Here is a 56,650-nt window from a genome sequence, read left to right as displayed (position 1 = left end):
ACCTTGGACGACGTGTTCAATGTGGAGGGTGAAGTTGCGCAGAACGTGGCGGAGGCGTTGAAGGTGCGCCTGACCTCGGCCGAGACGGCGCGCATGGACGCCGCGCCGACCTCCAATGCCGCAGCCTATGATCTGTATCTGCAGGCTGCCGCGCATGCCAACCGTGCCTACGATGATCCGGTGCTGTCATCGACCGAATTGCCCGTGGCGATCTCGCTGTATCAACAGGCCCTTGATAAAGACCCGCACTTTGCGCTCGCCGATGCCGCGCTGGCGCGTGCCCATATGCAGATGTATTTCTTCGGCCCCGATCGCAGGAACGAGCGATTGGTCGAGGCGAAGAACGCCGCCGATCGCGCGCTGACACTGCAGCCGAAGCTGGGGCAGGGACATTACGCGTTGGGCCTGTATCACTACTGGGGGCATCGGGATTACGTCGCTGCCACCAACCAGTTGGAGCTGGCGCGGCAGGCCTTGCCCAACAGCGCCACAGTCGAACTCCTCATCGCGGCAGTTGCCAGGCGCCAGGGACGCTGGGATGAGGCGGTGTCGCTGTTTCGTTCGGCCACCGTGCTTGATCCCCACAGTGAATTCGCCTTCAACCAGCTCGGCGTGACGTACCAGAGCATGCGTCGCTATGCGGATGCCGATCGGGCTTATGCCTCCGCGCTTGCCTTGAGTCGCAACCCGGCCGGTGCACGCGTGACGCTGGCCTTCAATACGCTGATGTGGAAGGGCGATCTGGCACCGCTGCGTACCGCGCTTGCAGCGCTGTCGCCGGGCAGCAATGCCTACGCCGGCAACGTCATGGGCATGTATTTCGAGCGCTCGCTGGCGCGCGACTATGCCGGTGCCATCAAGATCGCCGAGGCGGACACGAACGACAATTGGGACGACCCGGACAACATCGTCCTGCCCAGACGCCTGTACATCGGGTGGGCCGCGCAGTCGGCGGGCGACACGGCCAAGGCAACTGCGGCGTTTACTGAGGTCGCGCAGCATGCGCGCGCCGCGCTCGTCGAACGGCCGGAAGACCCGGACCTGCATCTCGCCCTGGGCTTTGCCTATGCCGGCCTCGGACAGAAAGCCGAAGCCGTCGCTGAAGGCGAGCGTGCGGTCGCCTTGATGCCGGTCACCAAGGATGTCCTCACCGGCGCGGACCTGCTCGCCTGCCAGGCGCAGCTCTATATGCGCGTCGGTCAGCACGACCAGGCCATCGCCCTGCTTGATCGCGTGCTGTCGATGCCGACCGGCGGGATCATTTCGGGCGCCTCGTTGCGGCTCGATCCGATCTGGGATCCGTTGCGCGAGGAGCCGCGCTTCAAGGCCTTGCTGCTGAAGTATCCCAGCGGCGGCTAGCGCAGATCAGGATCGCAGGTAGTTGAGGCGACGCCGATGGATCCCTGCGATCCGCATCGTGTTCGTGCGTGATCGCAAGTCGCACCAAACCTGTGCCGTCTCACTATGATTCAAGCGCGGGCAACGAAAGCCGCGCGACGTGGCACTTACCGATCTCCAGGCAACTCGAGGAAACGACATGAGCAAGGGTATGGATTCAAAGAAGAATGACAAGAAGAAACCGGCCAAGACCATGAAGGAAAAGAAGGCAGCCAAGGAAGAAAAGAAGCGCGCCGGCAAGTAACGCACCACCATCGCCCACTGATCGCATCACGCGTGCCTGGTCGAGCGGCTCGCTGCGTCTAGCGGCGTCGTTTGACCGGGAGGCGGACGAGGTGCATCGCCACAGCCAGGACAAGTCATGATCGCCAAGACCGCAAAAGGATGGGTGGCAGCCGCGCTATGGCTGTTCGCCGGCGCAACAACGGCTCACGCGGATGAAGCCGCACCGACAGCATTGCAGCCGCCCGCCGGCTATACCGTGGCATTCACGGCAAAGGCCACCGGCGTGCAGATCTACACCAGCACGATGGACAGTGGCTCGCCACTGAAGTGGACCTTCGAGGCACCCCTGGCCGAGTTGCGCGCTCCCAGCGGCGTCATTCATCACTATGCCGGCCCCTCATGGGAAGCCGCCGACGGCAGCAAGATCGTTCGCGACAAGGACGCGCCGGTAACAACCGTGGCAGCGAAGCAAGCCGCCGCCGATATCCCGTGGCTGCTTATCAAAGTGACACCTGCTGCCACGACCGGCGTCTTGAGCAAGGTGGCCTACGTGCAGCGAATTTCAACGACAGGTGGGGTGGCGCCCGCCGTACCGCCTACCAACGCAGGCACCAAGGTTGGCGTTCCCTATACGGCCACCTACGTGTTCTACGTCAAGTCCAACTGAGTGTCCGCGATGCCTGGCTGTTGATGTGCCATCAAGGTGCAGCAGCCAAGGTGCGCTTTCGTGGTGGAGCGGACGCCTGAGCCCATGACGCGGCAACGCGGAAGGGGTTCTGTATTGAGCTCGTGTGCGCTCAGGCGTTACGGCCAGATCGACGTCGCCCCAAGATCACATGCACGGCCAGCACCAACGGTATCGCGAGGCCCACGATCCAATGGGCCAAGGCGCTGACGCTGCGCCAGCCGTCGTCGGTGAGGTAATAGAGCAGATAGCCCGTCAACGTAAGCCAGCTCAGTGTGGCAAACAGGATGCCGCCCGATACGCGCTGTCTGCGCGTTTGCCAGCCGGCAACGATATGAACGCCCCAGACCAGGCCGAAGCTCCACAGCGCGAGAAACGCGGCGACAGCGTGCAAGCGTAGCCACCACGGTTCCGAAGGATGTGGCGCATCGCCAAACTCACCTCGGCCCATGAAGAAGTAATGGAACACCAGCCAAAGCGCTCCTGTGCTCCACAGCAGCCAGCCCACGCCGTAAATGAAATGGCGTCGGCGCCTGGACAGACGCAACGGCGTCCGATGATGACCCACCACCGTGGGCGGCCGCATATGTGTCACGAGGGCAACTCTCCCAGTACGGTCCAGCGGCCGGTGCCGTCCTGCAGATGGGCCGTGGCGCCATAGTGGCGCAAGAAGGGCGCGCTCGCTTCGCCCAGTGCCAATGCCACTTTGGTCAGTGCATCCGCATGAATGCAGCGTGCGCTTACGACACTCGCGCACTGGTCCCGCACACAGTCCAAGCCGGTCCGGCCATCGAGATGCGCGCCCTGGTAATCGAAGGCACGCCCCGTACTCGTGGCGACTGCCGCCTCGCCCAGTTCGATCACGGCGATGTGATCGGCTGGCAGGCCGCTATCGATCGCGATGCGATGCGGCCCTTGGCCTATCGTGCGCAGGTCGCCACCGGCATCGACGCAGGCGTGAGCCATGCCGGCCGCGCGCAACGCCATGGCGGCTTGATCCACCGCGTAACCTTTGGCGATACCTCCCAGATCTATCCACATCGATCGGTGCAGGCGCACACCATCATCGAGCAATTCAATGTCCCGCCATGTGGCAGACGCGTCGGGCGCGCAACTTTCCTTGGGTGTCGGCAGCAGGCCGCGCCGAACGAGCTGCGCGCCCACGGTGACATCGAATACGCCGTCGGTCATGTCGGCGAGCGCCAGGGCTTCACGCAAGACCGCAAGCGTCCCTTCGCTTACGCCGACACGGGTGCCCACGGGTGCCCGGTGCAAGCGGGAGAGGTCGCTCGTGGGCTCGTGAAAGCTCATGGTTTGGTGAACGTGCGCTATGGCCGCGAAAGCGTCGCTGATGGCGGCGTGGACGTGCGCAGGATCGTCCTCGCCTTCCACACGGATGACGACGGTGGTGCCCAGCAGCGGACGGGCACGTTCAACCGTTGGTGTGGGCAAGGACAAGCTCATAGATCGCAAGAAGCCGCTTCACGCCATCGGTCATGTGACGGCTCGACAGAGTCGCTCCGGAGATGTTCTTGATGTCGTCGTTGAGCTTCAAAGGAGAAGCGTGGGTTTTCCCCACAAACTGGGCGCGCCAAGCTTCGTTGCGCACTTGATCGCCGTACGCCTCGCGGTACTCCAGGATCTCCACCGACTTCACCGCGCCATGTTCGTCGATGGCCAGCGCAAACGGAATGAACTCGTGCTTGCCTACCACCTGGTCCGCGATAAACCATCCACCCGTGGGGCTGCGCCATGCCTTGACCTGGGGAGAGAGCACGTTGACGTCGCTGGCGCGCTCGACGCTCTTCACCTGCTCGGCCGTCAACGTGATGGGCACGGGCGCAAGTGTGGCGCCCGGAAACATCAAGGCCTGTGCTTGCTCGACACTGAGATAAACCGTCGCCTGCACGGGGGCGGCAATGACCAGGGCGGCCACAGGAACAAGTAGGAAGCGATGATTCATGCTGATCGTGTCCGATGGCCGGGGAGGAAAACGGTCTGTACCGACAAGACTCTTGCTGCAAGCTTAGAAATAGTAGCCAAGCTTCAAACGAAACCGGTATTTCTCAAAGTCATCGGCGTTGGTGATGCCGTGGACCACAAAACTCTCGTCCGCTGGATTGGCATAGTCGCGAGCGCCATGCAGCTGGAACAGCGTGGTGAACGTCATGAAGAAGTGGCGGCCACCGTAGTGGAGCGTCGGGCCAGCGTACCAGGCCATGTTGGTGCGCTTGTCCGATTCAAAGGGGTTGAAGCCCGCCCACTCACGCTCGTTTTGCAATTCCGCACCCAACGACCAGTTGGGCGCAAAACGATAGCTGCCGGCGAGGCCGAAATTGACGTCGGTCTCTTTGTCCCAGTGATCACGATAGTCGTCCGACGTCGGGTCCGCACTGGGATCGCCATGCAGATAGCGCCTCTCCTGGCCGATCGTCGTGTTGAAGGCAAACACAAGACGATCGTCGAGAAAGTTCGACTGCAGGATCAGGCGCGTTTCCAGTTCCTGCGTACGCGGGCCCAGCGACGGCTCGAGATAGACGGCGGCGCCTACCGGCGAGGTGTAGGGGCTGGCGAAGCGATAGATGGCCTCCATCGAGAAGCTCTCCAATCGGCTGCGGCTCCACGACCCTTGCGACGGGACGTTGTAGTCGGCGAACACTTCCGGAGGAGCGGTGCTGCCATCGGGCACGTTGCCGTCGACCTTGGTCCACGCCAGATTCAAATATCCGGACAACTGGAACTTGTCGGTCACGCCATACGAGTACTCGGTGCGCGTCTGCAACAGGTGGAAGGTGCCCTGCGAGCGACCTTCGCGCAGCGTTGCCCATTGCTCCACTTCACTCTTGTCCTTGGGCAAGGTATCGGTCGTGTAGATGTAGCCGAACAGAGGTTCATCAGCGTGAGCGACAGGCATGGTGGCCATGCTCGCCAAGAGGGTGAGCGTCAGCAGTCGTATCTTCATGGGTTCCCCGACAATGATTTGCTTTCCTTGCGACGAGACACAGCAAGATCTCGCATCGATATAGGAATCGTTCTCATTCTTGTTTTTGTTCTAATGGCCTGTCAAGGCTGAAGTTGCCATATGCCCCGGTGGGACAGCGGCTACTAAGGCGTTGCTAAGTTTTTGCCGGATTTCTGCACGGCGACGCTTCGAAAACGCAAATACTTGCGTTTGTGGGAGGGTTTCCTATGACCATCCGCGTTGAGGTCGCACACACGACAAGGGGGAGCCCGTGAGCCCAACGAGTCCGCCGCGTTCGTTGCTCACCAGAGATGGACTACTGCCTTGGCCGGCGTCAGTGCCTGCGTCGCGCTCCACAGCCTGAGTCCAGCAAGAACAAGATCAGGCTCACCTCGCCATGACTCGACGCGGGCATCGCGTTGAAATAGCTCTATCGGAAATATGGGCGACCAGATCCTTGCTGCTCATCGTCGAGGCAACGATTCAGAACCAATAGTCGGCGACGCATCGACCGTCTGGAGGCAGGTCATCGGTGGTGTCGAGCCCGTCATGACGGACGATCGGAATCCGCGCAACACTCTCCAGATCGGCCAGCCTCAGGTTGACCCCCATGAGGCGCTGCCCATTCTCGCTGTTGTTCAAACCCCGCCAGTACGCCACGCAGGCGCAGACGGGGCAAAAATGAAACACAACCCACTTTCCCTGCGTATAGGTGCGAGTCGGGCCCGAGACGTGAATGCCGTGCTCTTCATAGTCATAGGCCCACAGCGCGCCGTAGCGGTGACATGCGGAGCAATTGCACACCGTGGCCGACTCGGGTATTCCATTGAGGCGCCATTGAACCGCGCCGCAGCGGCAAGCACCATGGATCATCTCCGTCGTGGTCACTTGATTCCCTCTTTCGGCTTTGATTGACCGAGTTTGCAGGCTGCGGCATCTGCGAAGACATGGGTGATGGTAGTGCGGTATTCAAAGGTCCGCTTGCGACTGCGAATTCAGCCGGTCGTTGCAACGACCGGCTGAATCCGCAACCCGAAGCGGTCACTTGCATCGAACAGCTTTGGGTCTCGCGAAAGCGGGCTCAGCGACCCCGATTTTGGGTTGCCACAAAAGAATCTCACAACCTCGCTAATTCGTGACGGCGACGCCAAAAATAGATCGCAAAGCCACCGATCACGACCGGTAAGACGACGCCGAATTCGTCGATAAACCAGGCCGACTTGCCGGTGTCAGCGGTCAGTGGCGTGAAGATAGCCTGGATGAAGAGATTGTGGCTTGCATGCAGGATTGCCCCCGTCCACAAGCTGCCGGATTTCAGGCGCATCCAGTTCGCGATCACCGAGCAACCCAGGATCAACACGGTAAAACATGTCAACCCATACCAGCTTGGTGTCCCGGAGTTATAGTCCCCCCAGATAAGCACCGGGTAGTGGCACAGTGCCCATACGGCAGCGCTGAACAACGTGGCGCCGGTGAAGTTCATGCTCTTGAATAGTTCGGGAGCCAAGAAGCCGCGCCAGCCAATTTCCTCTCCCAACGCGCGCCCCATGCTTCCCACCAGGCCGAAGCTTGCCTCAAGCGCCACGTAAAGGAGAGTTGAAGCCACTGGCGAGGCGTGCAGCCCCATCGTCCCGACGAGCTTCTGCATGAACTCGCGGTTGGGAAAGTGTCCCAGGCCGCAAGTCCAGACCAGAACGTAGGCAATGGCGGCATATGCCAGCGGGATGAGCAGGCTAAGCCACACATACCGGATCGCGGGCCATTTCCAGCCCAGTCCGGACAAGCTGCATCCGTGAAGCTTTAGGGTCGCCATGGCGGCCAATCCGGAAGCCCACATGATGCCGGTTGCGTACAGTCCATCGCCGGCGCGTAGCTCGCGGGCGCTGAGGATGAGGACGTTGAACACCGCACTGATGACGACGAAGAGCAACAGAAAGGTAGCGACTTTCTGCCAAGATGTCTTTTGTACTATCACAGAGTCTTCCGAGAAAAGGATTGTTGATGATTCGATGAAATAGGCCCTAAGCCAGGCGCAGCAGCTTTCGCGGTCTGACCTTTTGGCGCAAAATCCGATGCAGCTACAGGCAGGTTCGGCCCACGTTGACGACGCCATAAAGATCGTTAGTTCGACTATCGAGGCAATTGGTTGTTCGTTTAGGCTCGTGGTGCTCAGTCATTATTCATTCTGTTGGCGAGGCCCTAATGGTGCGAGATGCCACCTCGAAAAACTTCGCGAATGAGATTCTAGAAAGCAGCTCGAAGCGTCCAAGCAGTTAGCAGTCTGTCCCCGTGACAAACTTGGCATTTCTGTTCTGAGGCCCGCCCTTGAAGTGAAGCGGGCGCGTGATTGAGGACCTTCATCATGGCCGCGCCTTCCCATTTAGAACTTCATCTTCGACGGCATTTCATTCGCTTTGAAGCGGTTTTCGTGCATTCCCCTGGTAGCGAGGGATGGATGGGTTCTTGGTCGATCTACCCAGCACCCGTTCGGCCGGGAGACCTGCCGTTACGCTATGGAAATACCGCTATCCAGAAGACTGAAGACGTCGCGCTTGGCATGGCGAGGGCTGTTGCGACAGTCGTAGCCCGCTCATTGGAATGAGTCGAGCGGTATGCCCGCTTCCGACCCGGAGCGGACATAATCAACCACAGTTCGGTCGCGCCTCGATGGCTCAGGGGGAGTCAGTGTTGCTTGCCGGTGCCTTGCTGTTTTTGGGATTGGAAGGTTCGATCTCGGCTGAGCATTCCGTTGCATCAGTCATCAATGATTGCTGGAAAGGCCACGACCACGCCGGCATGAGCGCTTGCGTCGAGGCTCGTGCGAAAGATGCACAAATGAGCCTCGGCCAGGCAGAAAGGGTGGCCGGCGACGTCATCCGAGCATCGGTGGACGAGGCACCAGGCTTTCCCAAGTATCGGAGAGAGGCGATGGCCGGGCTCCATCTCGCGTCAGGCGCCTTCTCAAAGTACGTAGCCAGTGAGTGCAGCTACGAAGTGTCCCTGGCGGTGAAGGGAAATAGCTCCGAAGATGTTCGGTTGGCCTGTGTCGCAGTGCCAAGCGAGGAACGCGCCAAGCTCATAAGGGCAGCGCACCCGTTGCCATAACCTTGGAATTCGTAACGTCCGCTTCCGACCCGAAGCGGACGCGCAGTCATTGCAATGCCAGCTCTAACGAGCACTTTTTGAGTGCTTGCTGGCAGTCATTGAAATTCAAAAGAGGGAAATATGAAGAGCATACTCGGGTTGATTTTTCTGTCCGCTTCGCTGGCACTGTGCGGTTGCACAGATATCACAACGAGAACCTACAACTATGGCACGGCCGACGAGACGAAAGACCAGATGGCGTTCGTCTCCGGGAGTCTTAAGTTCGCGCAAGGGGTGGTCATCATCAGAGAGATCGACGGCAAGGATTCGCGCACTCATCCATTGCTGCAGGCGTACGCGAACAGCAAGGCGCCACCGCTTGCTCCGCGAAAGGTCTTGGTTCAGCCGGGCGATCACACCTTTGGCGTCTTGTATCTGTTTGTCGATGCATTGTCGGACGGACCCGAAAGCTCGCTCTGGTGGGGAAATTACCTGGCGAGCGACCTGGCAAAGAACGCTAAGGATAGATATGCGCCCGATCCGCAGTACGTACCGGACAACCGCGACCACGTGATCACCATCAAACACTTTGCGGAAGTCGCGTTTCATTGCAACGCCAAGTCTTCCTGCGAAATCTATCCAGTGATCGACGAATCACAAGCCAAGATCAGCTTTACCGTCAAGGAGTGCGGCTCGGGCGAACACGGGTGCGTCGTGATCAACAGCAAATCCAGCGCCGAAAAGACCGCCGTAGTCCCAGGCTGGTCATATACGGATATCTAGTGAAGAGGCGTAGCAGACACTTGATATCGGAACTTGCGGAAAAACGTGGTCAGGTTCACTTACGCCTTGGCTCTGAGCTCGAGAAGTGAATCGGACCCCGTTTCCGGATTGACATTCTTGAGATCGATTTGTCCGCTTTCGACCCGAAGCGGACATGGGGGAGGCGCAGCTTGAACGTCACTGCAATGTATAGGGCAATGACCACGGAGGAGGGGAAGCTCCTTCGATGGCTATTGAGCAATGGTATTGAGTCCGCCAAGACCTACTTGCCGCAGGTTAAGCTGGTGCGGGTGTCACCTCGAAAGTGCCCCTGCGGCTGCGCAAGCTTCGACTTGGTTATCCCCGGCAAGCCTCCCGCAAAAGGCGGCATGGGAATACTTTCCGATTTCGTATTCGGGGAGGGTGAGGAGCGAAGCGGCATATTTGCTTTTGAGCGTGACGGAGATCTTGCGGGCGTCGAGGTATGCGGCTACGCCGGGGATGCTCCAAAGTCGCTCCCACCTGTAGAAGCACTTAGGCCTTGGTAAGGTCCGCTTTCGACCCACGGCGGACGTTTCAAAACGGGGCAGGGGCACTTTCTCAAGCGACAGCGTACTCACCCTTGCGGATTGCCGGACGGATCGGCAGCGTGAGGTCGCCGGCGATGAGCTGTAGTTCGCCGTCTTGGATCAGGCATTGCAGGCGCATGCTCCGCTCGCACAGGGCAGCCAGTTGCCGCATGTCAGCGTGGTCGATGGCGAGCACGCTGAGGTTGTCGTGGCGGGTGAGCGTGCTGGCAATCTTGCTCCACCAGACGTCGACGGCATGGCCGCCATAGGCCAGCACCACGACGTGCCGCGACTGGTTGCAGGCTTTGCGCAAGCGTGTTTCATCAGGCAGGCCGACGTCGATCCACAGCTCGATCTCGTCGGTATAGGCCTTGCGCCACAGGGCCGGTTCGTCGGTGTCGCTGAGCCCCTTGCCGAACTCCAGCCGTTCGTCGGCATACAGCGTGAACGCGAGCAGGCGCGCCATCAATCGCTCCTCGGTTTCCGACGGATGCCGGGCGAGGGTCAATGCGTGGGTGGCGTAGTAGTGCCGGTCCATGTCGCTGATCGACAGTTCGGCCTTGTGGATGGTGGCGGTGAGGGCCATGGGGGCACTTGAGTGGGCGTAAAGCGACCATCTTACGCGGCTTTGCTCCGGGGGGGGCGGAAAGACACCCGGGCGCCATGCTTGGGCCGCCCGTCTTGCGGCCATACCAGGAGGTTGGCCGTAGTCGTCCATCGAATGCAGAGTCGGGCTCACGCCGTTGTCTGTGTCGCCAAATCTGCCCGTTGTTCCGATCAACCCGTCGGCGCGGGATAACGAGCTAGCATTGGTCCGCTTTCGACCCGAAGCGGACCTAGAGGTCAACAGGGATAGGGCATCTATGGACATGATCGAACTGCAAGCAGCTTTCGTGCGAAAGGTGATTCAGGCCCTCAAAGCACCTTGGCAAGCCGTCAGCATTCACTACGAGAACTACCCGCTCAACGGCCGTCGGCACGAGGTCTTCACGTCCACCTTTGAGGGGGATGGTGTGAAGGAGGAATTTCGCCTGTCTCTCGAAGCCATTGACGTCCTGGCGGAATTGCAAAAGCAAAAACCAGAGAGTCAAGAAGAGTGGACCTGGGTAGAGTTCTCGATGGATCACTCGGGTAAGTATTGTTTTGAATACAAGTACGGTGTGCCACCATTTGTTGCGGAACAGTTGAGATACATGTGATTCGACTGGCGATCTGAAAATTTTCCTGATGCCGCCGAGCGGGCCAATGTCCGCTTCCGACCCTAAGTAGACAGGCTCAGGACATTGTTCGGACCGTATTGAAGCGCGCCATTTACGAGTCGATCCGGAAGCAGGCAAAGGAGAACATGCGCAGCGCAGCCTTGGGGGTGGCCATACTTTGGGTCGTAGTCGCGTTAGCGGCGATGGCACACGTTTCGTTCGCGTGGGCTACGGCGAACTTGCTGATCGTGTTCATAGCCCTCACTGGTGGAGTCTTCCTGGCACTCGTGCGGGTTCGATATACCCGTTACCGGCTTCTCACTGTGCTGGCGACGATTGCCATATCGGCAGCCTATTTGGCGACATTGTGGGTACTGGCCTTGGGGCTTGCGTTCGATCCATGGATCAAGCCCGACGTGGAGCTACGACAGGGCGCTTTGACATGTCGCGCTGTCTATTTCGGAGAGCGGACTGAGCTTAAGGTTTTTGAGACGTTTCCATTGGGCATCGAGCGGCGGTTATCCGACGACATGCTGGATGATTCGCCAGAACCAGTCACTTGCAAGCGACATCCGTAACGAGGCGGGGGCGCGTAGGTGTAATCCAACTGCCAAACGGGACGGAGGTAGTTAAATCGCGCCGCCATTGCTGGAACTGACTACCTCCGTCACGTCTGCTCGTTGAAGGTCGCCTTCTCTCTTCTGCTTTCAACGAAAAGGGCGCTGCCGTTATGCCAGTCCCGAGCCCTCACGCTCGCCTGCGGCCACACGGACATCCATCTCGCTCATTCCTGACAGACGATGCCAACCCTACTTGTTAGGGTCGGCCAGTCACTCGCGCAGTCTTGTTTCAGAGTCTCGCGAATGACCATGACTGCTAAGTCATGAGGCGCGGGCCGTAGGTGCTTGTAACACCCACGACCCGCTAACCATCAACAACTTCTTCGGAGTTGATCATGGCTACCCGCGATCATACGGTACGCATTCGCTCGTCCGTCCCCCCTGACGACACCCTCACTCCTCCTCCTCGCGACCCGGCATTCACCGCTGTGGCATGGCCCGAAACCCTGCGTCATGGCACTCGTGGTGACATCGCTCTGGCGGTGCTCGCCCTCACGCGCCTGCGTGTCGACAGCGAGCAATGTCGACACGCACAGGCACGGGGATTCCCTGGCAGGCCGCTGCCATTGCCGCTTCCCGTGGCCGTCACGGCCAGTCTGGGCACGGCCATCAACTGCCTGCAGCAGTACGTCCGTGTGCTCAGTGACGAGTCTCGAATGAACACCACACGCCTCCGCTGATCGCCGTGGCGGCGCATCGGCCGGCACGGCGATGCGCTGCACTCAGGCGATCACCGACGAAGCCGCCAAGCATTCACTGACACGGAGCGCTGTAAGCGCCTGAGCCGCTGCGCGGCCGTGTCCGACAGGGAGGAACCACTATGGAACTGATCCAGCTCACCCCGCACTCGGAAGTGGACCCCTCGCAACCGCTGCGAGCCCCCGGCGACATCCTGTTGCACGCCTACCTGATTCCAAGCGCCCTCAACCCCGCCCAACTCGCCCGCCGCACCGGCATACCCTCCAATCAGATCAAAGCCTTCATCGCTGACACCCACCCGATCACCCCCAAGATCGCCATTCGGCTATCCCTGGCTTTCGACACCACCGCCTTTTACTGGCTGGCACTTCAGGCGCGGTACGATCTGGAAAGGGCGAAGCCTGTGGTGCGCGCTTATCGTCCGCTAGTTGATTGAGGGCAAACGCACGACCCGTTTGCTCCGGGCTGTGGCGGTAGGCGGGCAGACAAAAGGGACGGAGGTAGTTGTTTGACGATAACTACCTCCGTCCCCTTATGTGTCGGGTACCTTCAGCCGTTTCCCCGTACGCGCAGGGTCAAGCCCTTAAGGAAGTTTCGAAGCACCTGGTCCCCGCAAAGGCGGAAATTCTTGTGGCCGGGCTGGCGGAATAGGGCAGTGAGTTCCGGCTTGGAGATCGGGAATCCGGCATCCTGGAAAGCTTGGTGCATGTCGACATCCTTGAGCTGGAAAGCGACACGAAGCTTTTTCATCACCACGTTGTTGGTGACGCGTTTTTCAATCGGTCGTGGCGGGAGGCTTTCATCTTTACCGCGATAGTAAAAGACCAAACCATCAAGAAAGTGTGCGAGTACCTGGTTGCTGCACTCGGCATACCCCTCTTCATCGTCCTTCTTTAAGAACGCTTGCACGGCCAATTTATCAATCGGGATGTCGGCATCAGACAGCTTGGTGATCTCGACAACCTTGTTGTCGCTGAGATCGAGCATGTAGCGAACGCTTCGTAGCACGTCGTTGTTGATCATTGCTTGTCCTGTGGTGCCGCGCCCCGTGGCCCTTGGGCGTTGCATCTGTCAATTTGTGATCCTGGCGGGGACCAGGCCGACGTCTATGTTGTCGGTATGCGCCGCGCCTGGCGGCGAGCGTTGCTCATCTACCGTTTTCGCCGGTCATCCGGAAATCGAGCTCACGGGTGGGTCGGTCTGATTTTAGCTCAGCCACGCTCACATATCCGACTTCGCTGGTGTGCATGTATCAAGAAAGTGCCGACACCGACTCCCTGTTGGCCCAACCTTGCGGTGGAATGGCTCGAACGGGGAGCCCCATGGATCGAGACATTGTCCGCCTGCTAGATGCGGTGGCAGATACCGCGCGGTTCCCGCAGCACCTTCGCCATCGCGCGTTTGCCATTGCTCGCAAATTTGAAAAGTCTCATAGCGACAGTCAATCTGGTAGCTAAACAAAGGTCCGCTCCCGACCCGGTACGGACGGTTCTCTGCCCACCAATTACCGCACTATTCGGATGGGGATGTCCGCTGAGCCGCAATAGCTGACAGGACGACAGCGTCTACTTTCGATATAGAGCGTTCGGTTCGCTTGTTTCAACGCTCGATGCCTGTCCGCGGCGAGCCGTGTCAGTTAGGATTCTTGCCGGGGGTGTTCGATATTGGGAGGTGTAATGACCAGCATCGACGTGTCCGCTCGCGCGGCCCCTAGGACGCGATCGGCGTTCTACCTGATCCTGTCGCTGGTGATGGCTGCCGTCATCATCGGGGGGTTCTCCCGCACCGTTCCAGACGACTTCACGGCGTCACCAAGCTTGCCTGTGCTTCTCCAGGTTCACGGCGTGATCTTCTCGCTGTGGCTCGTGCTGCTGGTGGTGCAGCCAGCGCTGGTCTTTCGCGGATCGATCCGGCTTCATCGACGCCTCGGCTTAGCCGGCGCGATCCTTGCGGCGGCCATGGTGGTCCTGGGTTTCACCGCGACCTTCGTCTCCATACACAACAAGCTGGTGCCATCCTTTTTCCCACCGGCCATTTTCCTGGCCATGAACGTCATCGGCATCCTGGTGTTTGGCTCACTGGTGACGGCGGGCGTGAAGCTTCGCCGCCAGGCGGACTGGCATCGCCGACTGATGGTGTGCGCGACGGTGTCGATCCTCGGGCCTGGCATTGGTCGGTTGTTGCCGATGGACTCGTTCGGGCGTGCCGCACCGATGGTGATGTTCGGGGTGATCATGCTGTTCGCCCTTGCCGGACCTGCATATGACCTGTTTACGCGAGGCCGGGTGCACGCGGCCTATCTATGGGGCGTTGGTATCATTCTTCTCAGCATGCTGATGACGGGCCCGGTCGCGTTTTCGCCACCCACCCAGACGTTGCTGGCGTGGATCCAGTCGATTTAATAATTAACAACCTCGTTGCGGAGATTCGGTGGTGCGAGCCGATTTTCCGCACTGCGGTCGGGCGGGCATTGCTTCAACGCACGCGGGACATTCGGTAAGGTCCGCTTTCGACCCGGAGCGGACATTCCTTTAACGGGTACATGAGCTCTGCAAACGTTTGACTTGGAGGGGTGGAGGATATGGCGACTCTCGAGCGCGCAATAGCAATTGCGGCTGCGGCACACGCGGGCCAGGTCGATAAAGGCGGCGAGCCTTACATTCTCCACCCGCTTCGCGTGATGCTTCGAATGCAGTCAACGCCTGAGAGGATCGTCGCAGTGCTTCACGACGTTGTCGAGGACTCCGACATGACTCTGGAGATTCTCGGCGCGGAGGGGTTTTCGCAAGAAGTGCTCGCTGCTGTCGATGCGCTAACGAAGCGTAGGGGCGAATCCCGATCCGAGGCAGCACGCAGAGCAAAGAAAGATCGTATTGCACTCGCCGTAAAGCTAGCCGATAACGCCGAGAACATGGATCTTTCGCGGATAGCGGCGCCGACAGAGCGTGACTATGTGAGGCTTGAGGAATACAAGGTCGTCCGGGCAATATTGCTTGGAACGGCTGAATAAACCAGCTTGAGAACGTCCTTTAAAAGTGGTGTAAACAGCGAGTGCTTGATGCGTAACAGGTGCGGGCGCACTGCGAATCGGGAAGCCAAGAGAAACACATGAGCGACTACAAGTATTTCGCCGCAAATTACGCAATAAGTAGCATCATAGAAATTTTTCGAAGCGTTACCGACGCGCCGAAAGACTTTGGTCTTGGGGTGGTATGGCGCGCAAAAAGGGACGGGTCTTGGTCAGATAGTGAGGCGGATGTTGGCCCGTTATTGGACAGTTGGATGAGGGGTGATTTTGATCTCGTTGATAACGAGATCACAGAGGAGCAGGCGAATGGCTATCTTCGTGAGTGGCACGCAAGTGGCTCTTGGCCAGGTCGCGACTAATAAGTACCAGCCTATAAATTTCAGCATTTCCTCCTCACTCAAATTGCGCCGACGGCCTGATTTTAGGGCGACATTGCTAATGTCTGCTTCCGACCCGAAGCGGACATCCGGATTTCCTGGGCATAGAGGGAGACATAGCGTTGAGCGAAGGCATGCTCTCAATTGGGGCTGGAATCATGGAGTTGGGGATTCCCATCGCGCTTGTCTGGTTGACCTCGACCTCCCCTCGTTGGAGGCCTCAAGCCGTCGTCGTTCTTGGGGCATTGGCGCCACTTCTGACTGTTCTTGTAGTGGGGTGCATCGTCGGCCTGTTTGTATCGCCCCTCGATAGGACCAGCCTTGCCTACCTTTTTGCCATTCCGATTGTCGCGTTCGAGTTCTATGCGACGACAGCACTGCTAGGAACGGCAATTTCCATTTTGCCAAGACCCGTAGGTACGTGGGCCCGCTTTGCCCTGGGAATGGCGGCGGCTCCACTGGCTTGCGGAGCTATCGTGTTGTTTGCAGGGCGATAGGGCAAACTGAAGGTCCGCTCTCGACCCATAGCGGACCTATTGTTTAGGAAATACCGGTTTAGACCACCTGGCACTAAGGGAGGCCAATATGCTCTGGTGTTTGAGGCAGACCGACGCGGGGTTCAATCCCCATAGGCAGCATGACGGCTGAGTAGCGTCCACTTTCAAACTTTGACGAGGGTGCCATGCAACGGTTTGCCGCTCTTGCCTTCCTGATTGTTACTTTGACCTTTGGGCTGGTGCCGGCAGCACGCAGCGCCGAGCAGACCAAGGTGTTTATTTATGCCGCAACAGATAAGGCCAGCAACGTAGCCATCGTCGTCGACGTGGGAAGACGCGGGGTGGAGATCCAGGACAAAAGGAGCACTCGAATCGACTCGATTGATGACAGGTTTGTCGGTAATTACGAGGAGTGCGGTAACGAAGCCTTCTACTGCGCGGGCGGTCTTCTGGAGATCGTCGTTCCGAAGAATATGCCGATGAAGCAGTGGGAGTATCACGGATTGTCCTGCCAAAGCGTCGCACAATCGGGAGGCGATCTGTACCGAATCACATGTCGGTCACCCAAATATCGTGGGCGGCCAACATTTACGTATTCGCTCTCGCGTGGTGTCGTCTCCGTCGAGAGTTGTCCCATTGGAGGTAGCAACGAGTATGAGTTGCGCGGCCAACGAGGGCTATTTTTTCCCGGGAGCAACCCTTAGCAGGCTGGATCTAATGTCCGCTTTCGACCCGAAGCGGACATTGTTCCGCCAGAGATGGCCCCTATGCTCGTTGAGACGAACGGAAGAGGATACGGCGATGTATACGGGTATGGGGCGCAGGGCACTGACGGGATGCACGGCCTTGCTCATCATGTTGACCGCTGGGTGCGACAGAGAGCCTGTGACTGTCTGGTCAGGTAGCACCTCGTCACCGGACGGACATTGGATTGCGAGGGGACATACGGACCAGGTTGCGGGACCTGGAATTAACGCCGTTGCCACCATAGTTGAACTGCAACAGACGTCGAACAGGACCATAGATCCCACTGTGATTCTTGGGATGACTAATGCGTCCGCCTACCCTCTAGGCGCCACCGCAGTACAGATGCACTGGAATTCGAACATGTCACTTGATGTTTCGTACCCGTATGGAGCTAAGGTGAATTTTCAGGCAGCTCTCGCTTCGGGGATTGCCATAACCGTCCACACCATTCCGCAAGACGGACAAGCGGGTAAGTAGGGAAGAATGTCCGCTTTCGACCCGAAGCGGACCTGAGGACTTTCCTGGGGACTGAAGGCAATTAATGAGCAAATGGGGATGTCGATGATTAGGAAACCATGGTGTGGTTTGCTTGCACTGCTCGCCTTTAGCACCCAGGCGCAGGATGCATCCATCGTAAGGATGACGTGTCACTTTGATTCGCCCGAAGGGCCAAAAGAGCTCACCCTGTCCATCGACACCATCAGCAGGACGGTTGATACCACGCCGCCGTCAGCGGTAAGAATCGAAGACTCGCTGTACACGTGGACAGCCGGAAGCATGACGTTCGTTATCAACCGCTACACCGGCAAATTTACGTTCGGACCAACCGACCACCCCGAACTCATGGCAGGCGCGTGCGATCGCGCCGTGCAGAAGTTATGAGGGCATTGGATGGGCCGCATGAAGCGTCGACCTGTTTGCTTGACGCCCTCAGTGTCCGCTTCCGACCCGAAGCGGACATGCCGAATCCTCTAAAAGGTGCGGTAGATGGGCTGTTTGTATCCAGCCCCATTTGCAAGGAGCACGGAGACAAACAATGCTCAACTACCTATGGTTGATGTTGGCACTGTCCGACTCAGGGATTGGGCGTGAATGCACCGGTGATCATTGGCTGCCTATAATCAATGAAACCGAGGCGCTGATTGAGCATCGAGCGAAAGTGGTCATTCCGCCTGACGGCTTTGTTGCGCAACCGTTGCCCGCATGTGTTCGAGTCACCTTCAAGATTGACGGTAGAGGCGTGCCATTTGACGTTGCCGTGAGCAGGAGCTCACGAGTGCGCTCCTTGGACATGGGAGCCTTGCAGGCTCTCAAGGGGTATCGCTTTAGACCACCAAGTGCCAATGACCGTGAATTTTCACTGGTATTCGCGGCGGATAAGCAAGGCGTGCGATCCCCATAGCAGCGGGGATGTTTAGATGGTTTTGGGCAGCGCGGGGAGGGAAGTGGGCTAAGGTCCGCTTTCGACCCATAACGGACCTTTTCATCACCCTAAGATGTCAGGAGCGATATGCCGTGCTTTGAACGTTCTCGGGCATGCCTTCGGGTTATGGGGGACTCGCTCGTTCCGGAAGAAATCAGCCTGTTACTTGGTAGTGAAGCTACTCAGGCGCAGCGAAAAGGCGAGGAGATCATTGGGGCGTCCAGTGGCCGGGTCCGGACGGCAAGGATAGGCATGTGGAACCTCATTGCCGAGCCGAGAGAGCCGGAAGATCTGGGCGGTCAGATCGAAGAACTTTTTGGAAGATTGACGAATGACCTGGCGGCCTGGGCGGCGATCCGCAAGACCTGTCGCATAGATCTCTTCTGTGGGCTCTTCATGGGCTCCGGCAATGCCGGAATCTTGCTTCTTCCAAGGCATCTGCTTCTGCTTGGTGAGCGAGGTATAGAGCTGGATCTAGATATTTACGACGCATCAAACTGAGTGGTCGGCTACCGGAAGCAACCGGAAACGTCCGCTTCCGACCCATAGCAGACGCTTTCTCGAGAGAAGTGCACAAGGGAGCCTCGATGAAGAAAGTGAGCGGAAGTGCACGTCCCGCGGGCTTCGTCTGCGCGATTTTCATGCTACTTCTTGCAGCAAGTGCTGGGGCCAGCCAGTTGTCGGCGGACAACCAAGCGCCGTTGCCGGGGCAACGTTTTGTCATCAATGCGGCGGAGCTTCCCAAGGTTCGCGATCAGGCGGATCGAGGAGATGTGGTCGCTATTCGTCGGATGGCCGACTACTACCTGATTTACGAGGCGGATGACGCTCAGGGCATCTATTGGTTGGAGCGTCTCGGCGACACGGGTGACATCGAGGCCAGAAACAACGTTGTCGAGTACTACACCCGCCACCCTTCGCCCGCCAACACCAAGCGCCTAAAGGAAGTGCGGACCAGGTGGGGCATGTAGCATTCATTGAGCGTCTGCTTCCGACCCATAGCGGACCTTTCAGACATCAGATAGAAACGGAGCGTAAGAGCAATGAGGAAGCCACTGAGGTTTGCGGTCGCTCTGTTGGCGCTAAGTATCGCAAGCTGCCAACGCACAGAGGCGCCTGTTCGAGTTTCGTTGATCTCGCTGATCGCCAATCCACAGCAGTACACCGGCAAGCGAGTTCAGGTTGCTGGCTTTGTGCACCTAGAGTTCGAGGGGAATGCCATTTATCTCCATCAGGATGACGCGGTTCATCCCCTCTATAAGAACGGCCTTTGGGTTGAGTTCGAAGCTTCCGTGATTCCAGATGCGAAGCGCTGCAACGATCACTACGTCATCGTCACCGGAATCTTCAATGCAAAAGACCAAGGGCACATGGGGCTCTGGTCTGGGTCGATTACGAACATCTCCCGCATCTACGCTCGCCCGGCCTGTTAGGGCTCAAAAACTTGTACCAAAGAAAAGGTCCGCTTCCGACCCGAAGCGGACCAGTCGATATAACGCAAGATCTCGAACTATCAGGAGCAGAGCCAGGTGTGGAAATCACTGCTTTGTCTGGCGATCGTCTCGTTGATGATTGCCATCAACCTGGCTGCTCTTCGCTTCGGCGAGGGTCGATCTTCAACGTTTCACCATCTGGCGAGCCTCTCAGGGGCCTTGGGCATGCTATGCATGCTCTGTGTTCCGATTTCGCTGCTTTACGCGCTTGGCAGTTACATGGTCGGGCCGGCGGAGGGCACCAGCATCTTCTTTGATGGGGCGCTGATCGGATCTGTTGCGAGCTCGCTTATGTCCTTGGTGCTCAGCATCGTCATCTGGCGTCGTGACGCCGCGCGAGATGCTTGAGAGACGCCGTCTCTGCTTCCGACCCAGGTCGATCGGTTCCAGGCGGAACGAAGGCCGCGCGTGGCGTTCCATCCGAGCCGTCTGTGTCCAGCCGCTGGCGCCATGACGCCATCTGCCGGCGTCGGCAGTCTCTGATATAGAAATATCATTGACACGTTCGTGGTAATGCGATATCAGTCTTGACGTGGGCTGTCCACAAGATTCTCCGGGGGGAGAACGTCATGCAATTTCGGCAACTGCGGCATAGGCGCCGCTGCATCAGTGTGGCCGTTGCTTTCGCATTGTTTGGATCGTTCGCTGCAACGGCACAGCCATCGACATTCGATGGCGGGGCTACTGCCGCCGCAAACAGCGGCCCGGCGCACGGCGCGACCGCGTCGGATGCTCCGGCACCGCAGGGAGCCGATCCGCAGTCCGCGTCCAACAGCTCCGCGCCGATCAATCTGGGCACCGTGATGGTGACGGCCAACAAGCGTGAGGAGCGCCTGCAGGCCGTGCCGATGGCGGTTTCGGCGTTGTCCGGTGACGACCTGAGGCGCCAGGGCGCCAACAGCTTTGCCGACTATGCGAGCCAGATACCCGGACTCAACCTGATCTCCACTTCGGTGGGGCAGACGCAGCTGGTGTTGCGCGGCGTCACCTCGGGCAGCTCGCAGGCCAACGCGAGCGTCAGCACTTATATCGACGATGCACCTTACGGTTCCAGCACGGTGTATGCCGCCGGCAGTCTGCTGACGCCGGACATCGATCCGGCCGATATCGAGCGCATCGAAGTGCTGCGTGGTCCGCAGGGCACGCTTTACGGGTCCAACTCGCTCGGTGGCCTGGTGAAGTTCGTCACCACGCCGCCGGACTCCACCCGCATGTATGGTCGGGCTTCGGTTGACTACACCAGCGTTGACGGTGGCGGCAGCGGCTTCGCCGAGCGCGCCATGTTCAACCTGCCGCTGGTCGAGAACAAGCTCGCGCTGCGCGTCAACGCGTACAACCGCGACGATCCCGGTTACATCGACAACGTGTTTACGGGCCAGAAGGAAGTCAACGAGGCCAATGTCAGCGGCGGCCGGGCGCAAATGCTTTGGACGCCGACGGACAAGGTATCGGTGCGTCTGTCGGCGCTTGCGCAGAACCTCAGGGGCGACGGACTCGCCAACACCGGCGTGGAAGTGGATCCGGCCACGCTGCAGCCCATCTACGGTTACCAGAAGCAGAGCCGCGCCGCCGGCACCGGTCTGCTTGCCGTGCAATATCGCCTTTACGACCTTTCCGTCGATGCCGATTTCGGCTGGGCCAAGCTGATCTCGTCGAGCAGCTACGGTTCGCAGAAGGTCGATCAGGAAGGTGATGTCACCACCGCCTATGGTCCGGTGCTCAATCCCATCTTCGGATTGGACAACGGCGGGTACTCGGTGACGCAGCCGATCACGCTGGGGAAATTCACCCAGGAGCTGCGCCTGGAGTCACCGGCCGAGCAGCTGCTGGCGTGGCGCGCGGGCGTGTTCTATACGCGTGAAAGCACCACCAATCATCAGACCGTCAATGTCTTCGATGCATCGACCGGCGTGCCGATCGACCTGCCCAGCCTGGGCGACATCCATATCGGCCCTGGCATCTTCAAGGAGTGGGCCGGCTACGCCGATGTGACCTGGCATGCCACCTCGCAGCTGAGCGTGCTGGTCGGCGCACGCCAGACGCATGACACCACCTCGTACACACAGGTGAGCAGTGGCCTGCTGACAGGGCCGGCGGATTTCACCACGCGCAGCTCGGATACGCCGACCACCTATCTGTTCAATCCCAGCTTCAAGTTCAACGACAACCTGATGGCTTACCTGCGCGTGGCATCGGGCTTCCGTCCCGGTGGCGCCAACGTCGGCGTGCCGCCAGGCCTGGATGCTCCGCTGACATTCCAGCCGGACAAACTGACCAGTTACGAGCTCGGTTTCAAATCGACCCTGCTCGATCAGCGCATGACCTTCGAGGCGGATGCGTTCTACATCGACTGGAGCCAGATCCAGCTCACCACCACCAACGCCAGCTTCGTCTACCTGAGCAACGGCGGCAAGGCCAAGAGCCAGGGCCTGGAAGGCAGCTGGAAATACGCACCCCTGCAAGGGCTGGTGCTCTCCGCGAACGCCACCTGGACGGACGCGAAGCTCACTGCCGACACCCCGCCTGGACTGTTTGGCAAGGACGGCGATCGCCTGCCGTGGGTGCCGAAATGGAATGCCAACGTGGGTGCGGAATACAGCTTCCCGCTCGGCTCAGGCTGGTCCGGTTTCGTGGGTGGCAACTACAGCTACGTGGGTCAACGCGAGTCCGATTTCCTCTCCGTACCCGGACCGCGTATCTCGGTGCCCGGCTATCACGGCGTCGACCTGCACGCGGGTGCCTATTACGGCAACTGGACAATCAAGGCCTACGTCAAGAACCTCACCAACCAACGCGGCATCACGTCACTTGCATCGGAAACGACCGATCCGCTGGGCAGCCCGTATTCGGCGTCCTACGTGCCACCGCGCACGGTGGGCGTCACCCTCGGCCTCGACTTCTGAGCATCGCACGCTGGCACTATCGGAGCATCCGCGTCATGAAGCATTGCAGGAAATTTCTAGCGTCATTGGCCTTGACGTTCGCCGCCGGAGCGACGCTGGCCCAGGTACCCACGCCGGTGACTCCGGCGCCGGCGACATCCGTCGCGCTGCCGGCGCCCAGCGTCGCAACCACGGCGGCCGCTGACGGCCAGGCCCATGCGAACGGCCAGACTCATGCGCTGACCAGCGAAGACCTGTCGAGCTTCTTCGACGGTCTGGTGCCGTTTGCGCTGGAGCGCGGCGACGTCGCCGGCGGCGTGATCTCGGTGGTCAAGGACGGCAAGGTGATCTTCGCGCGTGGCTACGGCTATGCGGATCTGAAGACACGCCAGGCGCCGTCGCCCGAGACCACGCTGTTCCGCCCCGGCTCCACCTCCAAGCTGTTCACCTGGACCGCGGTGATGCAACTGGTGGAGCAGGGCAAGCTCAATCTCGACGCCGACATCAATCAGTACCTGGACTTCACCATACCGCCGCGTGACGGCAAGCCGATCACGCTGCGCAACATCATGACCCACACGCCGGGTTTCGAAGACACCGCACGCGACCTGCTGCCGGCGTCCAGCGATAGCGTGAACCTGGAGAAATACCTGAAGTCGCATCTCCCGGCGCGCATTTATGCGCCGGGCACGATCGTGGCGTACTCCAACTATGGCTGCGGCCTGGCCGGCTATATCGTGCAGCGCATCTCCGGCGAGCGCTTCGAAGACTACGTGCAGAAGCACATCTTCGATCCGCTGCAGATGACCCACTCGAGCTTTGAGCAACCGCTGCCTGCGCACCTGGCGTCGTTGTTGTCCAAGGGCTACAAGAGCGCTTCCGACGGCAAGCCGCATGCGTTCGAGCCGGTCGATCCTTCGCCGGCCGGTGCGCTGAGCAGCTCGGCCACGGACATGGCGAACTTCATGATCGCCCAGCTGCAGCAGGGCCGCTTCGGCGATACGCGCATCCTGCAGCAGGCCACCGCCGAACTGATGCACAGCCAGCAGCACACCGCGGCGCCGGGACTGGGCGGCTTCGACCTGGGTTTCTACCAGGAAGACAGCCACGGCCAGCGCATCATCGGCCATGCGGGCGACACCGAGGTGTTCCATAGCGACCTGCACGTGATGCTGGACGCGAATGTCGGTGTGTTCATGTCCTTCAACAGCGCCGGCAATGAAGGCGGCGCGCATGTAATCCGCAAGGCGGTGTTCCAGTCCTTCCTGGATCGCTACTTCCCGTACAAGGCGCCGGAGGAAGCGACCCTGGCCACGGCCAAGGCCGATGCCGCACGCGTGTCCGGTTGGTACGAGTCGAGCCGCCGCAACGAAAGCGCGCTCAAGCCGCTGTACCTGTTCGGCCATGCCAGCGTGGCTGCGCAGCCGGACGGCACCATCGTGGTATCGGTGTGGAACAACTACGCCGGCAAGCCGCTGTACTGGCGCGAGGTGGGTCCATCGACGTGGCGCCAGGTCAACGGCGATGCACATATCAAGTTCGTCGACGATGCCGATGGCAACATCGCCTACTGGGCCACCGACGTCGAAGTGCCGGTGTTCGTGTTCCAGCGCGTCTCCGGTGCGCGCTCGATGGGTACGGTGAGTCTGTGGGCCGGGCTGTCGTTCGGGCTGCTGATCATCGCGCTGCTGAGCTGGGGCGTGGGCGCCTGGGTGCGCCGCCACTATCGCCGTCCGCTCGCACTGGATGCTACGCAAGGCCGTTCGCGCCTGTGGTCGCGGCTGGGCGTGCTTGCCCTGTTTGTGATGTTGGCAGGCTGGATGGGCCTGCTGGTGGTCTCGTCGATCAGTGACGACATGTTGCTGCAGGGCACGATGACGCCGTGGCTTTACGTCCTTTACGTGCTCGGTGTGCTGGGCCTGCTCGGTGCGCTGGCCGTGGTGGCGCATAGCGTGCGCTGCTGGATGGCGCCGCGTCGCGGGCGCTGGGTACTGGCCGGCGAGACCCTGCTGGCGCTGGCGGCGATCTATCTGGTGTGGCTGATCCTGGCCTTTGGACTGGTCAGCTTCAACGTCCACTACTGAGTTCTCTGCGCGGCGGCGACGCACCGTCGCCGCGCTCTCCATCCGAGGTAACAGACATGAATATCCATGTTGACGGGCGGTTGCGCCTGCAGGCAACGCGCAAGAGCTGGGCGATCCATACGCCGTTCCATATCACCGGCTACACCTTCACAGCGTTCGACGCACTGATCGTCGAGCTGACCGACGCCCAGGGTTTGACCGGGCGCGGCGAAGCGCAGGGCGTCTACTACCACCACGACACGCCCGATTCGATGCTGGTGCAGATCGAAGCCTTGCGTGCGCATATCGAGGCGGGCATCACGCGCGAAGCCCTGCAGCAACTGCTGCCGGCCGGCGGCGCACGCAACGTGCTCGATTGCGCCCTGTGGGATCTGGAAGCCAAGCGCGCCGGCAAGCCGGTGTGGGAGCTGGCAGGCCTGCCGGCGGCGAAGCCGTTGCTGACCACGTACACGGTGGGCGCGGATGATCCCGAGGTGATGGCCGAGCGTGCGAGCAGCTATGCGACGGCGCGTGCGATCAAGCTCAAGCTCACCGACGACGAGCGCAACGCCGAGCGCGTACTCGCCGTGCGTCGTGCGCGCCCGGATGTCTGGCTGATGGTCGACGCCAACCAGGGCTTCACCCGTGAGTCGTTCGCACGACTGCTGCCGACCCTGGTCGACGCCCGCGTGGACGTGGTGGAGCAGCCGTTTCCCGTCGGCAGCGAAGCCTGGCTGGACGGGCTGGAGCGACCGATTCGCATCGCGGCGGACGAAAGCGTGCAGGACCGCAGCGACCTGGCCAAGATGGTGGGGCGCGTCGACGTCATCAACATCAAGCTGGACAAGTGCGGCGGACTCACCGAAGCGCTGGCCATTGCCGCCGAAGCGCGCAAGCTCGGCTTCGACCTGATGGTCGGCAATATGGGCGGCTCTTCGCTGGCGATGGCGCCGTCCTTCGTGGTCGGCCAGTTGTGCGATGTGGTGGACCTGGACGGTCCGATCAGCCTGGTCGCCGATTACCAGCCGTCGGTGGTCTACGAGCATGGCACTATCTGGTGTCCCGACACGCTCTGGGGTGGCCCGGTGTCGGCCGCGAGCGAGTAACCATGCGCCATCAGCGAGGATGCCCATCCGCATGACTTCCGCAACGAGCCCGGCCATCGAGAAAAGCTGGTTCGGCCATCCACGTGGCCTGACCATCCTGTTCCTGACCGAAATGTGGGAGATGTTCTCCTTCTTCGGCATGCGGGCGATCCTGGTCTACTACATGACCAAGCACCTGGACATGGACCAGGAATACGCGTCGGTGGTGTATGGCGTGTACGCCGCCTTCGTGTACTTCACCCCGATCTTCGGCGGCATGCTGGCCGATCGCTGGCTCGGCAAGGGGCGCGCCGTGGTGATCGGCGGTTCGATGATGGCGCTGGGGCATTTCATGATGTCGTCCGAGGCGCTGTTCTATCCGGCCTTGTGCATGATCGCGCTGGGCAATGGCCTGTTCCTGCCCAGCCTCGCCAGCCAGATCGAAGGGCTCTACCGCGAAGGCGACGAGCGCAGCAAGAGTGCGTACAACATCTACTACGTCGGGATTAACCTGGGCGGGTTCCTGGCGCCGCTGGTGTGCGGCACGCTGGGCGAGGCCTATGGCTGGCACTGGGGATTTGGCGCGGCAGGCGTCGGCATGCTGCTTTCGCTGGTGATCTATCTGGCCGGCCGTCGTTACCTGCCCGCAGAGCCGGCGCTGGGCGCCGCGACACGCGAGGTACGTCCGCCCATGGATCGCGCGGCGCGCGAACGCTTCGGCCTGCTGTTCGGCATCGCCGCGATCGTGGTGATCTTCCGCGGAGCCTATGAGCAGAACGGCAATACCATTGCGCTCTGGGCCGACACCGGCATCGATCGCGTGCTGGCGCCCGGCTGGACCATACCGATGACCTGGTTCCAGTCCGTCAACTCACTGGCCGTGTTCGCCTTGACGCCGGTACTGGTGGCCCGCTGGGCACGGCTGGCACGCCGCGGCATCGTCACGCCCCTGCTTGGCCGGATGGCCTTCGGCGCGGCCATCGTGGCGGCGTCCTATGTGGCGCTGGGCCTGGTCGCGGCATGGAGCGAGGCGCATGGCACACGCGCCAGCTGGATCTGGCTGTTCGTGTGGTTCGTGGTCTTCACCATCGGCGAGCTGTACATCCTGCCCACTGGACTGGCCTTGTTCGGACGCATGGCGCCCGAAGGCTTTCGCGCCACCAGCATTGCCACGTGGTTCTTTGCCGGCTTCTTCGGCAACCTGCTGGCCGGTGCGCTGGGCACCTTGTGGAGCAGCATGGGCCATGGCGCGTTCTTCGTGTTGATCGGCGCGGTCTCGGGACTATCCGCCGTGCTTTTGTATATGCTCAATCGCCGCCACAGCGGCGCGGGGCAACCTGGACAAACCGGCAGCACCACCGTGCTGGCCCGATGAGCGAGTGCCGATGATCAAGGATCTGCAGAAAAAGCTGAAAGACGGCTGGAATACGTTCACCACGTCCGAGCAGAAGATTGCCACCTACCTGCTGCACAATCTCAATGGCATCCCGTTCGAGACCGCCGCGTCGCTGGGGCAGCGCGTGGGCGTGAGCCCGATGACTGTCGGACGTTTTCTGCACAACCTCGGTTATGCGGGCTTGAACGATCTGAAAGAAGAACTGCGCAGCGATGCGCCGTGGTTGCAGCTGTACAAGAACCCGGATCAGGCCGGCGATTCGGCCGCGATGTCCGAGAGCCTCAAGGCCGAGATCCGCGGCATCACGATCGCGCACGGCTTGATGCGTGCACCGGAATGGAAAGGCATCGTCAAGCTGCTGGTGGATGCCGATCGGGTGTCGGTGGCCAGTTTTCACCAGGGCCGTTTTCTCGGCCTGGGTTTCGCCGCCCTGATGCAGCACGTCAAGCCGCGCACGATCTTCCACGAAGGCCTGGATGGCGCGTATACCGATCTGCTGCTGGATTCGACCAAGAAGAGCTGTGTATTGCTGATCGATTTCCGGCGTTATTCACGGCATTTCCGCATCCTGGCTGAAGAGTCGGCCGCGCGCGGCATCCCGCTGGTCATCATCACCGACAGCCAGTGCTATTGGGCGCGCCAGCTCACCAACCATGTCTTGATGCTGCCGGCCGACCTGACGCGGCCGTGGCACAACTTCACCGCGGCGACGAGCCTGTTGAGTCTGCTGATCGGCGCGGTCACCCGCGAACAGGGCGACATGTTCGACCGCATCGGCGACATCACGCAGCTGCGCCAGAAACTGGTTGGCTATGTCGAAGCGCCCGCGCCGGAGAAGCGCGAGCCCGGCAAGACCGGAAAAACACCCAAATCAACTGCCAGCAAACCTCGGGGCAGACCCAAAGCCTGAAGCCTGCATCATCTCGAACATCGCGGGTTGGCTGATAGCGTTCACAGCAGGGGAGTGTGCTTGATGATCCGTGGTTCCCGTAACGTTGGCGCCTCGCGGATCACGCGCAGTGCGTGTGCAGCCGTGCTGCTGTCGTGGTGTGCGCTGGCATCTGCCTCGCCGGCGATCATATCGACGCCGGAACTCGACGCGTACGCGCACAAGGCCATGCAGACCTTCGACACACCAGGCATGGCTGTCACGGTGGTCGAGGGCGACACCGTCACGACTCACGCCTATGGCGTGCGGAAGCTCCAGGATGCGGCGCCGATCGATGCGCACACCATCTTCCCGATCGGCTCCAACACCAAGGCATTCACCAGCGCAGCGCTGGCGATCCTGGTCGACCAGGGCAAGCTGCGTTGGGACGACCGGGTGGTCGACAAGTTGCCGGGCTTTCGCATGTACGACGCTTACGCGTCCAGCGAGATGACGGTGACGGACTTGCTGGTCCATCGCAGCGGCCTGGGGCTGGGCGAGGGCGACCTGATGATGTTCCCCACCTCCAACCGTTCGCGTGCGGAGCTTGTGCACGACATCCGCTATCTGAAACCGGCCCGTTCGTTTCGCGCCGGCTATGACTACGACAATGTGCTGTACATCGTGGCAGGCGCCCTGGTGGAGGCCGTCTCCGGCCAGAGCTGGGAAGACTTCGTGCAGCAACAGATCCTCGATCCGCTGCAGATGCGCGATACGCAGACCAGCATCGACGCCGCGCCCGCCGACAAGGTCTCGCTGCATGCAAAGAACACCACGGCCGTTCGTGGCGTCGGCAAGCAGGCGGTGCTTGCCACCGTCATGACGGGCAAAGTGTTCGCCCCCGCTGGCGCATTGCAGGTGAGTGCAACGGACATGGGCCCCTGGCTGCGCCTGCAGCTGGACAGCGGGCAGCTGGACAAGAGCCGGCGGATCTTCAGCGATGCCGCCGCGAAGATGCTGTGGACACCGCAGACGCTTGTTCCGATTTCCACGCTGCCCAAACCCCTGGCCCTGGCTCAGCCGCAGTTCGAGGCCTATGCGCTGGGCTTTGAGGTGCAGGACTATCGCGGTCACAAGATCATCACGCACCTGGGCGGCGTCCTGGGTGGCGTCTCGGCGGTGGTGATCATTCCGGAAACGCATGCGGCGTTTGCCATCATGCTCAACTCCGAAGATGTCGGCACGTTGTTCGCCGTGCGCGAGCACCTGCTTGATACCTTGCTCGGCCTGCCTTCGCCCGACTGGATCGCCGGCTATAAGGATCTGTTCGACGGGATCAACGCCGGTGCCGTCGCCGCGCTCAAGACACCGGCCAAGGCCACGTCTGGCGAACGTGGGCCTTCGCTGCCGTTGACCAGCTATATCGGGGTCTACCGTGATCCGTGGTACGGCACCGCAACGCTTGCCCGCGACGGAAAGGGTGCACTGACCATCAGTTTCGATCGCTCGCCCGGCATGCACGGCACCCTGGAACATGTCCGGTTCGACACCTTCCGCACCCACTGGGCCATGCCCGACGTGGAAGACGCCTATGTCACCTTCGCCTTGGCGCCAGACGGCAGCATTGACCAGATGACCATGAAAGCGATCTCGCCCATCGCCGATTTCAGCTGGGACTACCAGGATCTGCGTTTCACACCGGTCCGCGCCGTGAAGTAGGGCAGCACGGGATGTGTTGATGGCGGTCGGTGTGTCGGGAGTTCCGCCCAACAAGCGCGGGTAGTTGTATAACTCTTCATGCGTCGCCGCTATCAGGTAGTCAGGGCACCGGTGTGTCCAGGGGCATCCCTTCATGGCCGACAAACCCACTCCCGAAGAAGTCGCGCTATGGCAGCGGCGTCTGGCCTCCCAGGCCAATAACCGTGCGTGGACCCTCGCGGAAAAGCTTCAACGCCCGCCTGAAGAAGACGAAGAGATGCTTCAGGCTGCCCACGCGGCGATGTATTTCTGGAAGATCGTCGGCAACCCAAGCAATCACGCCCATGCCGCGCTGCTGCTCGCCCACGCGTATGCACTGCTCGAGCTCCCCGAGCCGGCCGCCTACTACTTGGCCAAATCACTACCGTACTTCGAGCAACACGAGGGTGCGCCTTGGGAGATCGCGTTTTCCCATGCGGTGGCGGCCAATGTCGCCTTTGCACAAGGCGACCATGCGGTGCACGCCAGGCACTATGCGCAGGCACAAGCCGCGGCCGAACAGATAGCCGACCCGGAGACGCACGAGATGTTCGCTTCGACCTTGCGTGTGGTGCCGACACCCGGTCCCTGAGGCAGGCGGTGCGTCCTGCCTAGGCGGTCCGGCAGACTGTGCGGGCGAGGCTTTCGGTGCGATTATCGGCCGCGGACCGCATGGCCGCTTGGCACGAGCTTCGCAGACCGGCCTTCGAATCGAGCGGTCTTTGGGTACCATGCGGTCCCATGGGTAGGTCCAGGGGAGCCGGCTGCCTGAGGCAATCGGCTGGTCTACAAATATCGGTTCAGGGGGCAGTTGTGGCGCTACCGATTGGCAAGGGAACGGCCAGGGCTTCGTTCGCACTATTGATGCTTCTCTCTTTGACAGCGCCAGTTTGCGTGAGAGCGGATATCTACAAGTGCACCAAGGCAGGCGCCGTGTCCTACCAGGAAACACCCTGCGAGGGTGCGAACGTGCAGGAAGCACATATCCAGGACCGCGATTCTGATCATTTGGTCGGCTGTTTCGTCTCAAGCAATAGCCGCTCCTCGCACTACTACGAAGTTCGCGCCAACGGCGCGGGGACCTTCCAGTTGATCGACGAGAGCAATCCACTGGCATCGGGTGTGGTTCTGAAGAGAGCGACCAATGAAGAACTGCAGGCCGTCAGCAACGGGCTGCATATCAGCATCACCAACGGCTTGAGCCGCTATGTCCAGCAACCTCAGCGTGCGTACGTCTCGGTAAGCCGAACCGGCAACCGATACATGTCAGGCACCACGCCGGCGCCGCAACCCATCACGGCTGCAAGCCTCTACGGCATCTACAAGGGTACGGACGCGGACCACAGGCCGGTCTTCCTGCTGCATACCGGTGGCGGCGTGCCGCAGGCCATCGAACGGTCGACTTGTCCTGCCTATTAGTGCCTGTCGGTTTGCTGCTTGGAGTCGTTTTCGACTGTGTGGACGCTTCGACTTGATAAGGACGACTACTGGGCTTTGAACAGCGCGGCCATGAGACAACGTCGCCCCACCAAAGCAATGAACCAGAACGACGGGATACGCCCCCATGGAAATGCAGTCTCCGAGCGTCAAGCTGAAACCTTCTGTTCGCTGGCCGATTCGGATTCTGGCCGCATTGGTCGTGTTAGCCGGCATGGTAGCCATCGTCGGCTTCGTAGCTGACGTTTGGACACATAGGCAGCCTTTGGCCAAATGGCAATCTTTGGCCAGCCTGCCAGGCATTCTCTGGCTCGTTCGACAAGCTTGGTGCGCAGCAATTCAAGGAAGATCGCCCGCGGACCCAGCGTGGCCATTCGCAACCGAGCGTTTCCTGTTCTTCTATTTTGCGGCCTGGGTCGCCGTGTATCTCCTCTGAAGCGCAGCCCAAAGTAGACAGTTTCGAGTTTCCCGAATCCTCGGGAGCGAAGGATCATGGAGAGATTCGATGAGAAAGCAGTTGGCGGCGCTATGTGTTTTGCTTTCACTTGGAGTGGCAGCGAAAGATGAAGAACAAAGGTTCGAGGTAAGCCACGTCAAAGTTGGTCTTGCGTGCGTGAAGACCACGCCTGAGCCCGATCAGGATGGTTGGGTTTGCCAGCCGACAAAGGACATCTACGTGGTGGATCAGGGGTCATGCGTTTACGACAAGCGCGAGGTGCCGTGCACCTGGCATGGCCTGGAATTTGACTACAAGGGCGCAAAGCCGGGTGCCAAACTTGTCTGTAACGTGACCAGCAGTCAGCAGACCATCCTTGGGAACCCCAAGGGTGCAGCGAAGTCGGGGGCAAAGCAGCTCACCTACGAATTACGTTTGGACAAAAGCGAAGGCCATCATTTCGAAGCACAGTACACGGTCTTCGAATTGCATGAGGTTAGCTCTGCGGATGTGGCAGAGCACACCCAATGCGCGCTTGATGGTCACGTAGCCTTGTCGTATGACCAAGTGTTTCACTTTCCTGTAGAGAGCCACTGATGCCGGTCAGGTGAACGGTCCGTTGTCGACGCGAAGCGGTCGTGACAGGTCGATTCCGCGCCCTTCACGTGACGACCGGTATCGACACCACAAACGCAAAAGCGCCATCCGGTTCGTATCGGCAGCCAAGCTCGCCGCCGTGGTGGCGGGCGATCTGGCGCGCCAGTGCGAGCCCAAGTCCGGTACCGGCACGGTCGCGCGCAGCGCTGGCGCGGTAGAACGGCTCGAACACCCGCTGACATTCGTCGTTACGCAAGCCTGGGCCGTGATCGCGAACAACGAGTTCGGCTCGACCTTCGATCACCTGCAGTCGCACCTGCACGGGCGGCAGTCCATGGCGGTTGGCGTTGTCCAGCAGGTTGCGCAACAGGCGTAGCAATAGTCGCGGGTCGCCCTTTACCGTGGCGGGTCTTCCTTCCAGGTCGACGCCTTCGTGGCGTGCGCATTCTTCGGCGGCCAGCGCCAGCAGATCGACCGGCTCGCTCACCTCCAGATGCGGCAGCGCTTCCAGGCGGCTGGCGAGCAGGATCTCGTCGATCAGGGCATCCAGCTCGCCGATGTCCTGCTGCAGGCCGTCGCGACGACTCGCATCGACGCTGGGTCCGATCAGTTCCAGGGCCAGGCGGATGCGCGTCAACGGCGTGCGCAATTCGTGCGAGGCATTTGCCAGCAAGGTCTTTTGATGGCCGACCAGCGCATCGATCCGATCGGCCGCCTGGTTGAAGCTGAGCGCGAGGCGCGCCACTTCGTCGCGGCCTTCCACGGCGACGCGGGCATGCAGGTCGCCGGCGCCCAGCGAATCGACGGCCTGCTGCAGCCGTTCAAGGCGGCCGGTGATCCGCCGTACCACGGGTAGCGCCAGCACGCCGATGATGAAAGCCAACGCAAGCAGAAGCAGCAGCAAGACATGCAGCGGCTGAGTTTCACCACGCGGCACACTTGCCTGCAGCCAGCGACCATCGGGCAGGTGCAGCATCCAGAGCGCAGCACTCGCGGCATGCGATTCATTGATGCCTGGCGTCGCGCCTGACTCGGCGATCACTCGCCGGGAACCATCGAGCAAGGCCAGACGTACGGGCAGCCCCTGCGCCAACTTGTCGAGGGTTTGCTGTTGCTCCGTCGCGGGCGCCTGTGCAGGCGGCAGGGCATTGAGGAGGACCTGTGCCTGCGAATGCATCGCCGCTTCGTAAGGTCCGCCCTTGGTATGCCAGATCCACGCGAACGCCGCTGCATAGACCAGCAGGCTGATCACGACGGTGAGGTATATCCGCAGGTACAGGCGCGTCATGGCGGGCTCAATCCTGTTTGCGGGCGAACAGGTAGCCGGCGCCGCGCACGGTGATGATGCGCTTGGGCGATTTCGGATCGGCTTCGATGGCCGCGCGGATGCGCGAGATATGCACGTCGATGGAGCGATCGAAGGTGTCCAGCTGCTCGCCGCGCACCAGGTCCATCAACAGCTCGCGCGACAGCACGCGCCCGGCATGCTGGGCCAGCGCGAGCAGCAGTTCGTACTGGTAGGAGGTCAGCTCGGCCGCGCTGCCGGCGAGCTTTACCGAGTGTGCGTCGGTGTCGATCTCCAGCTGGCCGAAGACCAGGGTCTTCGTCGTCCCGGCGGCCGGTGCTGCGCGACGGCGCAGGATGGCGCGCAGCCGTGCGAGCAATTCGCGTGGCTCGAACGGCTTGGGTAGATAGTCGTCGGCGCCGAGCTCGAGGCCAACGATGCGGTCGATCGCATCGCCTCTTGCGGTGAGCATCAGCACCGGCAGGTCGGATCGTTCGCGCAATTTGCGACAGACGTCGAGCCCATCCATATCCGGCAACATCAGATCCAGGATCGCGGCATCCAGGGCGTGCGCGCTGAGCCTTTCCAGCGCTTGCGCCCCGGTTGCCGCCTGTTCCACCGCATACCCCTGGCTGCGCAGGTACTCGCCCAGCATGCCGGCCAGGCGCGGATCGTCCTCTACGACCAGGATGCGTTCGCTCATGACTTGCGCTCTAGTGCGACAGCTGCATCATAGCCATCGGGCCATGCTTTCAACCATGCGCCGGCGCCGTCATCGACATGTGCTGGGTCAGGTGTGCGACCAGCTTCTGCCGCTGATCCGGCGTCAGGACGGTGCTGCTGTCTTCCATCAGCCGGGTCATGCGCTGGGCGATCTGGTCGTGCACCGCGGTTTGTGCGGCACTTGCCTGATCGACGGCGGCGCGATCGATGGTGGGTGCCGCCAGCAGATTCAGCACCTGCGCATGGCCCGTGTGCAGCTGCTGGAACATCGGCAGCAGATCGGCCGCCGCCTGCTTGAAGATCGGATCCAGCGCGGCCTTCTGGGCGGCCGTCGCATCGAGCTCGATGTACAAGTGCTGGCAGACTTTTTCGACATGGGCAGCCATGTCGGCCTGGGACATCGGCCCGGCCATGTGGTGCATGGCTGCAACTCCGCCGTCAGCCGCCAGCACGGCAACGCCGGACGCCAGCACGGCGCCGCCGATGAAGCCGAGGAACGCGGCGCGCAGCGTGCGGGACTTTTGGGTGGATTGATCGATGGTCATGGTTTTCCTCCTGTGGGGGATGGGTTGTTTCGCCCACGCACAGCTTGAGCCCCGTGCATGAGCGCTTTACGAAGCCAACGTAAAGAAATATGAAGCGACGGCGGGCTGGTCAGGCGGGCGAGCGTTCGCGCAGCATCAGCACGCCGGCGGCAAGGTTCCAGACCGCCTGCAGCAATAGGGTGCCGATCACGACGCTCAGGTCCATCTGTGCGCCGGCGGCGATCACCATGGCCGCGGGCAGTCCACCCGCGAGCAGACCGATACCGCCGACCACGCGACGCAAGCCCGCATCGCGCAACAAGGCCACCGACCAGGCGATCGCGGCCACCGATTGCAGCACCCAGGCGACGCGAGCGATGTCGGTCAAGGCGATGGATTCGACCACGTGGATCATCCAGCGGGCCGTTTGTGCCGCCTCCGGCGTGCCGTTGACGAAATCCGCCGCAATGCCCGTGCTGATGAAGCCGTCGAGCAGGGTGGCCGCCAACATCAACACGCTGCCCATGGCATAGGTGATCAACCCGATCAGTACCGGGGCCCGTCGCAGGTCCAGCCGCTGGGACAGCACGGTGTAGCCGTACATCAGCCCGCACACGCATGCCATCGCCACCACGTGCACGTTCTGATGCCACGCCTGGATCTGCACCATGCTTTGCAGGATATCCTGCGTGGTCTTGCCGCTCGCCCCTCGATCAAGCGCGACCGTGGCGGTGGATACGATGGCGCTGGCCAGGATGGTGAGCCCGGCAAGGCGGCCATCGCCCAGGCTCGGGACGGTGGCCGCGTGTGGATGGGCGGAGAGTTTCAACGATTCGACGCGGGTAGTCATGGCGATCCATTCCTTGTCCAGGCGCACGGGATGTGCGGGACGCCACGCTAGACCGTTCGTTTGGCTGGGATATGTGGGGCCGGTAAAGAAGTATGAAGATGGCATGCTCGCAGGCGGCGCCGGCACATGGTGCGCGCGGCCCGGCTTTCTAAATGCTGTGCTGATACCTCTTATTTCTCGACGAAGGCACGCTCGATAACGTAGTCGCCCGGCTGGCCGGCCCGCGGGCTTGGCAGTCATGTGTGTGCACGGAATGGGCGAATGGAGCTGGATGGCGCGTTGCTGACGCGACGCGGCATCCAGTGCTCAATGAAGCGAAAAGTCCGGATCTCGACGCCCGGTCATGAAGATGGTTCTTCCTGTTTTGCTGTTTCGATCGCCGCCGAGGCGATCGAGATGGCGGGCATGAGGTTGCCTAGAAAGACCCGCCTGGCGATCGCCGGTCGCAGCAGCGATGACGGCGGCATCATGAGGTTGACGACTTTCAGGAACGTGGACGCCAGCGTGCTGTCCTCGATCGCGGCGAGATGAAGCTTGTCGATGTACCAGTTGATGAAGCGCAGCATCGGCGGGCGGGCGCCCTTGACTTGCGGATGGCGCAGGTCGCTGCCAACCGCGATGTGCCATGGAATATCCGCGATCTTCGCGGCCGCCTTGAAGAATCGGCGAGCGAGATCCTTGGTGCCGGCGCGCAGGCAGGCTTGCAGCATCAAGGCTTCTTGCGCCGCGGCCGTCATGCCCTGGCCGTAGATGGGGTTGAAGCTGCAAAGGGCATCGCCGAACACCAGGTAGTTGCCAGGGAAGCGTGCGAGCTGCTCGTAGCGCCGCCGCTGGCTGTCGACGTAGTGGTAGCGATGGAATTCACCCAACGGCTCGCCTCTAGCGACGATGTCGTGAATCTCCATGGTCGGCAGCGTGGCCAGAAAGGCGAGAAAGCCCTCGTCGTTGTCGGGCGCGTCATCGCCGAGAAAACCGCCGGTACTGACGATCCAACGGTCGTTTTCCTGGGCGAGCATGATGCCGTTGCGCCAGGTTGGCGCACTGCCGGCGACGACGACGCCGTGCTTGCCGTCCAGATCGCCCGGTCGACGCCGATAGGTTCGGCTCATATAGCAGATGCCGACATGGACCTTCTCATTGGCGGGAGGCCGGTAGCCAAGCTGCGCAAGCCACGTCGCACTGGATGAACCGCGGCCAGACGCATCTACGACCAAGTCTGCGTTGATCGTCGTTTCCGGTTTGCCCTCGATACAGGCACGCACACCAGTGACGTGCTTGCCGGTGGCGTCGGCGACTAGACCCCGCACAGAGCAGTTTTCCACGGCGCGGACGTTCGGCAATCCCAGCAGCCTTCGGCGCAGATGACCCTCGAGCACGGGGCGGCTCGCCAGCAGGCCGCTCAGGTCACTGCTGCCGTTGGCAAGCCGGACGTTGCGGCCGATCCAGATCACGTCGTTGGCGACATCGCCGATCAGTCCGCCGCTCTGCGCGACGACTTCGGCGTTGTATTCCGGAAAGAACGCTTCGATCACCGCGCTGCCGCGCGCAAGCAGACCGTGCGCGTGGCGACCCTGTGGCACGCCCTTGCGTGGCGTGTCTGCGGCAGGGAAGGCATCGCGCTCAAGCACGGTGACGGTGGTATAGAAGTCCGACAGCGCGCGGGCGGCCAGCAGCCCGCCCATGCTGGCGCCGATCACGATCGCATGCTCGCCCAGAAGTTTCATGGCCATCCTCCAGATCAATGGGTCGCGATGCGTCCAGCACCATCGCGTGCACGCAATGCTAGGATTGCCCCGTCCCCTGAGCGTCCCCTGGGCGCCGTCATTGAGGGTCGCCTCGTCATGGCTCTGCTCAGCGTGCAGACGCTTGGATTTCCCCAGCTCCGTCGCGATGACCAGCCCTGTCCGCTGGCCTTGCGCAAAGGGCTTGCCCTGCTGGTGTACCTGGGCGAAGTGAAGAGCCCCGTCGGACGCGACGTCATCGCCACGATGTTGTGGCCCGAAGGCGGCGAAGAGGTGGTGCGGGCGCGCTTGAGGCGTCTGTTGCATCGCCTCCAGCTCACGCTCGGCGAGCAGGCGCTCACCATCGATCGCTCGACCGTGCGATGGTCTGCCGCGATCGCGCTGCAGGTGGATTCGCAGCTGTTCGAGCAAGCCTGCGATGACGGCGAGTTCGAGCGGGCGTGCCGCCTTTATGCCGGCGACTTCCTCGATGGCTTTACGCCCGGCGACTGCCCGCAGTTCGACGAATGGGCGTTCTTTCGCCGCGAGGCCTTGCGCGGCCGCTTGATCCAGGCGCTCGAGCGGGTGGTGCAGGACAAGCATGCCGCGGGCGACTACGCGGCCGCCGCGGCGCACGCGGGCCGTCTGGTCGAGTGCGACCCACTCAGTGAAGTGTACGGCCGGCACCTCATCCGCAATCTTCTGCTGGCAGGAGACCGGGTCACTGCCCAGCGGCACTTCGAGGCGATCAGGCAGCGCCTTCACGACGAGCTCAACGTGGCTCCCGAATTGGAAACCAGCGCGCTGCTAGATGGCGGTACAACGTTGATCGGCGATAACCCGCCATCGACGCGCTACGTCAGCGGCGACGGCGTGCATCTCGCTTTCCAGACCTACGGCACAGGCCGCATGGATATCCTGCTGCTGCCTGGTTTCGTGTCGCACGTCGAACGCGTGTGGGAGGAGCCCCGCTGCCGGGCGTTTCTATCGTCCCTCGCCGGGATGGGGCGGCTTATCCTGCTCGATCGTCGTGGCGTCGGACTTTCCGATCGCGTCGGCTTCAATCCCAGCGTCGAGGCGACCGCGCAGGACATCGGCACCGTGCTTGACGCCGTCGGCAGCCGCCGGGTCGTGCTGTTCGGCGCATCGGAGGGCGGGCCGGCGTGCATCCAGTTTGCCGTTGACCATCCGCATCGCGTCGCCGGCTTGATCCTGTTCGCCTCATTGGCGAAGGGAACCGCCACCGACGACTACGTGCATGCGCTACAGGCCGCTCAATACGACCTGTGGCTGCAGCAGCTCATCGCCGGGTGGGGCGGGCCTGCGGGGATCGAGACGTTTGCGCCGAGCCTGGCTGGCGATCCCCAGGCGAGGGCCTGGTGGGCCGGTCTGCTGCGGGCGGCGTCGAGCCCGGGAGCGATCAAGGGCGTGCTCGCGGCGCTGCGCGAAATGGATGTGCGGCAGCTGTTGGATCGCATTGCCGTGCCGACCCTGGTGCTCCACCGTCGCGACGACCGCGCTGTCCGCGTCGGCGCCGGACGGCACCTGGCCAGCCAAATCTCCAAGGCGCGGTTCGTCGAGCTGGAAGGCGCCGATCATTGGGTCCACGCGGGTGATCAGCAACCCGTGCTGGCCAACATCAAGCAATTTGTCGGCAGTCTCGCTGCGTAAAAGTGGACGGTGGACGCCGTATAGGACGCGCTACCCGTCCATTTGATGAATGGGAGCCCCAAGCCACGTGGCTATTCATCGGTGCCCTGCGCAAGCGGCGCATTTTTGTGCGATGTTGTCCGCGCATCGCAAGTAGTTGCCGGTGGGCCGCTCCTTGCGAAGTCCATCCATCACTTCCTCCCAGCTACGGAACCCACATGAAGCGTGCTCTCTCCTTTCTCATCGCAGCCGGCTTGCTTGGCGCCAGCGGGCTGGCGGTTGCTTCGCATCAGGATGATCACGGGCATGGCAACGACAAGCATTGGGACGACGACCATGGCCACGGCCACAATCCCAAGGACGAGGGCCGCCACGACAACGGCAAGCACAAGGGTTGGTACAAGAAGGGCGACCGCTTGCCGGATCACTACTATGCGCGCGAGTACTACGTCACCGATTACCCGCGGTACCACCTGCGCCGCCCGGATCCGGGTTATCGCTGGGTGCGCGCGGATGGCGGCCAGTTCTACCTGACGCTGATCTCCAGCGGTGTCGTGATCGATATCGCTGCCGGTCTCTGATCGCCGCTCGGCTTCAGCAGGTCATCCCGGCTGACTGTCTGCCTCCGAGCAGGGGCAGGCAGTCGAGGTCAGGGCGGAGGCAAACCACCGGCCGCTGCGTCGCGACTGTGACCTGGGCTTCGCATTGCCCATAAACTACGCGTCTACCCCAGGAGTAGCTTGCTCGTGACGCACTATATCGGCCCCTTGCTCACGCGCTCCGTTGCCGATGGGCTGTCTGCTGCGCGCGCTGCCGGCGCCGGTGAATGGGCGGGTTCGATGGATCTGGGGCGCTCCAACGGCAGCGCGTCGCTGCACGCGGAAAGCTGGCAATGGAAGGGCGAGAGCTATCCGTATCCGGCGAAGGTCAAGGACCGCACCATCTATTACTGGGACGGCGATGAGTTTTCGTCGGTGTCGCGCTATGCCGGTTCGCTGATCAAGCTGGTGCCTACCGAGTGGGGTGCGCCCACGTTCGAGATCGACGGCATCAAGATGCTGCCGACCTCCAAGGAATCGCCGGTCGACGACGCGCGCCGCAAGGTGGCGCTGGTGGATCCGCGTGGCAAGGTCGTGCTCGACACCTGCGGTGGCCTGGGCTATTTCGCGGCGTGTTGCCTGGATGCGGGCGTGGCGCGCATCCAGTCGTTCGAAAAGAATCCGGATGTGTTGTGGCTGCGCACCATCAATCCGTGGTCGCCCGATCCGCAATCCGCGGCGAGCGGTGGTCGGCTGGAGCTGGCGCATGCGGATGTGTCGCAGGCCATCGTGCAGATCGCCGATGCCTCGGTGGACGCCTTGCTGCATGATCCGCCGCGCTTTGGCATTGCCGGCGAGCTGTATTCGCAGGTGTTCTACGATCAGCTCGCACGCGTGCTTCGGCGCGGTGGTCGTCTGTTCCACTACACCGGCAGCCCCAACAAGCTAACCAGCGATCGGGATGTCCCACGCGAAGTGGCCAGGCGGCTGGAGAAGGCCGGCTTCAGGGCCGAGTTGGCGCTCGATGGCGTGCTTGCCACGCGACGTTAAGCTGGGTGATCTGCGAATAGACGGCTAAACATGCAACGGAGGCTGGTCATGTCCAGCAAGACGGCATCGTGCTTTTGCGGTCAGTTGCGCATCGAAGTGCAGGGTGACCTGCTGGGCGTCGGAGTCTGCCACTGCCTGGCCTGCCAGCAGCGCACCGGCAGCGTGTTCGCGGCGCTGGCGGGATTCCGTGCGCCGTACACCGTCACCGGCAACGCCACGGAGTTCGTGCGCACCGGCGACCATGGCTCGCAATTCCGCTTCCGTTTCTGTCCCGTGTGCGGGAGCAATGTGTTCCACACCGAAGAGGGCGTGGAAGGCCACGTCTCGGTTGCGGTGGGCGCGTTCGCGGATCCCTCGTTTCCGCCGCCGGAAGATTCCGTCTATGAAAGCCGGCGGCATCACTGGGTGCGATTGCCCGAAAACATCACGCGCTACGACACCGATCCGTCGTAGCGCGGGTCATGCCGTCACGACTCAGTCCTTGATCGCGCCCAGCTGCTTGAGCAAGGTCAGATTGTCTTCCAGGTGCCAGTTCTCGACGATCTTGCCCTCGGCGACGCGATAGATGTCAGTGGCGATGAAGTCGACCGCCTGTCCCTTGCCCTGGATGCCGTTGAACTTGCCTGTGAAGTGGCCGGCGAAGTGCAGATGCGACACCACGCGGTCGCCGACCACCAGCATCTGTTCCACCTCGCAAGTCAGGTCGGGCACCGCCTGGCGGAATGCCTTGGACGCCTGCAGCGGACCGTCCGGCCCCTGCACGCGGCCCGGCGGCGGGGTGCGATCGACGAACTGCGGCGACAGCGCGGCCTTTGCCAGTGCCTCGTCACCGTTGTTCCAGAACGTGTCGTAACGGCGGGCGGCCAGCACGTTGGCGCGGGCGGTGCCCTTGGGCAGGCTGGGATCGACGATCAGCTGTTTGGGCACCACCAGCGAGGCGTCGGTGGCGGCCTGGGCCAGCGGTGCGACGGCAAGAGCGGCAACGAGCAGCGGGGCAACGAGGTGACGAGGGGCCATGACCGGGTCTCCGAAAAGGTGGCTTACGTTAACCCCGGCCCGGTGATGAAAGAATCAGGGGGGCGCGCAAAGCATCCTTTCCAAAAACGAAAGAAAGGCCGGCCCGTGGGCCTTGAACCCGCACGGGCCCGCCCCATGGAAGCGGGCGCCGTTGGGGCCGCCAGATGCATTTCAAGTGGCCATGCGATCTATATGGACGGCTAAATCATCGCTGAAGCATTGCCTTGAATCACCTGTCGCCAGCCGCATCTCCTGGTCACCGGTCGCTACGGGGCCGGTGCGCCGCTGCATGTTGCGCGGCGTCTACCTGTTGCTCATTGGAGAATTGGTTATGCGTACTGTCCTGGATTTTTCGCCGCTGCATCGTTCCAGCATCGGCTTTGATCGCGTGTTCGACCTGCTGGAAGCAGCGCGCACGCAGGCCAACGACAATTGGCCGCCGTTCGATTCGGTGAAGCTGAGTGAAGACAGCTACCGCATCACCATGGCGCTGGCCGGCTTCAGCCGCGAAGACATCAGCCTCACCGTGCAGGCCAACATGCTTACCGTCAGCGGCGAGCGCAAGGGCGAGCAGGAAGGCGAAGTGCTGCATCGTGGCATCGCCAACCGCCCGTTCAACCGCCGATTCGAGCTGGCCGAGCACGTGCAGGTGACCGGCGCGCGCATGGAGCATGGCCTGCTGGTGATCGATCTCAAGCGCGAGGTGCCCGAGGCCTACAAGCTGCGCCGCGTCGAGATCAGCGACTCGGCCGTGTCGCCGTCGGTGTCGCAACTGCGCGACCAGGCTGCGTAAGCACCGCTGATTAATGCCGATGGCATCGGGAGGGTGACGGTATCGTCACCCTCTTTTTGCATGTCCGTGATGCGCGCCGGTGACACTGGTGATCCATTGAAGCGGATCGCACAGGAGTGCCGCATGCGAGTTCCTCGAATCTTCGTCATGGCGTTGATGGCGATGCTGGCCTTGCCGGCCGCGCGTGCGCAGCAGCTCGCCAATGCACCGGTGCAGCAGCTCGACCTCAAGCGCTATCTCGGCGAGTGGCACGAGATTGCGCACTTGCCGATGTTCTTCCAGCGCCAGTGCGTGGACACCATCAGTGCCGCCTACCGCTCGTTGCCCGATGGTCAGGTGAGCGTGCACAACGCCTGCCGCACGCGCGATGGTCAGATGGATGCATCCGATGGGGTCGCCCGCACCACGCCGGTGGCCGGCGCGCTCAAGGTGCGTTTTGCGCCCTCGTGGCTGGCCTGGGTGCCTTGGGTTTGGGCGGACTACTGGGTGCTGGAGGTGGACCCGGAATATCGCTGGGCACTGGTCGGCAGCCCGAGCCGCAACTATCTGTGGGTGTTGTCGCGCGATGCGCATATGCAGCGCAGCCAGTTCGAGGCCTTGCGCCATCGCGCGCAGTTGCGCGGCTATCCGATCGAGCGGTTGGTGATGTCCGCGCCGCTCGATTAGGCGTCGTCAGCGCGTTCGCGCACGCGATCCATCAGCTCGCGCAGTCGCTTCTGTTCGTCGTGGCTGAGCACGCCGAACAGCTGTTCTACCGCGTGCCGCTTGGGCCCCTGCACCTCGTCGAGCTTGGCCTGGCCCACCTTCGTGATGACCACCAATTGGGCGCGCCGGTCGGTGGGGTGGGGCGAGCGCTCGATCCAGCCGTTTTCTTCCAGCGCATCCAACGCCGTCGTCACGGTGCGGGGCGCATAGCCCATCTGCGTGGCGATATCGCTGGGTCGGCAGGGCGCGAGGCGGGCCACCAGGGCCAGCAGCTTGGCTTGGGAGAGCGACAGGCCGGCCGCCGTCATGGCGGCATCGACGTGCTTGCGCACCAGGTGATGCAGGGCGAGAAAGGCATCGGCCAGCTCGACCGTGGCGGACTTGCCCGGGGTTGACTTGGTGGGGGCGGTCATGAAAAAGTATTGAGCAAGCTCACTATGAGTTGCATCCATTATAGCGTCGCGCCCCCACCGCGACCAGCGAGGTCCCCCATGTCCACCTCTCCCCGTGAAATCCGGCGCGTCCGCCATCCCCTGAAAATGCGCGAGCTGACCGTGAAGCGCCTGACTCCGGTCTCGCCGCGCCTGCTGCGCGTCACCCTCACCGGCGATCTGGGCGACTTTGTGTCCGCCTCGTTCGATGACCACGTGAAGCTGTTTCTTCCGGCCGAAGGCCAGTCGCGGCCATCGCTGCCAGCGGTGACCGAGCAGGGCATCGCTTTCGATCCGTCGCTGCCGCGCCCACCCAGCCGCGACTACACCCCGCGTCGCTACGATCGTGCCGCCAGCGAGCTGGATATCGAATTCGTGCTGCATGGCGACGGTCCGGCCGTGTCATGGGCGCGTGCCGCCAAGCTGGGTGATGTGCTCGGCCTGGGCGGCCCGCGGGGTTCGTCGATCCTGCCGGATGGGCTGGACTGGTACCTGCTGATCGGCGACGAAACTGCCTTGCCGGCCATCGCGCGTCGCCTGGAAGAGGCGGCTGCAGGCGAGTGCATCATCGCCCTGGTCGAGGTGGACAGCGCCGACGCCCGCTTCGACATCACCACTGCGGCGAACGCCTCCATCACCTGGCTGTGCCGCGACGCGGGCGACGCCGGGCTGGCGGACACCGTGGCCGAGCTGATCCTGCCCGAGGGCGACGGCTACGCCTGGGCCGCCGGCGAGTACGCCAGCATCCGCCAGGTGCGGCAGCGGCTGATCGATGTGCATGGGCTGGACCGCCAGCGCATCCGCGCCTCCAGCTACTGGAAGCAGGGTGAAGTGGCCAGCCACGAAACGTTGACGGACTGAGCGCAGGCGCCCGCGGTCTACGTAGTTTTGCTATTCCACTTTACGAACCGCGGGCGTCAAATGAAGCGCTCAAGGCCGGCCCTGCGCATACCCAGGCCTACATCGTGAGGTGGCAATCATGGCGAAGACGAAGGACGAGCAAGCTCCCAAGGTCGCCCGCATGTCGAGGACGAAGGACGAGCGAGCTCCCAAGGTCACCAACAAGCGCCCCGCTGGCGCGGACACCGGGCCTTACGACAAGTTCGCCCATCGCGGCGGCGGGCCGCTGTCGCAGGAGAGCTGGCTGAAGAATCAGGCCGACCGCGAGGCGATGGCGCGAACCATCCGCGAGAAAGTGACGCGCAAGTCGCTGGGTGGCTGGAAGCCGCCGAAGAATCGCATCAATCCGGTCGACGTGTTGATCGAAACCTCCAAAGGCCGCGTGGAGTCGCTGGTGCCGATCCGCTACGGACGCATGATGGCCTCGCCGTTTGCGTTCTATCGCGGCGCAGCGGCCATCATGGCGGCGGATCTGTCCACCACGGCCAGCACCGGCATCCATCTGCAGATCTGCGGCGACTGCCACCTGGTCAACTTCGGCGGCTTCGCCACCCCCGAGCGCGAGCTCGTGTTCGATATCAACGACTTCGACGAAACCACGGTGGGCCCGTGGGAATGGGACGTCAAGCGCCTGTGCGCGAGCCTGGTGGTGGCGTCGCGCGCGAACGGCTTCAGCGACGATGATGCCAAGGACATCGCGTGGGAGGCCGCCACCTCCTACCGCAAGCATCTGGCCGACTACGCCCAGATGCCGGTACTGGAGGCGTGGTACGACCATATCGATCTGCAGGACGTGATCAACCGCATGCGCGACGAGGAAATGCGCAAGCTCGCCAACAAGAGCGTGCACAAGGCGGTGCAATACACGGCGCATACCAAGGAATTCATCAAGCTCACCGTCGAAGGCGGTTCGCCGCCGCGCATCCAGGACGAGCCGCCCCTGATCTATCACGACGACAGCCTGGCCAATCACGTCTCCGAGAAAGAACGCGCCGACGCGTTCGCCGACTATCGCCAATCGCTGCTGCCGGAGCGGCGCGTGCTGCTGGACCGCTTCAATGCGGTGGACTCGGCCGTGAAAGTGGTGGGCGTGGGCAGCGTGGGCACTTACTGCGGCATCCTGCTGATGGTCTCGGGCAATGGCGATCCCTTGTTCCTGCAGTTCAAGGAAGCACGGCAATCGGTGATCGATCCGTTCGTCGCCAACAAGCCGTACAAGCACCAGGGCGAGCGGATCGTGTCCGGCCAGCGCCTGATGCAATCGGCCAGCGATCTGTTCCTGGGCTGGTCGCAGGGTCCCAGGCGCCATTTCTACGTGCGCCAGTTGCGCGACGCGAAGATCTCGCCGCAGGTGGAGCTGATGCGCGTGCCCAATCTGCGCCGCTACGGCCGTCTTTGCGCGCACGCACTGGCACGCGCGCACTCGCGCTCGGGCGACGCCATCCTGTTGTCCGCCTACCTGGGCAAGAGCGATGCCTTCGCCGATGCCATCGCCGCATTCGCGGTGCCTTATGCGGACCAGAATGATCGCGATCATGCGGCGCTGGTGAAGGCAGTGCGCGCCGGTCGGGTTGATGCGATGACGATCCCTTAGTGCGACGGCGGCGCCGCCTGCAACAGGCGCGCCGCCAGTTCCACGCTGCGCGGTGCGGCGAGGCCGCCGAAGCGCTGGTCCAGTTCATCCAGGTCGCGTTGTGCCGTGGCGATGTCGTTGCGCGCCAAGGCTGCTTCCACCGTGCCCAGTGCCTGCTCCAGTTCGCTGGCGATCTGGGCGCGGCATGCGTCAAGCCGGTTGGCGTCGGGCGGGTGATGCGTCTCCAGCGACGTCAGCGCGCGATCCAGCGCAGTGGCGCCCGCCAGATCATGACCCGTCGCCGGGATCGTGCGCAGGTCGACATCGTCGATGCACCAGTCGTGCAGGGAGTGGCGACTTTGCCGGTCCACGTCCATCCGGGCGGGATCCTGCTGCCCGGTGAAGTAGACGATGCGCGTGCCTGTCTGGAACTGCTCCAGCAAAGCTTGAGGTGGCAGCGGAACGGCGCGGCCGACCGGGTCGCTGCCTGCCTCCAGCAGCGCGCCGTGGAACAGGTCCGGGTAGCCCAGCGCGAGCCGCAACGCCACCCGCGAGCCGCCCGAGAAGCCGCCGATATAGACGCGCTGCGGATTCACGCGGTACCGCGCCATCACGTTGACGGCAGCAAGCAAAGCCACGGGATCGCGGCGATCGAGCAGGCTGGTGTCGTTGCCGATGTTCGCGGCGGTCACGAAGATCATGCCGTGGCGATCGAGGATGGACGTCCATTCGCCGGGTACACGCGCTTCGTTCCAAGGCGGGACGAACACGAGCAGGGCGTAGCCATCGGGCGGTGCCTGCGGCGGCACATACAGCGCAAAGCGCTCGCGCGTGAGGTCGATGGCTTGGTCGACGATCGCCGTGCCCGCCGAGGCGGCGTGTTGTTGCAGGCGCCACGCATTCAAGGGCGTCACCAGTCGTCGCATCAGCTCGGGGCTGCTGGACGCACTGCCGTATTGGGTGAACACCACCTGGTCGATGACGCCCTGGGAGACGTCACTGGCCGAGGCGGCGAACGCCACCCCAGCCATGCATGCCAGCCAGAGGCCATGACGTTTCATGACGAAAGACTAGCACCGCGTTTGCGCGGAGCGATCTGTTGTATGGCTTACTTGCCCGGCGTTTGCGGCATCACGATCGTGCTGGCGCCGTAGGGCGGATGCAGGGTTCCCTTCGCATAGTCGATGGTCAGCTGCATATAGCCGGCCGAATAGCGCGTGCTTACACGTTCGCCATCGGGTTTGCGTTCGTATTCGGTCATGCCGTGTTCGGCATGCGGAAACAGCGCGGTGGTGATCGGCAGCCCCTTGGCCTGCAGCGAGGCCAGCCGGCGCAGGGTTTCGCCGCTCGGTGCGTCGATATCGTCCTGCGCCAGTTCCCACAGCTGCGGTGTGTGGAGCTTTTCCAGCACCGCCATGGAATCATAGTGCCATGGCGTGTTGAACATATACGCCTTGCCCTTTTCGCGGATATCGGCGCTGCTCATGGGCAGCACCAGATAGCTGAAATCGCCGCGCACGTCCTTGTACCAGGGCTCCTTGCTGTATTTGGCCTTGGCTGCATCGAGCTGGTCGTAGCCTTCGGCGAGATGGCTGGAGAGGATCAGGCCGATCGCATCGGAGAGTTCCCACGCCTTGTCGATCACCGACTGGTCGTAGCCCTTGAGCTTGAGGTCGAAGGCGACCGCTTCACGGTCTTCTTCCAGCGGCGAAATGGCCAGGCCGTAGCCCACGATCACGAAATCCACGTTGGTGCGCGAGGCGGCGAGCGGCGCCACCCAGCCGCCCTGGCTGCCGCCTCGATAGCCCACGCGGCCGGCGCGTGCGCCGGCCAATCGGCGGGCCTGGGCCACGGCAGCCACCGCATCATTGGCGAGCACGCTGAAGTCTTGCGTATAGGTGCCGTCGGAGGCGCCGGTGCCGCGTTTGTCGTAGACGAAGGCGCCCACGCCTTCGGCCGGAAGTTCGCGTTGCATGAAGTCGAAGGAGAGCGCCGAATCGTGCTCCGAGCCATGCACCAGCACGACCACCGGCACCTTAGCCTTGCCCGGCGGCAGGATTAGCCGTCCGACCAGGCGTGTGCCACCGTCGCCGGCAAAGGTGACTTCCTGCACCTGCAAGGCGATGCGCTCGCCTTGCCTGCCGTCGAACGTGAGCTTGCCCTGCGCGCATTCGCTGAAGTGAACCTCTTTGCCGTCGGGCCGATCGGTCCAGCCAAAATGACTGGTCCAGACATCATTCGCGCCGCGCGTGAGCTTGCCGGTGCTGCCATCGAGGCGTCGCCAGCGCAGCCCATCGTCATCTGTTGGCGCAATGTCCAGCGTGCTGCCGTCGCTCAGGCGATACGCGCCCACGTGGCAGTTGGTAGCCGGTGTGGCGGCGGCAAGCAGGGCGGTCAGCAGTGTGGCGAGCATGGACGTTTCCATCGTCGACGAGTGATGGGCAGGCTAGCACCGGTGCCGCACGCCCCCACTGGCCGCAAGTCATGGCGGTGCCAAGAGTCATGGCTGGTTGAGCGGACGTAGTGCGTGGCGTTCGCGACAAGCAGGCCCGTTGGCGTGTCAAGCAACTGCCATCAGATAGGATGATCATGCGCGGATCATTGCGCCGCTCCGGCGCGCCTTATCCATCGCAAGGAGTTGCCGTGCGTCGTCTAGGTCGGGTCGTTTTTGTCGTGGGGACACTGGTGATGAGTGCTGCCATCCATGCTCATGAAGCACCGATTGCAAAGAAGGTGCTGGTGATCGGTCATCGCGGCGCGAGCGCGCTGCGGCCGGAACATACGCTGGCTTCGTACGGCAAGGCGATTGCCGATGGCGCGGATTTCATCGAGCCGGATCTGGTGATGACGCGCGATGGCGTGCCGGTGGCCCGCCATGAAAACGAGATCAGCGGCACCACCGACGTGGCGCAGCATGCGGAATTTGCTGCACGCAAAACCACCAAGACTGTCGATGGCGAAAAGGTGACCGGCTGGTTCACTGAGGATTTCACGCTGGCCGAATTGAAAACTCTGCGTGCCCGCGAACGACTGCCGGAGTTTCGCAGCACGGCGTACGACGGCCAGTTCCAGATCCCCACGCTGGACGAAATCATCGACTTCGTGGCTGCCGAGTCGGCCACGCAGGGCCGCGTGATCGGCATCATTCCGGAAATCAAGCACGGCACGTATTTCCAGAAGCTTGGCATGCCGATGGAGGATCGCGTGCTGGCGATTCTTGCCGCTCATGCATATACGCGCACGGCACCGGTGGAGATCCAGTCGTTCGAAGTCGCCAATCTGCGTTATCTGCGCGGCAAGCTGGGCAAGGATCATCCCAATATTCGCTTGCTGCAGTTGCTCGGCGATGTGAACGAACAACCTTATGATGTCGTGGCTGCGGGCAAGCAGCTGAGCTATGCGCAGATGATGACGCCGGCGGGGCTGCGCGATATCGCCGCTTATGCTGACGCCATTGGGCCGTCCATTCGCTCCATCATTCCGCTGGCTGCGGACGGAACCTTGGGGCAACCCACGCCGCTGGTGCACGACGCGCATGCTGTGAAGCTGGAGCTGCATCCTTATACGTTCCGTCCGGAGAATTTCTTCCAGGCGAAGAATTTCTGGAAGGGGAGTGATCCGAAGACGTTCAACGAAGCGGGGTCGGTGGCTGAGATTCGGGCGTATCTGGAGGCGGGGGTGGATGCGTTTTTTACGGATGATCCGGTGATTGGGCGTAAGGCGGTGGATGGGCGGTGATGGGCGCTCTTTGAATTGGCTCGGTATCGCGCCATAGACATTCTATTGCTGGTCATCCCGGCGCTCCAGATTTTGATCGTCATTCCTGCGAAAGCAGGAATCCAGTGACTTTGCCCTTGGTTGTCGCGATACGGCGACCTGGCNNCCGCGTCATACGGGGCCCGGAGGGCAAGGGCCTAGAGCCGGGGCGTGGAGCTCACTGCACACTTGTGGGAGCGCACCCTGTGCGCGACAGCCACGCCTGGGTGTGCCGCTCCGTAGGTTTGTCGCGCACAGGGTGCGCTCCCACAGACAAGCAGGCACGGCACAGGGTGAGGCTGCAGAAATCCCGCCATCCCACCAGAACTTTTTTGCACCGCGACAGGGCCGCGGAGGCCAATGGCTCTACCATCGGCGACATCAATGGATCGGGGAATCCATGCATGTCTGTTTCAAACGCTGCGATGAGGCCGACCTCGTCGCTATGGACGGGTCTGGCTGTGCTGCTGCTGGCCGTGGGGGCCATTGCGGGGGCGACGTTCGCAACCGCCGGTGAGATCGATGGCTGGCGCTGGCTGCACTGGGTCTGCAAGCCGCTGACGACCCTGCTGATCCTGGCCACGGCCTGGCGGACCAAGCCGGCTGTGTCGACGCGCTACCGGCGCTGGATCGTCGTCGGCATGGCGTGCTCCCTGGTCGGCGATGTGTTCCTGATGCTGCCGCAGGACGAATTCGTGGCGGGGCTGGTGTCGTTTCTGCTGGCGCACGCGTGTTTCATCGTCGCGCTGCTGGGCGACAGCCGCTTCGCCGAACGCCCCTGGGGCATGCTGGCCTGCGTGGCGTACGGCGTGTTCAACCTGTGGGCGCTGTGGCCCTCGCTGCCGGTGCCGTTGCATTTGCCAGTGGTGGTCTATGTGCTGGTGCTGGCCTGCATGGGTGGCCAGGCCGTGGTGCGCGAGCGCAAGCACGCCACGGATGAGCTGGCGACCTCGGCGCACTGGTCGATGATGGGTGCGCTGATCTTCATGCTCAGCGATACACTGCTGGCCTGGGACCGTTTCCGCTTCGTCATACCGCTGTCGACGTTGTGGGTGCTGGTGACCTATTACACGGCCCTGTGGTGTCTGGCGCGGTCGGTGCGCGGAGGTGTTGAGCGGCGATGAACATGCAGGAAATCATCATCACCTGGGCGACGCCGGTGTTCTTCGCCCTGATTGCGCTGGAACTGCTGGTGGCGAAAATGCGCGGCCGCCGCGTGTACCACGGCAGCGACGCGATCAACAGTCTTGGACTGGGCGTGATCTCGCAGATCGTCGCCGTCTTCAGCAAGCTGCTGACGCTGGGCATCTACGCCTGGTGCGTGCAGCACCTCGCGCTCTTCGCCTTGCCGGCGAGCAGCGTGTGGGTTTGGGTCTCGGCGCTGCTGCTCTACGATTTCTGCTACTACTGGCTGCATCGCGCAGGCCACGAGGTGAACATCCTCTGGGCAGCGCACGTGGTGCATCACCAGAGCGAGGATTACAACCTCTCCACCGCGCTGCGCCAGACCGGCAGCGGCGTGCTGCTGGGCTGGTTGTTCTATCTGCCGATGGCCGTCATCGGTTATCCGCTGGAAGTGTTCGTGGTGGTGGCGCTGATCGATCTGCTCTACCAGTTCTGGGTGCATACCGAACTGGTCGGGCGGCTGGGCTGGTTCGATCGCGTGTTCTGCTCGCCGTCCAATCATCGCGCGCACCATGCGGTAAACGATCGCTATCTCGACCGCAACTACGGCGGCATCCTGATCGTGTGGGATCGTCTGTTTGGCAGCTTTATCGAAGAAGACGACACCGATCCGCCGATCTATGGGACGCGCTCGCCGCTGCGCAGCTGGAATCCGCTTTGGGCCAACGCCGAGGTGTATTGGGCGACCGCGAAGGACGCCTGGCATGCCCGTCGCTGGCGCGACAAGCTGCTGGTCTGGCTCAAGCCGCCCGGCTGGCGGCCGGTGGATGTGGCCGAGCGGTTCCCCAAGCCGGCGTTCGATATCCAGCGCGAGCGTTTTCTGCCACCGCTCACGCGCGGGTACATGATCTACAGCCTGGTGCAGTTCGCCCTGCTGCTGGGCATGGCGGTGCAGTTTCTCGATCTGGCCAAGCGATTGCCGGCGGCGTCACTGATCGGCTATGCCGTTTTCCTGGTGCTGAGCCTGGCGGCGCTAGGGGCTCTCACGGAAGGGCGTCGCGCAGGCGTGGCGCTGGAACTGACGCGCCTTCTAGCCACGGCGGCGGTGCCATTGCTCACCGGCGGCTGGTTCGGTGTACCCCAGCTGCCGGCTGCCTTCGTGGCGACGCTGGTCGCTGTTCCTGCCATCAGCGCACTCGTGCTGGCCTGGCTTGCGCTCTCGGCCCCGGGTCGCGCCGGCTCGGAAAAACCCATCCCCGGCTAGGACCTATGGCACTCCCCCGCAGCTGCAGCATGGCAGGGGCGGGGGCATTCGCTATGATCGCGGCTCGTTTCCCGGGGATGAGCTGATGGGTTTCCTTGATAAGTTGGTGCGCCACAAGCCTGTGGAGCTGTTGCAGGCGGAGGCCGGCAAGCGTGGCGATTTCCGTCGCGTGTTGGGTCTGTGGCAGCTCACCGCCATCGGTATCGGCGGCATCATCGGCGTCGGCGTGTTCGTGCTGGCGGGCAAGCAGGCGGCGATCAACGCCGGTCCCGCGGTGGCCATTTCCTTCCTGATCGCAGGTATCGCCAGCGCCGCGGCGGCCCTGTGCTACGCCGAATTCGCCGGCATGATCCCGGTGACCGGCAGCGCCTATACCTATGGTTACGCGGTGCTCGGCGAACTGGCCGCCTGGCTGATCGGCTGGGATCTCTTGCTGGAATACGCCTTGATCGTCGCGGTGGTGGCGATCGGCTGGTCCGGCTACGTGCAATCGGCGCTGACCAGTATGGGCATCGCGATACCGATATGGGCGCAAGGCGCCATCGGCACCGGCGAAGGACATGTGTTCAACGTGGTCGCCGCGCTGGTGACGCTGGCCGTGGCGGCGCTGCTGATTTTCCGCACGGAGTGGGGCGCACGCTTCAACACGGTGGTGGTGGCGATCAAGGTCGCGGCGGTCGCGCTGGTGATTGGTGTGGGCGTCTTCTACATCAATCCTGCCAACTGGGTGCCCTTCATCCCTGCACGCGTGATCGGTGCGGACGGCGTTGGTCACTTCGGTTATCAGGGCATCGGCGCGGCAGCAGCGGTGGTGTTCTTCGCCGTGTTCGGCTACGACACGCTGACCACGGCCGCCGAGGAATCGAAGAATCCGCAGCGCGACCTGCCGCGCGCCGTGCTGTTGTCGCTGGGCATCTCGATGGCGATGTATCTGGCCGTGTCGATGGTGCTTACCGGCATCGCGCACTACAGCACGCTCAATACCGATGCACCGGTGTCCGACGCCTTCAAGGGTCTGGGCCTGCACTGGGTGGCGTTGACCGTGTCGATCTCGGCCGTATTCGGTCTGCTCAGCGTGCTGTTCGCCTTCATGCTAGGCGCCACGCGCATCTGGTTTGCGCTATCGCGCGACGGCCTGCTGCCGGGCTGGTTTGCCCATGTGCATCCGCGCTACGGCACGCCGCATCGCCCCACCATCGTGCTGGGCGTGTTCACTGCCCTGGTCGCCGGCCTGCTGCCGATCGAGGAAGTGGCCAAGCTGGTGAATATCGGCGTGCTGTCGGCCTTCATCGTAATCTGCACGTCCGTGATGATCCTGCGCAAGCGCAAGCCGGATCTGCATCGCTCCTTCCGCACGCCGTGGGTGCCGGTGATTCCGCTGATCGGCATCGCGTTTTCCATCTGGCTGCTGGCGGAACTGCCAGCAGTCACCTGGAAGGTGTTCCTGATCTGGGTGAGCCTTGGTTTGCTGGTGTATCTGGGTTATGGCATTCGCCATAGCAAGTTGGAGAAGATGCAGTAGGGCCACACCGCATCATTGTGGGAGCGCACCAAAGAAAAACGGCCGCTTTCGCGGCCGTTTTTCGTTTCCGGCATCAACCGACGCTTAGAACTTCACTTCCACCGAAGCGGAGTAGGTCGCCACATTGGCGTTGGTCTGCGGCTCCTGCGCGCCGTCGCGGCCATACTTGATGTGGTAGTTGTCGTAGTTGAGGCCCAGCGCCACGTTCTTGGTGACGTCGTAGCCGACGCCGGCGCCGGCGTACCAGCCGTTGTTCCAGCTGCGCTCGCTGGCGGTGGTGTCACCCACGGTGACCGCGCCGGTGGTGCGCGAACGCAGGTAGCCGCCGTGACCGGTGACAAACCAGTTGTTGTAGAAGTTGTACTTGCCGGTCACGCCGATCTGGCCCACGCGCGGCTTGGCCGAGGTGCTGGCGAAATCGAAGTCGTTCTTGACCTTGCCAAGATAGGCGTAACCGATTTCAGCGCCGACGATGCCATTCCAGCGCCAGCCGAAGCGCACGTTCTGGAACACGTCGGTCTTGTCGGAGACGCCGCCGACGCGGTAGTTGCTCTGGCCCAGGTTGCCGGCCACGAAGAAATTGTCGAGCTGGTTGGATTCGTCAGCCTTGGCAGCGAAAGGCGCAACAGCGACCACGGCCAAAGCGGCCGCAAGAAGAGTCTTGTTCATGGAATGCTCCATCTATTTTTGTGATCCGTCGCGACAACAAGGGGGAATGTCGCAACAGTCCGCGTGGGGATCGCGGTGAAAAAAGGATACGGGTTTTTAACGCGCTGAAAACCCGTGAACGGTTTTGCGGAAGGGCGATGTTCAGACACTTCCATGACCAATGGCAGGGGGTGCGAGAAGTCAACGCGCACTAGCATCAGAGGTTCATGTTTCGTGCAGCAGCGCCGTGTGCACGACTGCGTATTCCTAGGAGAACCTCTTGAAAGTCTCGCGTCTCGCTTCCGCCATCTTCGCGTCGGCCATCGGCCTGGGCAGCTTCGCGGCACTCGCCGATGTGCCCGCCCCGCAGGATATTCCGTTCAATGGCACGCTGAAGATCAACGTCGACGCGACCGATATCGCCCACCGCATCTTCCGCGTGCACGAAACGGTGCCGGCGCAGGCGGGTCCGCTCACGCTGCTTTATCCGCAGTGGCTGCCGGGCAATCACTCGCCGACGGGCGCGATCGACAAGCTCGCCGGCCTGGTCGTGAAGTCCAATGGCAAAGTGATTCCGTGGAAGCGCGATCCGCTCAATGTCTACGCCTTCCACGTGGACGTGCCGCAGGGCGCGAACGAAGTGCAGGTGGAGTTCCAGTTCCTTTCCGCGCAGGACGTCCGCCAGGGTCGCGTGGTGATGACGCCGGAAATGCTCAACCTGCAGTGGAACTCGGTGTCGGTCTATCCGGCCGGCTACTACGCGCGCCAGATCAAGGCGGAAACCAGCGTGACCTTCCCGGCCGGCTGGCAGTACGGCAGCGCGCTGGAGATGGCCTCGCGCAACGGCGACACGGTGACCTTCAAGCCGATCGACTATGACGATCTGGTCGATTCGCCGATCTTCGCCGGCAAGTACTTCAAGCGCGTGGATCTGGACCCGGGTGCGAAGACGCCGGTGTTCCTCAATATCGTGGCGGACGATGCGAAATATCTGGAGATCAAGCCCGAGCAGCTGAAGGTGCACCAGAACCTGGTGCAGCAGATGTACAAGCTGTACGGCGCGCATCACTACGATCACTACGACTTCCTCTTCTCGCTCAGCGACAAGATGTCGGGCATCGGCCTGGAGCATCACCGTTCCAGCGAAAACGGCGTGGGCACCGGTTACTTCACCGAGTGGGACAAGAACATGACCATGCGCGACCTGCTCTCGCATGAGTTCAATCACTCGTGGGACGGCAAGTACCGTCGTGGCGCCGACCTGAGCACGCCGAGCTTCAATGTGCCGATGCAGGACAGCCTGCTGTGGGTGTACGAAGGCCAGACGCAGTTCTGGGGCTATGTGATGGCCGCGCGCTCGGGCCTGTGGAAGCAGGACCAGACGCTGGACATGCTGGCCAACGTCGCCGCCACCTATGATCGCGGCCGCCCTGGCCTGCAGCAGTGGCGCAATATCCAGGACACCACCAACGATCCCATCATCGCGATGCGCCGCCCGCTGCCGTATCGCAATTACCAGATGAGCGAGGACTACTATTCGGGCGGCCAGATGATCTGGCTCGACGTGGACGGCAAGCTGCGTGACCTCACCGGCGACAAGCGTTCGATCGACGATTTCGCCAAGGCCTTCTTCGGCGTGAAGAACGGCGAGTGGGACGTCAACACGTATACGTTCGAAGACGTGGTCAAGACGCTCAACGACATCGCCCCGTTCGACTGGACCAGCTACCTGCGTGAGCGTCTGGACGGCCACGGTCCGATCATCGGCGGCTTCGAGGCGAACGGCTGGAAGCTGGTCTACAACGACAAGCCTTCCGACGTGGCCAAGGCGGTCGAAACCCGCGCCGGCGGCGCCAACCTGACCTATTCGCTGGGCGTGTCGATGGGCAAGGGCGGCGACATCGTCGACGTGCTGTGGGACGGCCCTGCCTTCAAGGCCGGTCTGTCGCCGGGCATGAAGGTGATCGCGGTCAACGGCAAGGAATATTCCAGTGACGCCATCAAGGATGCGGTGACGGCTGCGGCGAAGGACAAGAACCAGCCGGTGGAATTGCTGGTGAAGAATTTCGACGAGTACAAGACGCTGCGCGTGGATTACCACGATGGGTTGAAGTATCCGCATCTGGAGCGGATTGAAGGGAAGGCGGATCGCCTCTCTGAGTTGCTCAAGGCGCGCTGAGTCACGCCGCTTTGCTCCCTCTCCCCTCCGGGGAGAGGGTTGGGGTGAGGGGCGGGTGCTCGCGGGAACGTTTCTATTCGTCATTCCTGTGAAAGCAGGAGGCGCTTTTCAACAGCCGAGTGGCTG

Annotated in this window: 58 protein-coding genes (1 of these 58 cut by a window edge); 40 read left to right on the top strand and 18 right to left on the bottom strand. The window is 62.1% G+C overall.

Going from position 1 to position 56,650, the window contains the following annotated elements:
• A protein-coding gene (locus Y882_RS18920; RefSeq protein ID WP_052949934.1) for a winged helix-turn-helix domain-containing protein crosses the window boundary here: on the top strand, window positions 1-1,359 show its 3' portion. 900 nt of this gene lie to the left of the window's left edge; 1,359 of the gene's 2,259 nt are visible here — the last part of the coding sequence; its start codon lies beyond the left edge, outside the window; it ends in the stop codon at window positions 1,357-1,359.
• Between the two features lie 400 nt (window positions 1,360-1,759).
• A complete protein-coding gene (locus Y882_RS11490; protein WP_046972054.1) occupies window positions 1,760-2,290 on the top strand; it encodes a DUF3455 domain-containing protein in 531 nt (176 codons plus the stop codon).
• Between the two features lie 130 nt (window positions 2,291-2,420).
• On the opposite strand, the gene Y882_RS11485 is transcribed toward Y882_RS11490, so the two are convergent.
• The 6 genes from Y882_RS11485 to Y882_RS11460 form a co-directional block, all read right to left on the bottom strand.
• The gene (locus Y882_RS11485; RefSeq protein WP_046972053.1) at window positions 2,421-2,894 is read right to left on the bottom strand and encodes a hypothetical protein; all 474 of its coding nucleotides are present in this window, start codon (window positions 2,892-2,894) and stop codon (window positions 2,421-2,423) included.
• A 5-nt stretch (window positions 2,895-2,899) separates the two neighbouring features.
• Window positions 2,900-3,760, bottom strand: coding sequence for an FAD:protein FMN transferase (locus tag Y882_RS11480; RefSeq protein WP_046972052.1), 861 nt, complete (start codon window positions 3,758-3,760; stop codon window positions 2,900-2,902).
• On the bottom strand, window positions 3,741-4,271 hold the full coding sequence (locus tag Y882_RS11475) for an FMN-binding protein (protein WP_046972051.1): 531 nt from the start codon (window positions 4,269-4,271) through the stop codon (window positions 3,741-3,743). The genes Y882_RS11480 and Y882_RS11475 overlap by 20 nt, the downstream gene beginning before the upstream one ends.
• A gap of 63 nt (window positions 4,272-4,334) precedes the next feature.
• Entirely contained in the window at window positions 4,335-5,270 is a 936-nt protein-coding gene (locus tag Y882_RS11470; protein WP_046972050.1) for a DUF6662 family protein, read from the bottom strand.
• A 483-nt stretch (window positions 5,271-5,753) separates the two neighbouring features.
• A complete protein-coding gene (locus Y882_RS11465) occupies window positions 5,754-6,158 on the bottom strand; it encodes a GFA family protein (RefSeq protein WP_244466327.1) in 405 nt (134 codons plus the stop codon).
• A 229-nt stretch (window positions 6,159-6,387) separates the two neighbouring features.
• A complete protein-coding gene (locus Y882_RS11460; protein WP_162207415.1) occupies window positions 6,388-7,245 on the bottom strand; it encodes a CPBP family intramembrane glutamic endopeptidase in 858 nt (285 codons plus the stop codon).
• Between the two features lie 713 nt (window positions 7,246-7,958).
• Here Y882_RS11460 and Y882_RS11455 point away from each other — a divergent pair.
• Together Y882_RS11455 and Y882_RS11450 are read left to right on the top strand one after the other, a co-directional pair.
• Complete coding sequence (locus tag Y882_RS11455; RefSeq protein WP_156171430.1) at window positions 7,959-8,375, top strand: hypothetical protein; 417 nt, start codon at window positions 7,959-7,961, stop codon at window positions 8,373-8,375.
• 120 nt (window positions 8,376-8,495) lie between these two features.
• Window positions 8,496-9,137 (top strand): hypothetical protein, encoded by a 642-nt coding sequence (locus Y882_RS11450; RefSeq protein WP_046972048.1) that lies wholly within the window; start codon window positions 8,496-8,498, stop codon window positions 9,135-9,137.
• A 579-nt stretch (window positions 9,138-9,716) separates the two neighbouring features.
• Here Y882_RS11450 and Y882_RS11440 read toward each other — a convergent pair.
• On the bottom strand, window positions 9,717-10,271 hold the full coding sequence (locus Y882_RS11440) for a YaeQ family protein (protein ID WP_046972046.1): 555 nt from the start codon (window positions 10,269-10,271) through the stop codon (window positions 9,717-9,719).
• A gap of 277 nt (window positions 10,272-10,548) precedes the next feature.
• Here Y882_RS11440 and Y882_RS11435 point away from each other — a divergent pair, with 277 nt between their 5' ends.
• The 3 genes from Y882_RS11435 (at window position 10,549) to Y882_RS11425 (ending at window position 12,639) form a co-directional block, all read left to right on the top strand.
• On the top strand, window positions 10,549-10,884 hold the full coding sequence (locus tag Y882_RS11435; RefSeq protein ID WP_046972045.1) for a hypothetical protein: 336 nt from the start codon (window positions 10,549-10,551) through the stop codon (window positions 10,882-10,884).
• Window positions 10,885-10,982: 98 nt separating this feature from the next.
• Complete coding sequence (locus Y882_RS11430) at window positions 10,983-11,462, top strand: hypothetical protein (RefSeq protein WP_046972044.1); 480 nt, start codon at window positions 10,983-10,985, stop codon at window positions 11,460-11,462.
• 862 nt (window positions 11,463-12,324) lie between these two features.
• Window positions 12,325-12,639: a HigA family addiction module antitoxin gene (locus tag Y882_RS11425; RefSeq protein WP_046972043.1), complete on the top strand. Its 315-nt coding sequence runs from the start codon at window positions 12,325-12,327 to the stop codon at window positions 12,637-12,639.
• Between the two features lie 113 nt (window positions 12,640-12,752).
• On the opposite strand, the gene Y882_RS11420 is transcribed toward Y882_RS11425, so the two are convergent.
• The gene (locus Y882_RS11420; RefSeq protein ID WP_046972042.1) at window positions 12,753-13,226 is read right to left on the bottom strand and encodes a YehS family protein; all 474 of its coding nucleotides are present in this window, start codon (window positions 13,224-13,226) and stop codon (window positions 12,753-12,755) included.
• A 653-nt stretch (window positions 13,227-13,879) separates the two neighbouring features.
• Here Y882_RS11420 and Y882_RS11415 point away from each other — a divergent pair.
• The 20 genes from Y882_RS11415 (at window position 13,880) to Y882_RS11320 (ending at window position 32,269) form a co-directional block, all read left to right on the top strand.
• On the top strand, window positions 13,880-14,605 hold the full coding sequence (locus Y882_RS11415; RefSeq protein WP_052949932.1) for a hypothetical protein: 726 nt from the start codon (window positions 13,880-13,882) through the stop codon (window positions 14,603-14,605).
• 179 nt (window positions 14,606-14,784) lie between these two features.
• A complete protein-coding gene (locus tag Y882_RS11410; RefSeq protein ID WP_046972041.1) occupies window positions 14,785-15,213 on the top strand; it encodes an HD domain-containing protein in 429 nt (142 codons plus the stop codon).
• A 98-nt stretch (window positions 15,214-15,311) separates the two neighbouring features.
• Window positions 15,312-15,590, top strand: a complete 279-nt coding sequence (locus Y882_RS20055; protein WP_156171425.1) for a hypothetical protein — start codon at window positions 15,312-15,314, stop codon at window positions 15,588-15,590.
• 700 nt (window positions 15,591-16,290) lie between these two features.
• Window positions 16,291-16,809, top strand: a complete 519-nt coding sequence (locus Y882_RS11400; RefSeq protein ID WP_046972039.1) for a hypothetical protein — start codon at window positions 16,291-16,293, stop codon at window positions 16,807-16,809.
• Window positions 16,810-17,437: 628 nt separating this feature from the next.
• A complete protein-coding gene (locus Y882_RS11390; RefSeq protein WP_156171423.1) occupies window positions 17,438-17,734 on the top strand; it encodes a hypothetical protein in 297 nt (98 codons plus the stop codon).
• 154 nt (window positions 17,735-17,888) lie between these two features.
• Window positions 17,889-18,254, top strand: a complete 366-nt coding sequence (locus Y882_RS20990) for an energy transducer TonB family protein (protein WP_082121081.1) — start codon at window positions 17,889-17,891, stop codon at window positions 18,252-18,254.
• A gap of 108 nt (window positions 18,255-18,362) precedes the next feature.
• Window positions 18,363-18,776, top strand: a complete 414-nt coding sequence (locus Y882_RS11385) for a DUF4279 domain-containing protein (RefSeq protein WP_046972036.1) — start codon at window positions 18,363-18,365, stop codon at window positions 18,774-18,776.
• An 86-nt stretch (window positions 18,777-18,862) separates the two neighbouring features.
• The gene (locus Y882_RS11380) at window positions 18,863-19,246 is read left to right on the top strand and encodes a hypothetical protein (RefSeq protein ID WP_046972035.1); all 384 of its coding nucleotides are present in this window, start codon (window positions 18,863-18,865) and stop codon (window positions 19,244-19,246) included.
• A gap of 159 nt (window positions 19,247-19,405) precedes the next feature.
• Window positions 19,406-19,708, top strand: coding sequence for a hypothetical protein (locus Y882_RS11375; protein WP_162207414.1), 303 nt, complete (start codon window positions 19,406-19,408; stop codon window positions 19,706-19,708).
• A 96-nt stretch (window positions 19,709-19,804) separates the two neighbouring features.
• Complete coding sequence (locus Y882_RS11370) at window positions 19,805-20,116, top strand: hypothetical protein (RefSeq protein WP_156171421.1); 312 nt, start codon at window positions 19,805-19,807, stop codon at window positions 20,114-20,116.
• A gap of 221 nt (window positions 20,117-20,337) precedes the next feature.
• Window positions 20,338-22,671, top strand: a complete 2,334-nt coding sequence (locus Y882_RS11365; RefSeq protein ID WP_046972032.1) for a TonB-dependent receptor — start codon at window positions 20,338-20,340, stop codon at window positions 22,669-22,671.
• A gap of 65 nt (window positions 22,672-22,736) precedes the next feature.
• On the top strand, window positions 22,737-24,734 hold the full coding sequence (locus Y882_RS11360; protein WP_244466325.1) for a serine hydrolase domain-containing protein: 1,998 nt from the start codon (window positions 22,737-22,739) through the stop codon (window positions 24,732-24,734).
• Window positions 24,735-24,790: 56 nt separating this feature from the next.
• Window positions 24,791-25,819, top strand: coding sequence for a dipeptide epimerase (locus Y882_RS11355; protein WP_052949930.1), 1,029 nt, complete (start codon window positions 24,791-24,793; stop codon window positions 25,817-25,819).
• 31 nt (window positions 25,820-25,850) lie between these two features.
• Window positions 25,851-27,173, top strand: coding sequence for a peptide MFS transporter (locus tag Y882_RS11350; RefSeq protein ID WP_052949928.1), 1,323 nt, complete (start codon window positions 25,851-25,853; stop codon window positions 27,171-27,173).
• Between the two features lie 10 nt (window positions 27,174-27,183).
• On the top strand, window positions 27,184-28,104 hold the full coding sequence (locus Y882_RS11345; protein ID WP_082121080.1) for a MurR/RpiR family transcriptional regulator: 921 nt from the start codon (window positions 27,184-27,186) through the stop codon (window positions 28,102-28,104).
• 63 nt (window positions 28,105-28,167) lie between these two features.
• Window positions 28,168-29,781 (top strand): serine hydrolase, encoded by a 1,614-nt coding sequence (locus Y882_RS11340; RefSeq protein WP_082121079.1) that lies wholly within the window; start codon window positions 28,168-28,170, stop codon window positions 29,779-29,781.
• A 133-nt stretch (window positions 29,782-29,914) separates the two neighbouring features.
• On the top strand, window positions 29,915-30,391 hold the full coding sequence (locus Y882_RS11335) for a hypothetical protein (RefSeq protein WP_046972029.1): 477 nt from the start codon (window positions 29,915-29,917) through the stop codon (window positions 30,389-30,391).
• 341 nt (window positions 30,392-30,732) lie between these two features.
• Entirely contained in the window at window positions 30,733-31,218 is a 486-nt protein-coding gene (locus Y882_RS11330) for a hypothetical protein (protein WP_156171420.1), read from the top strand.
• 145 nt (window positions 31,219-31,363) lie between these two features.
• Window positions 31,364-31,672, top strand: a complete 309-nt coding sequence (locus Y882_RS11325; protein WP_046972027.1) for a hypothetical protein — start codon at window positions 31,364-31,366, stop codon at window positions 31,670-31,672.
• A 69-nt stretch (window positions 31,673-31,741) separates the two neighbouring features.
• On the top strand, window positions 31,742-32,269 hold the full coding sequence (locus Y882_RS11320) for a hypothetical protein (protein ID WP_046972026.1): 528 nt from the start codon (window positions 31,742-31,744) through the stop codon (window positions 32,267-32,269).
• Between the two features lie 64 nt (window positions 32,270-32,333).
• On the opposite strand, the gene Y882_RS11315 is transcribed toward Y882_RS11320, so the two are convergent.
• The 5 genes from Y882_RS11315 to Y882_RS11295 form a co-directional block, all read right to left on the bottom strand.
• Window positions 32,334-33,557 carry an ATP-binding protein gene (locus Y882_RS11315; RefSeq protein WP_046972025.1) on the bottom strand — a complete coding sequence of 408 codons (1,224 nt, stop codon included), beginning with the start codon at window positions 33,555-33,557 and terminating at the stop codon, window positions 32,334-32,336.
• Between the two features lie 7 nt (window positions 33,558-33,564).
• A complete protein-coding gene (locus tag Y882_RS11310) occupies window positions 33,565-34,257 on the bottom strand; it encodes a response regulator transcription factor (RefSeq protein ID WP_046972024.1) in 693 nt (230 codons plus the stop codon).
• Window positions 34,258-34,306: 49 nt separating this feature from the next.
• Window positions 34,307-34,822, bottom strand: a complete 516-nt coding sequence (locus Y882_RS11305; RefSeq protein ID WP_052949926.1) for a Spy/CpxP family protein refolding chaperone — start codon at window positions 34,820-34,822, stop codon at window positions 34,307-34,309.
• 109 nt (window positions 34,823-34,931) lie between these two features.
• On the bottom strand, window positions 34,932-35,651 hold the full coding sequence (locus tag Y882_RS11300; RefSeq protein ID WP_156171419.1) for a hypothetical protein: 720 nt from the start codon (window positions 35,649-35,651) through the stop codon (window positions 34,932-34,934).
• 341 nt (window positions 35,652-35,992) lie between these two features.
• The gene (locus Y882_RS11295) at window positions 35,993-37,699 is read right to left on the bottom strand and encodes an NAD(P)/FAD-dependent oxidoreductase (protein WP_211259168.1); all 1,707 of its coding nucleotides are present in this window, start codon (window positions 37,697-37,699) and stop codon (window positions 35,993-35,995) included.
• On the opposite strand from Y882_RS11295, the gene Y882_RS11290 reads away from it, so the two are divergent.
• The 4 genes from Y882_RS11290 to Y882_RS11275 all read left to right on the top strand — a co-directional run bounded on the left by Y882_RS11290 (window position 37,694) and on the right by Y882_RS11275 (window position 41,064).
• Window positions 37,694-39,043: an alpha/beta fold hydrolase gene (locus Y882_RS11290; protein ID WP_211259167.1), complete on the top strand. Its 1,350-nt coding sequence runs from the start codon at window positions 37,694-37,696 to the stop codon at window positions 39,041-39,043. The genes Y882_RS11295 and Y882_RS11290 overlap by 6 nt on opposite strands.
• 197 nt (window positions 39,044-39,240) lie before the next feature.
• Window positions 39,241-39,603, top strand: coding sequence for an RcnB family protein (locus tag Y882_RS11285; RefSeq protein ID WP_052949923.1), 363 nt, complete (start codon window positions 39,241-39,243; stop codon window positions 39,601-39,603).
• A gap of 165 nt (window positions 39,604-39,768) precedes the next feature.
• A complete protein-coding gene (locus Y882_RS11280; RefSeq protein ID WP_046972089.1) occupies window positions 39,769-40,611 on the top strand; it encodes a class I SAM-dependent methyltransferase in 843 nt (280 codons plus the stop codon).
• 48 nt (window positions 40,612-40,659) lie between these two features.
• The gene (locus Y882_RS11275; RefSeq protein WP_046972020.1) at window positions 40,660-41,064 is read left to right on the top strand and encodes a GFA family protein; all 405 of its coding nucleotides are present in this window, start codon (window positions 40,660-40,662) and stop codon (window positions 41,062-41,064) included.
• A 21-nt stretch (window positions 41,065-41,085) separates the two neighbouring features.
• Here Y882_RS11275 and Y882_RS11270 read toward each other — a convergent pair whose 3' ends face one another.
• Complete coding sequence (locus Y882_RS11270) at window positions 41,086-41,628, bottom strand: ester cyclase (RefSeq protein ID WP_046972019.1); 543 nt, start codon at window positions 41,626-41,628, stop codon at window positions 41,086-41,088.
• Between the two features lie 331 nt (window positions 41,629-41,959).
• Between Y882_RS11270 and Y882_RS11265 the strand changes: the two genes are divergently transcribed.
• Together Y882_RS11265 and Y882_RS11260 are read left to right on the top strand one after the other, a co-directional pair.
• Entirely contained in the window at window positions 41,960-42,421 is a 462-nt protein-coding gene (locus Y882_RS11265) for an Hsp20 family protein (RefSeq protein WP_046972018.1), read from the top strand.
• 123 nt (window positions 42,422-42,544) lie between these two features.
• Entirely contained in the window at window positions 42,545-43,087 is a 543-nt protein-coding gene (locus Y882_RS11260; protein ID WP_046972017.1) for a lipocalin family protein, read from the top strand.
• Here Y882_RS11260 and Y882_RS11255 read toward each other — a convergent pair.
• Entirely contained in the window at window positions 43,084-43,539 is a 456-nt protein-coding gene (locus Y882_RS11255) for a MarR family winged helix-turn-helix transcriptional regulator (RefSeq protein WP_046972016.1), read from the bottom strand. The genes Y882_RS11260 and Y882_RS11255 overlap by 4 nt on opposite strands.
• A gap of 78 nt (window positions 43,540-43,617) precedes the next feature.
• Here Y882_RS11255 and Y882_RS11250 point away from each other — a divergent pair, with 78 nt between their 5' ends.
• Together Y882_RS11250 and Y882_RS11245 are read left to right on the top strand one after the other, a co-directional pair.
• Window positions 43,618-44,418, top strand: coding sequence for a siderophore-interacting protein (locus Y882_RS11250; RefSeq protein ID WP_046972015.1), 801 nt, complete (start codon window positions 43,618-43,620; stop codon window positions 44,416-44,418).
• Window positions 44,419-44,536: 118 nt separating this feature from the next.
• Window positions 44,537-46,051 (top strand): DUF2252 domain-containing protein, encoded by a 1,515-nt coding sequence (locus tag Y882_RS11245; RefSeq protein ID WP_244466324.1) that lies wholly within the window; start codon window positions 44,537-44,539, stop codon window positions 46,049-46,051.
• Here the strand turns inward: Y882_RS11245 and Y882_RS11240 are convergent.
• Window positions 46,048-47,091, bottom strand: a complete 1,044-nt coding sequence (locus tag Y882_RS11240) for an alpha/beta hydrolase family protein (RefSeq protein ID WP_156171418.1) — start codon at window positions 47,089-47,091, stop codon at window positions 46,048-46,050. The two genes, Y882_RS11245 and Y882_RS11240, sit on opposite strands and share 4 nt — an antisense overlap.
• Window positions 47,092-47,138: 47 nt before the next feature.
• The gene (locus tag Y882_RS11235) at window positions 47,139-48,443 is read right to left on the bottom strand and encodes an alpha/beta hydrolase family protein (RefSeq protein ID WP_052949921.1); all 1,305 of its coding nucleotides are present in this window, start codon (window positions 48,441-48,443) and stop codon (window positions 47,139-47,141) included.
• A 275-nt stretch (window positions 48,444-48,718) separates the two neighbouring features.
• Between Y882_RS11235 and Y882_RS11230 the strand changes: the two genes are divergently transcribed.
• From Y882_RS11230 to Y882_RS11215, 4 genes are all read left to right on the top strand, one after another.
• A complete protein-coding gene (locus Y882_RS11230) occupies window positions 48,719-49,768 on the top strand; it encodes a glycerophosphodiester phosphodiesterase (RefSeq protein WP_046972012.1) in 1,050 nt (349 codons plus the stop codon).
• Window positions 49,769-50,190: 422 nt separating this feature from the next.
• Window positions 50,191-50,910, top strand: coding sequence for a lysoplasmalogenase (locus Y882_RS11225; protein WP_046972011.1), 720 nt, complete (start codon window positions 50,191-50,193; stop codon window positions 50,908-50,910).
• The gene (locus Y882_RS11220) at window positions 50,907-52,175 is read left to right on the top strand and encodes a sterol desaturase family protein (protein ID WP_046972010.1); all 1,269 of its coding nucleotides are present in this window, start codon (window positions 50,907-50,909) and stop codon (window positions 52,173-52,175) included. Before Y882_RS11225 ends, Y882_RS11220 begins: the two co-directional genes overlap by 4 nt.
• A gap of 85 nt (window positions 52,176-52,260) precedes the next feature.
• A complete protein-coding gene (locus Y882_RS11215) occupies window positions 52,261-53,697 on the top strand; it encodes an amino acid permease (RefSeq protein WP_046972009.1) in 1,437 nt (478 codons plus the stop codon).
• A gap of 84 nt (window positions 53,698-53,781) precedes the next feature.
• Here Y882_RS11215 and Y882_RS11210 read toward each other — a convergent pair whose 3' ends face one another.
• Window positions 53,782-54,366: an outer membrane protein gene (locus tag Y882_RS11210; RefSeq protein WP_046972008.1), complete on the bottom strand. Its 585-nt coding sequence runs from the start codon at window positions 54,364-54,366 to the stop codon at window positions 53,782-53,784.
• Between the two features lie 286 nt (window positions 54,367-54,652).
• On the opposite strand from Y882_RS11210, the gene Y882_RS11205 reads away from it, so the two are divergent.
• Window positions 54,653-56,524 (top strand): M61 family metallopeptidase, encoded by a 1,872-nt coding sequence (locus Y882_RS11205; RefSeq protein WP_484488291.1) that lies wholly within the window; start codon window positions 54,653-54,655, stop codon window positions 56,522-56,524.
• Window positions 56,525-56,650: the final 126 nt, after the last annotated feature.

The sequence above is a fragment of the Dyella japonica DSM 16301 genome (genome assembly GCF_001010355.1).
GTDB lineage: Bacteria > Pseudomonadota > Gammaproteobacteria > Xanthomonadales > Rhodanobacteraceae > Dyella > Dyella japonica.
Note: the sequence above shows the minus strand (reverse complement) of the source record. Positions and strands in the feature narration are given on the sequence as shown.

Bases quoted from the DNA above. Each gene is read 5' to 3' on its own strand.
- Y882_RS11490 (WP_046972054.1), top strand. From the start codon at position 1,760: ATGATCGCCAAGACCGCAAAAGGATGGGTGGCAGCCGCGCTATGGCTG.
- Y882_RS11485 (WP_046972053.1), bottom strand. From the start codon at position 2,894: ATGCGGCCGCCCACGGTGGTGGGTCATCATCGGACGCCGTTGCGTCTG.
- Y882_RS11475 (WP_046972051.1), bottom strand. From the start codon at position 4,271: ATGAATCATCGCTTCCTACTTGTTCCTGTGGCCGCCCTGGTCATTGCC.
- Y882_RS11470 (WP_046972050.1), bottom strand. From the start codon at position 5,270: ATGAAGATACGACTGCTGACGCTCACCCTCTTGGCGAGCATGGCCACC.
- Y882_RS11450 (WP_046972048.1), top strand. From the start codon at position 8,496: ATGAAGAGCATACTCGGGTTGATTTTTCTGTCCGCTTCGCTGGCACTG.
- Y882_RS11440 (WP_046972046.1), bottom strand. From the start codon at position 10,271: ATGGCCCTCACCGCCACCATCCACAAGGCCGAACTGTCGATCAGCGAC.
- Y882_RS11435 (WP_046972045.1), top strand. From the start codon at position 10,549: ATGGACATGATCGAACTGCAAGCAGCTTTCGTGCGAAAGGTGATTCAG.
- Y882_RS11425 (WP_046972043.1), top strand. From the start codon at position 12,325: ATGGAACTGATCCAGCTCACCCCGCACTCGGAAGTGGACCCCTCGCAA.
- Y882_RS11420 (WP_046972042.1), bottom strand. From the start codon at position 13,226: ATGATCAACAACGACGTGCTACGAAGCGTTCGCTACATGCTCGATCTC.
- Y882_RS11415 (WP_052949932.1), top strand. From the start codon at position 13,880: ATGACCAGCATCGACGTGTCCGCTCGCGCGGCCCCTAGGACGCGATCG.
- Y882_RS11410 (WP_046972041.1), top strand. From the start codon at position 14,785: ATGGCGACTCTCGAGCGCGCAATAGCAATTGCGGCTGCGGCACACGCG.
- Y882_RS20055 (WP_156171425.1), top strand. From the start codon at position 15,312: ATGAGCGACTACAAGTATTTCGCCGCAAATTACGCAATAAGTAGCATC.
- Y882_RS11400 (WP_046972039.1), top strand. From the start codon at position 16,291: ATGCAACGGTTTGCCGCTCTTGCCTTCCTGATTGTTACTTTGACCTTT.
- Y882_RS20990 (WP_082121081.1), top strand. From the start codon at position 17,889: ATGCTCAACTACCTATGGTTGATGTTGGCACTGTCCGACTCAGGGATT.
- Y882_RS11385 (WP_046972036.1), top strand. From the start codon at position 18,363: ATGCCGTGCTTTGAACGTTCTCGGGCATGCCTTCGGGTTATGGGGGAC.
- Y882_RS11380 (WP_046972035.1), top strand. From the start codon at position 18,863: ATGAAGAAAGTGAGCGGAAGTGCACGTCCCGCGGGCTTCGTCTGCGCG.
- Y882_RS11365 (WP_046972032.1), top strand. From the start codon at position 20,338: ATGCAATTTCGGCAACTGCGGCATAGGCGCCGCTGCATCAGTGTGGCC.
- Y882_RS11355 (WP_052949930.1), top strand. From the start codon at position 24,791: ATGAATATCCATGTTGACGGGCGGTTGCGCCTGCAGGCAACGCGCAAG.
- Y882_RS11350 (WP_052949928.1), top strand. From the start codon at position 25,851: ATGACTTCCGCAACGAGCCCGGCCATCGAGAAAAGCTGGTTCGGCCAT.
- Y882_RS11345 (WP_082121080.1), top strand. From the start codon at position 27,184: ATGATCAAGGATCTGCAGAAAAAGCTGAAAGACGGCTGGAATACGTTC.
- Y882_RS11340 (WP_082121079.1), top strand. From the start codon at position 28,168: ATGATCCGTGGTTCCCGTAACGTTGGCGCCTCGCGGATCACGCGCAGT.
- Y882_RS11335 (WP_046972029.1), top strand. From the start codon at position 29,915: ATGGCCGACAAACCCACTCCCGAAGAAGTCGCGCTATGGCAGCGGCGT.
- Y882_RS11325 (WP_046972027.1), top strand. From the start codon at position 31,364: ATGGAAATGCAGTCTCCGAGCGTCAAGCTGAAACCTTCTGTTCGCTGG.
- Y882_RS11320 (WP_046972026.1), top strand. From the start codon at position 31,742: ATGAGAAAGCAGTTGGCGGCGCTATGTGTTTTGCTTTCACTTGGAGTG.
- Y882_RS11315 (WP_046972025.1), bottom strand. From the start codon at position 33,557: ATGACGCGCCTGTACCTGCGGATATACCTCACCGTCGTGATCAGCCTG.
- Y882_RS11310 (WP_046972024.1), bottom strand. From the start codon at position 34,257: ATGAGCGAACGCATCCTGGTCGTAGAGGACGATCCGCGCCTGGCCGGC.
- Y882_RS11305 (WP_052949926.1), bottom strand. From the start codon at position 34,822: ATGACCATCGATCAATCCACCCAAAAGTCCCGCACGCTGCGCGCCGCG.
- Y882_RS11300 (WP_156171419.1), bottom strand. From the start codon at position 35,651: ATGACTACCCGCGTCGAATCGTTGAAACTCTCCGCCCATCCACACGCG.
- Y882_RS11295 (WP_211259168.1), bottom strand. From the start codon at position 37,699: ATGCAACAGACGCCTCAAGCGCGCCCGCACCACCTCTTCGCCGCCTTC.
- Y882_RS11285 (WP_052949923.1), top strand. From the start codon at position 39,241: ATGAAGCGTGCTCTCTCCTTTCTCATCGCAGCCGGCTTGCTTGGCGCC.
- Y882_RS11275 (WP_046972020.1), top strand. From the start codon at position 40,660: ATGTCCAGCAAGACGGCATCGTGCTTTTGCGGTCAGTTGCGCATCGAA.
- Y882_RS11270 (WP_046972019.1), bottom strand. From the start codon at position 41,628: ATGGCCCCTCGTCACCTCGTTGCCCCGCTGCTCGTTGCCGCTCTTGCC.
- Y882_RS11265 (WP_046972018.1), top strand. From the start codon at position 41,960: ATGCGTACTGTCCTGGATTTTTCGCCGCTGCATCGTTCCAGCATCGGC.
- Y882_RS11260 (WP_046972017.1), top strand. From the start codon at position 42,545: ATGCGAGTTCCTCGAATCTTCGTCATGGCGTTGATGGCGATGCTGGCC.
- Y882_RS11255 (WP_046972016.1), bottom strand. From the start codon at position 43,539: ATGACCGCCCCCACCAAGTCAACCCCGGGCAAGTCCGCCACGGTCGAG.
- Y882_RS11250 (WP_046972015.1), top strand. From the start codon at position 43,618: ATGTCCACCTCTCCCCGTGAAATCCGGCGCGTCCGCCATCCCCTGAAA.
- Y882_RS11245 (WP_244466324.1), top strand. From the start codon at position 44,537: ATGGCGAAGACGAAGGACGAGCAAGCTCCCAAGGTCGCCCGCATGTCG.
- Y882_RS11240 (WP_156171418.1), bottom strand. From the start codon at position 47,091: ATGAAACGTCATGGCCTCTGGCTGGCATGCATGGCTGGGGTGGCGTTC.
- Y882_RS11235 (WP_052949921.1), bottom strand. From the start codon at position 48,443: ATGCTCGCCACACTGCTGACCGCCCTGCTTGCCGCCGCCACACCGGCT.
- Y882_RS11230 (WP_046972012.1), top strand. From the start codon at position 48,719: ATGAGTGCTGCCATCCATGCTCATGAAGCACCGATTGCAAAGAAGGTG.
- Y882_RS11225 (WP_046972011.1), top strand. From the start codon at position 50,191: ATGTCTGTTTCAAACGCTGCGATGAGGCCGACCTCGTCGCTATGGACG.
- Y882_RS11220 (WP_046972010.1), top strand. From the start codon at position 50,907: ATGAACATGCAGGAAATCATCATCACCTGGGCGACGCCGGTGTTCTTC.
- Y882_RS11215 (WP_046972009.1), top strand. From the start codon at position 52,261: ATGGGTTTCCTTGATAAGTTGGTGCGCCACAAGCCTGTGGAGCTGTTG.
- Y882_RS11210 (WP_046972008.1), bottom strand. From the start codon at position 54,366: ATGAACAAGACTCTTCTTGCGGCCGCTTTGGCCGTGGTCGCTGTTGCG.